Annotated in this window: 58 protein-coding genes; 48 read left to right on the forward strand and 10 right to left on the reverse strand. The window is 33.7% G+C overall.

Features of this window, described 5'->3' with window-relative positions; translation table 11 throughout:
- Positions 1-211: 211 nt before the first annotated feature.
- The 25 genes from ACFO7M_RS15735 to ACFO7M_RS15855 all read left to right on the forward strand — a co-directional run bounded on the left by ACFO7M_RS15735 (position 212) and on the right by ACFO7M_RS15855 (position 17,203).
- On the forward strand, positions 212-472 hold the full coding sequence (locus ACFO7M_RS15735) for a hypothetical protein (protein WP_379736767.1): 261 nt from the start codon (positions 212-214) through the stop codon (positions 470-472).
- Between the two features lie 177 nt (positions 473-649).
- Positions 650-871, forward strand: coding sequence for a hypothetical protein (locus tag ACFO7M_RS15740; RefSeq protein WP_379736768.1), 222 nt, complete (start codon positions 650-652; stop codon positions 869-871).
- 97 nt (positions 872-968) lie between these two features.
- Positions 969-1,673, forward strand: coding sequence for a hypothetical protein (locus ACFO7M_RS15745; RefSeq protein ID WP_379736770.1), 705 nt, complete (start codon positions 969-971; stop codon positions 1,671-1,673).
- 162 nt (positions 1,674-1,835) lie between these two features.
- Positions 1,836-2,105 (forward strand): hypothetical protein, encoded by a 270-nt coding sequence (locus ACFO7M_RS15750; protein WP_379736772.1) that lies wholly within the window; start codon positions 1,836-1,838, stop codon positions 2,103-2,105.
- Complete coding sequence (locus tag ACFO7M_RS15755) at positions 2,093-2,566, forward strand: Appr-1-p processing protein (RefSeq protein ID WP_379736774.1); 474 nt, start codon at positions 2,093-2,095, stop codon at positions 2,564-2,566. Before ACFO7M_RS15750 ends, ACFO7M_RS15755 begins: the two co-directional genes overlap by 13 nt.
- Positions 2,567-2,734: 168 nt before the next feature.
- Positions 2,735-3,238 (forward strand): hypothetical protein, encoded by a 504-nt coding sequence (locus ACFO7M_RS15760; protein WP_379736775.1) that lies wholly within the window; start codon positions 2,735-2,737, stop codon positions 3,236-3,238.
- A 194-nt stretch (positions 3,239-3,432) separates the two neighbouring features.
- Positions 3,433-4,131: a DUF4386 domain-containing protein gene (locus ACFO7M_RS15765; RefSeq protein WP_379736776.1), complete on the forward strand. Its 699-nt coding sequence runs from the start codon at positions 3,433-3,435 to the stop codon at positions 4,129-4,131.
- Positions 4,132-4,264: 133 nt separating this feature from the next.
- Entirely contained in the window at positions 4,265-5,062 is a 798-nt protein-coding gene (locus tag ACFO7M_RS15770) for a hypothetical protein (RefSeq protein ID WP_379736778.1), read from the forward strand.
- A gap of 142 nt (positions 5,063-5,204) precedes the next feature.
- On the forward strand, positions 5,205-5,861 hold the full coding sequence (locus tag ACFO7M_RS15775) for a hypothetical protein (protein WP_379736780.1): 657 nt from the start codon (positions 5,205-5,207) through the stop codon (positions 5,859-5,861).
- Positions 5,862-5,978: 117 nt separating this feature from the next.
- Complete coding sequence (locus ACFO7M_RS15780) at positions 5,979-6,383, forward strand: hypothetical protein (protein WP_379736782.1); 405 nt, start codon at positions 5,979-5,981, stop codon at positions 6,381-6,383.
- Between the two features lie 52 nt (positions 6,384-6,435).
- Positions 6,436-6,966, forward strand: coding sequence for a MepB family protein (locus ACFO7M_RS15785; protein WP_379736784.1), 531 nt, complete (start codon positions 6,436-6,438; stop codon positions 6,964-6,966).
- Positions 6,967-6,982: 16 nt separating this feature from the next.
- Positions 6,983-7,570 (forward strand): hypothetical protein, encoded by a 588-nt coding sequence (locus ACFO7M_RS15790; protein ID WP_379736786.1) that lies wholly within the window; start codon positions 6,983-6,985, stop codon positions 7,568-7,570.
- A gap of 95 nt (positions 7,571-7,665) precedes the next feature.
- Entirely contained in the window at positions 7,666-8,022 is a 357-nt protein-coding gene (locus ACFO7M_RS15795; protein WP_379736787.1) for a hypothetical protein, read from the forward strand.
- Between the two features lie 225 nt (positions 8,023-8,247).
- Complete coding sequence (locus ACFO7M_RS15800; RefSeq protein ID WP_379736788.1) at positions 8,248-8,574, forward strand: hypothetical protein; 327 nt, start codon at positions 8,248-8,250, stop codon at positions 8,572-8,574.
- 293 nt (positions 8,575-8,867) lie between these two features.
- Positions 8,868-9,560, forward strand: a complete 693-nt coding sequence (locus tag ACFO7M_RS15805; protein ID WP_379736790.1) for a DUF4272 domain-containing protein — start codon at positions 8,868-8,870, stop codon at positions 9,558-9,560.
- Positions 9,561-9,756: 196 nt separating this feature from the next.
- Complete coding sequence (locus tag ACFO7M_RS15810) at positions 9,757-10,689, forward strand: transglutaminase domain-containing protein (RefSeq protein WP_379736792.1); 933 nt, start codon at positions 9,757-9,759, stop codon at positions 10,687-10,689.
- Between the two features lie 79 nt (positions 10,690-10,768).
- Positions 10,769-11,236 carry a hypothetical protein gene (locus tag ACFO7M_RS15815; protein ID WP_379736794.1) on the forward strand — a complete coding sequence of 156 codons (468 nt, stop codon included), beginning with the start codon at positions 10,769-10,771 and terminating at the stop codon, positions 11,234-11,236.
- 74 nt (positions 11,237-11,310) lie between these two features.
- Complete coding sequence (locus ACFO7M_RS15820; protein ID WP_379736796.1) at positions 11,311-12,633, forward strand: tetratricopeptide repeat protein; 1,323 nt, start codon at positions 11,311-11,313, stop codon at positions 12,631-12,633.
- Positions 12,634-12,868: 235 nt separating this feature from the next.
- The gene (locus tag ACFO7M_RS15825; RefSeq protein WP_379713215.1) at positions 12,869-13,435 is read left to right on the forward strand and encodes a hypothetical protein; all 567 of its coding nucleotides are present in this window, start codon (positions 12,869-12,871) and stop codon (positions 13,433-13,435) included.
- A gap of 40 nt (positions 13,436-13,475) precedes the next feature.
- Positions 13,476-13,799: a hypothetical protein gene (locus tag ACFO7M_RS15830; protein WP_379736798.1), complete on the forward strand. Its 324-nt coding sequence runs from the start codon at positions 13,476-13,478 to the stop codon at positions 13,797-13,799.
- Positions 13,800-13,831: 32 nt separating this feature from the next.
- Positions 13,832-14,398 carry a hypothetical protein gene (locus ACFO7M_RS15835; RefSeq protein WP_379736800.1) on the forward strand — a complete coding sequence of 189 codons (567 nt, stop codon included), beginning with the start codon at positions 13,832-13,834 and terminating at the stop codon, positions 14,396-14,398.
- A gap of 93 nt (positions 14,399-14,491) precedes the next feature.
- Entirely contained in the window at positions 14,492-15,412 is a 921-nt protein-coding gene (locus ACFO7M_RS15840; RefSeq protein WP_379736802.1) for a hypothetical protein, read from the forward strand.
- 30 nt (positions 15,413-15,442) lie between these two features.
- Positions 15,443-15,925 carry a hypothetical protein gene (locus ACFO7M_RS15845; protein ID WP_379736804.1) on the forward strand — a complete coding sequence of 161 codons (483 nt, stop codon included), beginning with the start codon at positions 15,443-15,445 and terminating at the stop codon, positions 15,923-15,925.
- A 159-nt stretch (positions 15,926-16,084) separates the two neighbouring features.
- On the forward strand, positions 16,085-16,648 hold the full coding sequence (locus tag ACFO7M_RS15850; RefSeq protein WP_379736806.1) for a DUF4256 domain-containing protein: 564 nt from the start codon (positions 16,085-16,087) through the stop codon (positions 16,646-16,648).
- 15 nt (positions 16,649-16,663) lie between these two features.
- Positions 16,664-17,203: a GNAT family N-acetyltransferase gene (locus ACFO7M_RS15855; RefSeq protein WP_379736808.1), complete on the forward strand. Its 540-nt coding sequence runs from the start codon at positions 16,664-16,666 to the stop codon at positions 17,201-17,203.
- 6 nt (positions 17,204-17,209) lie between these two features.
- Here ACFO7M_RS15855 and ACFO7M_RS15860 read toward each other — a convergent pair whose 3' ends face one another.
- Positions 17,210-17,968, reverse strand: coding sequence for an oxygenase MpaB family protein (locus ACFO7M_RS15860; RefSeq protein ID WP_379736809.1), 759 nt, complete (start codon positions 17,966-17,968; stop codon positions 17,210-17,212).
- Between the two features lie 120 nt (positions 17,969-18,088).
- Here ACFO7M_RS15860 and ACFO7M_RS15865 point away from each other — a divergent pair, with 120 nt between their 5' ends.
- From ACFO7M_RS15865 to ACFO7M_RS15875, 3 genes are all read left to right on the forward strand, one after another.
- Complete coding sequence (locus ACFO7M_RS15865; protein WP_379736811.1) at positions 18,089-18,373, forward strand: hypothetical protein; 285 nt, start codon at positions 18,089-18,091, stop codon at positions 18,371-18,373.
- Positions 18,374-18,570: 197 nt separating this feature from the next.
- On the forward strand, positions 18,571-19,521 hold the full coding sequence (locus ACFO7M_RS15870; protein WP_379736813.1) for a hypothetical protein: 951 nt from the start codon (positions 18,571-18,573) through the stop codon (positions 19,519-19,521).
- Positions 19,522-19,859: 338 nt separating this feature from the next.
- Complete coding sequence (locus tag ACFO7M_RS15875) at positions 19,860-20,888, forward strand: hypothetical protein (protein ID WP_379736815.1); 1,029 nt, start codon at positions 19,860-19,862, stop codon at positions 20,886-20,888.
- Between the two features lie 29 nt (positions 20,889-20,917).
- On the opposite strand, the gene ACFO7M_RS15880 is transcribed toward ACFO7M_RS15875, so the two are convergent.
- Both ACFO7M_RS15880 and ACFO7M_RS15885 read right to left on the reverse strand, forming a co-directional pair.
- On the reverse strand, positions 20,918-21,238 hold the full coding sequence (locus ACFO7M_RS15880; RefSeq protein WP_379713237.1) for a cytochrome C: 321 nt from the start codon (positions 21,236-21,238) through the stop codon (positions 20,918-20,920).
- A gap of 78 nt (positions 21,239-21,316) precedes the next feature.
- Positions 21,317-22,249, reverse strand: a complete 933-nt coding sequence (locus ACFO7M_RS15885; RefSeq protein ID WP_379736817.1) for a peptidylprolyl isomerase — start codon at positions 22,247-22,249, stop codon at positions 21,317-21,319.
- A 21-nt stretch (positions 22,250-22,270) separates the two neighbouring features.
- On the opposite strand from ACFO7M_RS15885, the gene ACFO7M_RS15890 reads away from it, so the two are divergent.
- Genes ACFO7M_RS15890 through ACFO7M_RS15900 form a run of 3 tightly spaced genes read left to right on the forward strand, consistent with a single transcriptional unit; the run spans position 22,271 to position 24,004 of the window.
- A complete protein-coding gene (locus tag ACFO7M_RS15890) occupies positions 22,271-22,756 on the forward strand; it encodes a GNAT family N-acetyltransferase (protein ID WP_379713241.1) in 486 nt (161 codons plus the stop codon).
- Positions 22,756-23,553, forward strand: coding sequence for a class I SAM-dependent methyltransferase (locus tag ACFO7M_RS15895; RefSeq protein ID WP_379713243.1), 798 nt, complete (start codon positions 22,756-22,758; stop codon positions 23,551-23,553). Before ACFO7M_RS15890 ends, ACFO7M_RS15895 begins: the two co-directional genes overlap by 1 nt.
- A gap of 4 nt (positions 23,554-23,557) precedes the next feature.
- Positions 23,558-24,004, forward strand: a complete 447-nt coding sequence (locus ACFO7M_RS15900) for a DUF1569 domain-containing protein (protein WP_379713245.1) — start codon at positions 23,558-23,560, stop codon at positions 24,002-24,004.
- 1 nt (position 24,005) lies between these two features.
- Here ACFO7M_RS15900 and ACFO7M_RS15905 read toward each other — a convergent pair whose 3' ends face one another.
- Entirely contained in the window at positions 24,006-25,151 is a 1,146-nt protein-coding gene (locus ACFO7M_RS15905; RefSeq protein WP_379713247.1) for a sterol desaturase family protein, read from the reverse strand.
- 108 nt (positions 25,152-25,259) lie between these two features.
- Between ACFO7M_RS15905 and trmD the strand changes: the two genes are divergently transcribed.
- Together trmD and rplS are read left to right on the forward strand one after the other, a co-directional pair.
- Positions 25,260-25,937 (forward strand): tRNA (guanosine(37)-N1)-methyltransferase TrmD, encoded by a 678-nt coding sequence (trmD, locus tag ACFO7M_RS15910; RefSeq protein ID WP_379713249.1) that lies wholly within the window; start codon positions 25,260-25,262, stop codon positions 25,935-25,937.
- 203 nt (positions 25,938-26,140) lie between these two features.
- The gene (gene rplS / locus ACFO7M_RS15915) at positions 26,141-26,491 is read left to right on the forward strand and encodes a 50S ribosomal protein L19 (protein ID WP_379713251.1); all 351 of its coding nucleotides are present in this window, start codon (positions 26,141-26,143) and stop codon (positions 26,489-26,491) included.
- 64 nt (positions 26,492-26,555) lie between these two features.
- On the opposite strand, the gene ytxJ is transcribed toward rplS, so the two are convergent.
- Entirely contained in the window at positions 26,556-26,942 is a 387-nt protein-coding gene (ytxJ, locus tag ACFO7M_RS15920; protein WP_379736819.1) for a bacillithiol system redox-active protein YtxJ, read from the reverse strand.
- 6 nt (positions 26,943-26,948) lie between these two features.
- Positions 26,949-27,800, reverse strand: a complete 852-nt coding sequence (locus tag ACFO7M_RS15925; protein WP_379736821.1) for an archaemetzincin — start codon at positions 27,798-27,800, stop codon at positions 26,949-26,951.
- A 161-nt stretch (positions 27,801-27,961) separates the two neighbouring features.
- On the opposite strand from ACFO7M_RS15925, the gene clpB reads away from it, so the two are divergent.
- Positions 27,962-30,559 carry an ATP-dependent chaperone ClpB gene (gene clpB, locus ACFO7M_RS15930; protein WP_379736823.1) on the forward strand — a complete coding sequence of 866 codons (2,598 nt, stop codon included), beginning with the start codon at positions 27,962-27,964 and terminating at the stop codon, positions 30,557-30,559.
- Positions 30,560-30,653: 94 nt separating this feature from the next.
- Here clpB and ACFO7M_RS15935 read toward each other — a convergent pair whose 3' ends face one another.
- The gene (locus ACFO7M_RS15935; protein WP_379713258.1) at positions 30,654-31,169 is read right to left on the reverse strand and encodes a hypothetical protein; all 516 of its coding nucleotides are present in this window, start codon (positions 31,167-31,169) and stop codon (positions 30,654-30,656) included.
- Positions 31,170-31,413: 244 nt separating this feature from the next.
- On the opposite strand from ACFO7M_RS15935, the gene ACFO7M_RS15940 reads away from it, so the two are divergent.
- The 4 genes from ACFO7M_RS15940 (at position 31,414) to ACFO7M_RS15955 (ending at position 35,650) form a co-directional block, all read left to right on the forward strand.
- A complete protein-coding gene (locus tag ACFO7M_RS15940; protein WP_379736825.1) occupies positions 31,414-32,262 on the forward strand; it encodes an aldose 1-epimerase family protein in 849 nt (282 codons plus the stop codon).
- 1 nt (position 32,263) lies between these two features.
- Complete coding sequence (locus ACFO7M_RS15945) at positions 32,264-32,821, forward strand: GNAT family N-acetyltransferase (RefSeq protein WP_379736827.1); 558 nt, start codon at positions 32,264-32,266, stop codon at positions 32,819-32,821.
- A gap of 29 nt (positions 32,822-32,850) precedes the next feature.
- Entirely contained in the window at positions 32,851-33,360 is a 510-nt protein-coding gene (locus ACFO7M_RS15950; RefSeq protein WP_379736829.1) for a hypothetical protein, read from the forward strand.
- Between the two features lie 79 nt (positions 33,361-33,439).
- Positions 33,440-35,650: a TonB-dependent receptor plug domain-containing protein gene (locus ACFO7M_RS15955; protein WP_379736831.1), complete on the forward strand. Its 2,211-nt coding sequence runs from the start codon at positions 33,440-33,442 to the stop codon at positions 35,648-35,650.
- A 63-nt stretch (positions 35,651-35,713) separates the two neighbouring features.
- Here the strand turns inward: ACFO7M_RS15955 and ACFO7M_RS15960 are convergent, their stop codons facing one another.
- Positions 35,714-37,219, reverse strand: a complete 1,506-nt coding sequence (locus ACFO7M_RS15960) for a S8 family peptidase (protein WP_379736833.1) — start codon at positions 37,217-37,219, stop codon at positions 35,714-35,716.
- A 179-nt stretch (positions 37,220-37,398) separates the two neighbouring features.
- Between ACFO7M_RS15960 and smpB the strand changes: the two genes are divergently transcribed.
- Entirely contained in the window at positions 37,399-37,851 is a 453-nt protein-coding gene (gene smpB, locus ACFO7M_RS15965; protein WP_379713270.1) for an SsrA-binding protein SmpB, read from the forward strand.
- A gap of 52 nt (positions 37,852-37,903) precedes the next feature.
- Here smpB and ACFO7M_RS15970 read toward each other — a convergent pair whose 3' ends face one another.
- Positions 37,904-38,545, reverse strand: a complete 642-nt coding sequence (locus tag ACFO7M_RS15970) for a PAS domain-containing protein (protein WP_379736834.1) — start codon at positions 38,543-38,545, stop codon at positions 37,904-37,906.
- A 92-nt stretch (positions 38,546-38,637) separates the two neighbouring features.
- Complete coding sequence (locus ACFO7M_RS15975) at positions 38,638-39,279, reverse strand: protein-L-isoaspartate(D-aspartate) O-methyltransferase (RefSeq protein WP_379713274.1); 642 nt, start codon at positions 39,277-39,279, stop codon at positions 38,638-38,640.
- A gap of 141 nt (positions 39,280-39,420) precedes the next feature.
- On the opposite strand from ACFO7M_RS15975, the gene ACFO7M_RS15980 reads away from it, so the two are divergent.
- The 9 genes from ACFO7M_RS15980 (at position 39,421) to ACFO7M_RS16020 (ending at position 48,502) form a co-directional block, all read left to right on the forward strand.
- Positions 39,421-40,404 (forward strand): RDD family protein, encoded by a 984-nt coding sequence (locus ACFO7M_RS15980; protein ID WP_379736835.1) that lies wholly within the window; start codon positions 39,421-39,423, stop codon positions 40,402-40,404.
- Positions 40,405-40,431: 27 nt separating this feature from the next.
- Positions 40,432-41,397 (forward strand): Gfo/Idh/MocA family protein, encoded by a 966-nt coding sequence (locus ACFO7M_RS15985; RefSeq protein WP_379736836.1) that lies wholly within the window; start codon positions 40,432-40,434, stop codon positions 41,395-41,397.
- Between the two features lie 3 nt (positions 41,398-41,400).
- Positions 41,401-42,093, forward strand: a complete 693-nt coding sequence (locus ACFO7M_RS15990) for a hypothetical protein (RefSeq protein ID WP_379736837.1) — start codon at positions 41,401-41,403, stop codon at positions 42,091-42,093.
- A gap of 1 nt (position 42,094) precedes the next feature.
- On the forward strand, positions 42,095-42,985 hold the full coding sequence (locus ACFO7M_RS15995; protein ID WP_379713282.1) for a 3-hydroxyacyl-CoA dehydrogenase family protein: 891 nt from the start codon (positions 42,095-42,097) through the stop codon (positions 42,983-42,985).
- 73 nt (positions 42,986-43,058) lie between these two features.
- A complete protein-coding gene (locus tag ACFO7M_RS16000; protein ID WP_379736839.1) occupies positions 43,059-44,276 on the forward strand; it encodes a DUF1015 domain-containing protein in 1,218 nt (405 codons plus the stop codon).
- Between the two features lie 498 nt (positions 44,277-44,774).
- Complete coding sequence (locus ACFO7M_RS16005) at positions 44,775-45,428, forward strand: YggS family pyridoxal phosphate-dependent enzyme (RefSeq protein ID WP_379713286.1); 654 nt, start codon at positions 44,775-44,777, stop codon at positions 45,426-45,428.
- A gap of 17 nt (positions 45,429-45,445) precedes the next feature.
- Positions 45,446-46,807: an exonuclease domain-containing protein gene (locus ACFO7M_RS16010; protein WP_379736845.1), complete on the forward strand. Its 1,362-nt coding sequence runs from the start codon at positions 45,446-45,448 to the stop codon at positions 46,805-46,807.
- Between the two features lie 29 nt (positions 46,808-46,836).
- On the forward strand, positions 46,837-47,760 hold the full coding sequence (gene miaA / locus ACFO7M_RS16015; RefSeq protein ID WP_379736841.1) for a tRNA (adenosine(37)-N6)-dimethylallyltransferase MiaA: 924 nt from the start codon (positions 46,837-46,839) through the stop codon (positions 47,758-47,760).
- A gap of 10 nt (positions 47,761-47,770) precedes the next feature.
- On the forward strand, positions 47,771-48,502 hold the full coding sequence (locus ACFO7M_RS16020; RefSeq protein ID WP_379736843.1) for an acyl-[acyl-carrier-protein] thioesterase: 732 nt from the start codon (positions 47,771-47,773) through the stop codon (positions 48,500-48,502).
- Positions 48,503-48,786: the final 284 nt, after the last annotated feature.

Genomic DNA, 48,786 nt, shown 5'->3' on the forward strand with positions numbered 1-48,786 from the left:
TATCGAGAACCTTACTCCTCTCTTTTGTTCTTTCTGATTAATAGCTAAATGTAGAAAATGTAAACTTAAGGTGGTTTTGCGAGATTGCGAAAAATGTGCAAAAATCACATTTTTCTCCCGCAAGAAATTTTATCTTAGCAGAAAGTCCGCGGTTACGAAGTTCGCAACCTCGCAAAGCCACAGGACGTTATCAATAATAATTAAGTACAGAATGAAATCAACAATTCTAATTTCCTTTATGTTTTGCCTAAGTGTATTTGGACATAAGACTATAGCTCAAATTCCACTTTATGTGACGCCAATTTATAATTTTGACCCTCTGAGCATTAACACGACCGATTATCAAAATGAGTTAATGTCGTTAAATTCAGAAAATTGTGATTCATTAGGTTCGGTATTTAAAAGTAGATTGGATTCCATTTCCATCGAAAGTTTATTTGTTTACGCAATACGATTGTACGATTTAGGCTAAAAAGATGAGTCTGTTCTTTGGTTCCATACTGCGAAATTACGAGCAGGAATATTTATAAAATCACTTGACTCAGAGAAAATTGGTGGAATTGGTTCGGCTCCTTTCGAGCTGAAACAAGCATTTATCGCATTCAGCCAATTAGCGGGAGAATATATCAATGGTTATGCGGGAGGAGATGTGGATAAATGGATCGCCACTTTAAAAGATGTAAAAACAACTGTTGATAGTTTAACGGTCTTTGTTCAATACCCAGATATTGCTTTTGTAAGTCAAGAAGACTTTCAAAAAGCAAAGGAGAATCGGTTAGCTGATTATGACAAACTCATAGCTTACTTAGAAGAAAATAAAAAGGAAATTAAGAAAACTAGGAAGAAAAACGGAATTGAAGGAAAATATTGATAACAGCAAATAAGCGCCACTATCGCGAGCGCCTATTTGCAAAACGTTAGCAGCTATAATATGACGACACCAAGTGAACCAAAACGACACAATTAAAATGGGACAATATTTACATTGCTTCGACCTTTCCGACCAACTAAAGTGTTTTAACTTTTGTTCCAGACGTGTAGTTGAATCTCTATTTTCAACCCAACTTATTACTAGCGACAATAAACCCAACCCAAGAAATTTTGAAATAGAAAACTTGATTAATTGCCGACCCATTGACATTGACGGACTTTCCAGTCCAAGAATGGCTATTGTTTATCAAGCATCAATTTATAGGACACTTTCACGACCATTGACGGCAGACGAACAAATAGTTGTAAAGAAGGCTGACTTGGAAATAGAATTTGAAAGACGCAGACGTGAAATAAATTATGGTTCATCAAGTAGACTTTCTTGCGTTTACCTTGTAGACAATGACATTGATGGCAGAACTGTTCTGCAAAATATGTTCGTTGGAACATTTGGAAGACCACTTATTGTAGAAGTAGACATTTTAAATAATATGGAACTTACAAAATGTGACCATCATTGGCTTCAAAAATATTATGACGAACCGAAGGACGAATACATTGTAAACTATTGGACAGGAGTTCCGCTTAATGACAAATTTCCATCTTGGGAGTATTTACTTGAAGGGACAATTGTTTTGACTCTCCAAGAACAAGCAAATGAGATTGACCGACACGTAGAAACTGAGTTCCCAACTTACTATGAACAAATTCAATTAGAACGACAAAACAGCAACAAATATTAAACAGATTACATTAGAAGCGAGAAGAATTACAGCTGCTAACACGGGTTTTGCGTCAGGCGGGCTGACGTGTAAACTTGGAGCTTTGTTCTTCTAATAAACTTTAGTAATAAATTGAAACTTTGTGGCCCGAACGCAAAGCCCGAAAACGTTAGTGGCAACCCTATGACGAAACAGTACTATAAACGACATTTTAACGAAACTCGAATAGAACAATCCACAAATTGGGGAACTTGTGACTATTACTTTGAAACAAATCAGGACGGTGTAGTCATTAGACAAGTTGAAGTCTATTCTAATGGAATAACTTTAAAATATAGTGAGCAATTTATTGAAGATGATTATGGATTTCTTGCTGATCAACCTCTTGACTTTTTTGATTTTGAAAACTTTACAATAACTAAAAATGACTTTGAAATTCAGTGGCAAAAGTAAATTACGTGATTGGTGACGCAACAAATCCTCAGACAAAAGGAAATAAGATTATTGTTCATATTTGTAACGACATTGGTGGTTGGGGAAAAGGTTTTGTAATGGCGCTTTCTAAACGATGGAAACAACCTGAACAGCAATATAGACAATGGTTTAAATCAAATGACGAGTTCGGCCTTGGAGAAGTCCAATTTGTGCAAGTCGAAGAAGAGCTTTGGGTTGCAAATTTAATTGGACAACATAAAATTAATAAAGACGAAAATGGTAATGCCCCAATTCGTTACGAAGCTATTTTGTTAGGGCTTGAAAAAATCGGAAAATTCGCTATCAACAAAAGTGCAACAGTACATATGCCAAGAATTGGTTGTGGACTTGCTGGCGGAACTTGGGACAGAATTGAACCGTTAATAGGTAAAACACTTATAGAAAACGAAATTGAAACTTATGTTTATGACTTTAACTAAAAAAGGACAGCCACTAACCGCCGTTTGGCTCAATTGCTGATTTTTCATAAAATTTAAGCTATCAAATCACGCAGAAAGTTTTATATTAACCGAAAATAATCAACCCGCTTTGACCGCAACTAAGCCAAGTAGCCAAACGTTATGCACAATGTTTAGAAACATCCATAAATGAAAATAAGCGAATTAACATATAAAGTTATTTCATATTCAGAAATTCCAAATTTTAATACCGACGATTGCGTAGATTGGGCGACTGAAATGTTAGAATTAGGCTATGAAAGTGAAAACTTGCTGATTTTAGCGGGAATTTCAAAGCCGACAAATTATTTCGAAATAATTGATTTTTTAAAAAAGTCATTGGTAGAATTAAATATGTCAATAAAAACTGGAGAAAAGGCAATTCTATGTTACAGTAGTTATTACATAAATAGAATTTCGAAAGCAATAAATGTTAAAGAAAATTTGGGAATGGTTTATACTTTTTGTCAAAGCAAAGATTATGAAAAACAAATTTTTGATTTTTACTTATTACATTGGGCTTGGAGTGACTTTGATTATGGTGAAAAATACACACATTATTGGGATAATGCAAAGAAAGAAAATATTGAAGAAATTGTTATTGAAGTCGCAAAAAAATGGATAATTGAAAATCAAAGCGCAATTGAAATATAAAACACAGTGCATAACAACGGTTTGGCACAATTGCTCCAATTCAATAAATAACAACGTTCGATTTTCCGCTGGAAAATCTTATCTTAGCAAGAAATAATCGTTCCACGCAGTCGCTGTGGATTCAAACCGGCGATAGACTAGCAATCATGCTAAAATTGAGTATAAAAACCACAATTACATCAACCGACAATTAAATGATATCAGATAAAAATTTAGCCCGAATAGCAGGCTTTTGCTATTTAATTGTAATAGCAACAGGATTATTTTCTGAAGTTTTTGTTCGGCAATCATTGAGAGTCGCCAACGATGCTTTAGCAACAGCACATAATATTCGAACAAATGAAATGCTTTATCGTTTGGGTTTTGTGGCTGATCTTGTCAATTTTGTAGCTGGGATACCCACAATATTGATACTCTATTACTTCTTTAAAAAGTCAACTAAAATTATACTGCAAATTGCTTTAGCATTAGTCATTATTCAAACGGCTATTATTGCCATCAATTTATTGAATCAAATTACCCCTTTGTTATTGTTAAGCAATGACACTTACTTGACTACTTTTCAACCTAACCAGTTAGCCACACTTTCGCTTTTGTCTTTACATATTCAATCACAGGGTTATGGTATTGGTTTAGTATTCTTTGGATTGTATTGCATCTTAATGGGATATGTCATTATCAAAACTAAGGCAATACCTGTAATTATTGGAGTAGCTTATGCATTAGCGGGGCTCTGTTACTTGATAAATAGTTTTACAATGTTTCTTTCGAAAGGATTTGCTAATCCACTATTCATTTACCTTGCTCTTCCAATTTTCATAGGCGAATTATCTCTATGTTTGTGGTTACTCATTAAAGGTATTGACACCACAAAATTAGAGTACAAAAATTAAAACGCCCGAAATACGACCTTATGTTCGCACTATTGTGTGTTTGTATTTCTATTTACTTTTTATCTTGAAATAATTTTTTAATTTAAAAAACTGCCCCAGCCAATGGCTGTAATACCAAACAACTTTATTTAAAATGAAAAAACAACGACTTATTATTTTCTATTGTATTTTTTTCGTAATCTCAATTGGATATGGACAAGAGTTTCCTGAGAGGGATAAGAAATATGACCTTGAAATATTTGATTTTTTAATAGCATCAACTGAAAAAGGATCTATTTCATTAGACGATTTTCTATCCAACACGAAACCATTTTCTAAATGGGACATAAGGCCTTTAAAAAGAGAAACTGTTTGGGTTTTAGATACTATTCATCGTGCAAGTGAGGTTCCGAATTTCATTTGGGGGGCATTTTCAAGTAAATATGAAGTAACCCAACAGGATGCGATTGAAAAACCAAATCAACTTTTAAACAAAGCAATTAAGGAAACAAATTCCTATGGAAATTTCCTAAACCAAAACTTGAAAAAAATTGAGGAACTAACAAAGCATATTTTAGAAAGTAAAAATGAAATATTCTTATCCCAAAAAAATCTACAAAGAGTTGATAATCTTTATAAAGAAAACAATCAATATTGGGGGTATTCTATTTCTTCAAATTCTCCATTTCCTATTTCAAATAAAGTGGAGAGTTATTTAAAAGAAAGTTATTCAAAAAATCAAATTAAGATTTTAGATTTACTCAAAGAATTGAATATTTATTCAGCAAAAAAAACAAACAAAGGTATCTTTTACTTAGTTGATGGTTTTACTGATAATTCCTACGGGTTTTATTTTAATCAAGAGGGAAAAATGGAAGAAGATAACTTTCTATTCCAAATTTTGAAGTTTAAAAAAATAAATGACACTTATTTTTATTACATAGCCAACTAATATTTAACCTAACAACGTTTTAAAAAAATGGGGTTGGTGAGTTAATCAAGACAATTTTAAAATTAACTTCATTTCAATGGGAATGTTTTTTGAATCTAAAAAACAGAAAACATAAGGTTTTTTATTAATTAAATAATCACAAATGAAACACCAATTCTTCTTTACTTTATTATTCATTTCAATAAATTCTATTTTTTCTCAAAAAAGTAATCACCAAATATCTTCATCCAATTCAAATTCCAAAACTTCTGATTCAACACGAGATTATGGGAAAATAGAAAACGGAAAATTTAAATGCAATTTATTTAAATGGTCTATAGAAATTCCATCAGAGTTTACTATCTCTACACAAGAAAGAATAAAACAATTGGAAGACCAAGGTATTACTGCTATCAAAGAAAACTCTAGTTATAAAAAAATTAAATCCAACGAAATTGTCCATTTAATAGGGTTTGAAAAAGAAAAGTATACTACTTTTAATGCTACATATCAGTCACTAGAAGGAACACAAAGAATTTCATTAGAAGAACATAAAAATTTCTCTAGTAAACTTATTACTGAAACATATACTCGAAACGGATTCAAAATTGATATACAAAAAAATAACTTAAAACTGGGTATACACAATTTTTACAACTTAAAAGTCCATCTCATCAATCCCCAAACAAATCAACTAATATTAACTCAAGAAGTTTACACTGCCTATATTAACGACCATCTTTTTACAGCTGTCTTGTGTTACAAAGATGAAAACCTTGGCAAAATTTTGATTTCTAAATTCGTAACATCATTCGATTAAAGTGGCTAGTCAATAGGATTTTTTGAAATTCAACTCAGTCATTTTAGGAAGTGTTTTTTAGTATCTTTGATTTTGTCTCTGTTGAAAAGGCTTTCGTAGTATACAGCATACTATTTCATGAAAAAAATAATTCTATTTAACATTGCCCTATTTTTCACTTCCCTTGGTATCGCTCAGCATGCTGATTTTTCATTAATTGGAAAATGGCAAGAAAAAGAATACCATGGCAATAATGGCGCTACAGATTATGTGCTGAAAATAGAAAAGGGACGGATCTTTATTTTTGAATCCGATACTGTTATAAAAGATAGCTTCAACACTATTGGAACATACGAGTTAAATGAGAATCGTCTTCACATAGTATTTCCCAAAAAAGAACTGTTTTATCGTATTTTCTTTGAAAACAACAACCCCAAAAGAATCTCATTCGTTCCGGTTACGAACAACTACGACTATTATTGTGATGAAGGATGTGCGGAGATTTTTGAAAAATCAGAGTATCAAATCGAGCATCAAAAGTAAGTCTCCCCTATTGACTCCAAACGAATAGCAATATAAAAACATCGATAAAACAATGACCGTAAAAATCACTTTGACAAGCCTAAATACAATGCCATCCGATCTGCAAATTGCGAAAGAATTTGTTTTCGATCCCTGTGGCTTTCATTTTAAAAATTGGAAAGCCAACTTAGAAAGTATAGAGTATGCTGCCAGCTCCTTTGAACTTGACGGAAAAATAATTCAATTTCGTGTTTCTAAAATTACACCTACCAAAACTGGACAGTTTGTTACAATTTGGAAACGAACCAAGGAAGGAATTACAGCACCATTTGAGAGTACTGATTCACTGGATTTTATAATTATCAACTCCCGAAGCGGTGACAACTTTGGACAATTTATTTTTCCGAAATCCGTATTAATTGAACATGGAATCATCACCAACAATGGCAAAGAAGGAAAACGTGGAATAAGAGTGTATCCACCGTGGGACATTGCGACAAATAAACAAGCTGTAAAAACACAAAGTTGGCAGCTACGCTATTTTTTGACTATTACCAAAGCGACTTCAACTGATATTGCTTTGGCCAAACATCTATTGACGTAAAAGTAAAATACTAAAAATGACTCCTAAGCATCGATTGTGCTTTACTAAAGAAAAATATGTAATAACAAATTGGCTACTTACCCTAGTTGTAAACGACACCAAACCAAGTGAGATGGGAATCCTAAAAACAATATTATTCGTCCTTTTAATTGTATTTACCCTTTCGGGTTGCAACGTTGAAGACAAGGCTATTTTAAACAACAGCAACTTTGATGAAGGTGATTGGCTAATGGTTGTTCAGAATGAAGCCGAAAAAACACTATTTGTTATCGACGATGAAATCGTTTTAAAGGAAAATCCGTTTGGGTTTCTCTTAGGTCCAGGAGCAGATTGTGGTGGAACAACTTGCGATGGCTTTTTAAAATTATACAAAAACGGTGAATTGATGGCTCAGCAGGAGTTTCTTTCCCAAGAAACGCTTTTGGTTTCACAAGACATAAAAAAGGGATATAGAAAAGCCAAACAGGATTGGATCGATACCCGCAGTCCAAAAGAATTTCAATATCTTATGGATAGTCTGTCAAAACTAAAGAACCATTATCCAGTTCGCTATCATACGCAACCAGAAGACAAAGATATTGTTCACTTATTTACTTATGAATAGAAAGCATATTCCTTTGGGCACTTCTCTTCTAGTTAATTATTACAAACCGATCCATTGCTAACACCACATTTATTCCACTTTATAAATCCCTTGAAATGAAAAAAAAGCATTTGATTTTAAATGGCCTTTTATTCCTCCTTCTTTTTGCATGCCATAGCAAAGAATCCAACTATCTTACTGCATGGAAAATAGATAAAAAAGCGTGTAAAGGCATTCGAACTGTTGAAAAAACACAAATTTTATTAACAGAATTGAAACTTGAAAGTCAAACACTGGAATCCATTACGGCAACTTTGGGAACTCCTGATAGGTTGACCCAATCGGACGAATCTACGTATCTGGAGTATTACATCGAGAACAACTGTTCGTCAGAGGAAAAAGAATTTTGCTTATTGACAATAGGCTTTTTGAAAGCGCAACGTTATCCGACAGTATCCATAACGTGTTCGTAACTCGTTGCATTCATTATAGTGTTTCCAAATGCGCTCTAAAACTTTGATTAATTTAATAAAAGACATTTCGCAACTTAAATTTTCACCTTAAAAGGAAGATGAAAACCTACAAGCAAAAAACATTCTTCATTTTCATTGTTTATAAATTCACAAAGCATAATTTAGTATTTTTACCAGCAAAAACTTAACTCATTGTATCTACAATAATCTTTCCTAAATACACCAATGAAACTACTCGGAACATTTGAAATACACGAGCTAATTGAAATCAAAGTCGGAAGAGTTTTAAGCGGAAAATACATTTCAGGTAAATCCCTATCCAATAAAGAAGATATTCTGAAAAAGAACATTTTCATTAGATTTCGATATCATGAAATAGAAATCACCACCAAAATAATTGAGCTGGGAGGTCGATTTGGCAGGCCTGGCCAAGACATAATAATGGAAGAAAATGACAATATTGCATTAATCACAGTACTTGAAGATGCAACAACCTTTTTAAATTCAATTCATTTAGAATCTCCTATAATTGGACAAATTATCGAAAAATAGAAAGCCCATTAAAGTTAGTATTGGTTCCTCTATTCGCTCTCGCAACTACACCGATTAGAAATGTATATTCCCTATCAATAACAATGGTATGTTACACAATCCTAAAACATTCCAATACTGAGAAATCGCTTCGTAGGAATCATTTTACAATGATTTTATTATTTTTGTTTTTTTCCAGATTATCCGATGGTAAAATGGGATAAATTTATCCTCACATTTTGTTTAATACAAATATAAACCAAAGAAAAGTTTGCCAATTTTAGCCAAAACTTATAAAATCATACTCATTCTCAATGCGACTATTTGACATTTTTAAAAAAAACATTAAAGCGGATTCTCCAAAAACGGCTTATCAAAGAAAAAAACAAAATGAGAGCTATTTAAAGGCATTGAATATTCCAATACTTGAACATTTACCGTATATTGAAGAAGAAAGCGATGTAAGATTAAGAAGCGCACAAGAAATTGCGGAACGAATTTTAGTATTGGTTTATTTGGGTTTTGCGTCCGAAATTGAAGACGAAAGGGAAAATGTTATTGCCTTTTTAAAATCGAATTCTCTTTGGGACAAAGTATCACCAGAAGAAAAAGAATTATTTGAAAAGGAAGTACTAACTGAACAGGAAATCATAAATATTTTTTGGCGCTCGGAAGCGATATGGATGTTACTATGGACCATCTGTAAAGTTGACAAACTAAAATTACCCACAGAACAAATAGAAATAGAGGATATTGTATCTCGAATACCTGAATTATTTTCAGATCCCAAAGCATATATTGAAAATGCAATAATTCGACCTACAAGTGAACTTCTTGATGCTTCGGATTTGACCTATAGACTTCATTGGGCTACAAGAGACGCCAGTCTAAACAATCAGCCGATGCCTGCAAATTTAATTTTGAGTGTTATAATGGAAAGACACTATGCCATCAATTGGGTTACTTTTTACGGTGAAGAATGGGATGAAATAGGAACAGATACTTAATAGATTGTATTGTCAATTTACCGGTATTTTGAACACCAAAACTTTATTTAAAGTTCACAACTTTGGTACTAAATAAAAAAACAAAGTTCAAATTCATTCATTTGTCTGGCACGATTTATGTGCGCTTTTTATGGCTTCATCATTTCCGAAAAGAGAGCTTCTTTCCGGTTAGTAAGCTAAAAATGCGACCCAAATTATGAAAAAAAACACTTTATTTCTATTACTCTTTGCTATTGTAACCTCATTCTGCTGGGCTCAAGACTATAAAAAAGTGGACGCTTTGGTTTTAAACTACCCTAAGCATTTCAGCTCCACTCAAAAATTAGCACAACGAATTAATGCTGATTTTACGAACGACTATGAAAAAGTGAGAGCGGTATATACATGGATTGCAAATAATGTAGTCTATGACTTTGCCGAATCCAAAGGATATCAATTCGAATATAAGAGCAAAGCAGAAATGGAACTCCTTTTACAAAAAAGTGAAGTCGCACTTGCATCAAGAGTATTATCTAAAAAGAAAGCCGTCTGTCAAGGCTATTCTGCACTATTTAAAGTTATTTGTGACGAATTAAAAATTACGTCAAGAGTTGTATCTGGTGATGGAAAAACGAGTATTAATGATATTGGGGAAAAATTCTATCCGGATCACGCCTGGAACATAGTTACAGTTGAAAACAAGGAATACTTAATTGATGTCACTTGGGGTGCAGGAACCTATAGTAACCGCTTTGAAAAAAACCTCAACTTTATTTATTTTTTTAGCGACCCCTATTTGTTTATCAAAAAGCATTATCCAGAACGTTATGCTGATACTCTTTTACAAGAAAAAATAGGACAACAGGAATTTTCTAACGGTCCCGTTTATTATAATTTTGATTTCAAGCTCCTGGAACCAACAAATGGCATTTTGAAGAAAGCTTCAAACCAAAAAATAAAATTCCGATTTGCAACACCGAAAAAAGTAGAGAACGTAGCTTATCTAAGCGGTGGAAAATACTACGATGTATTACCGACATCCACTGACACTACTTTGGAATTTGAAATTGCTCTTTCTCAATTCAAAAAGGAAAAAGAATTGATTCTTTTTTTTGATTATGAATCGGTAGTGGGTTTCAAATTGGAGTAATTCAAAAACATTCTTTTAAATTACATTTAGTTACCTTTGCTGAGAGTTCGATACTACCGAACATTACTCAAAATCTATTATGAATTTATTTCAACGCATTTTCAAAAAACCGACAGTTGTATGTCCGAGATGTCTCGGAAAAGGCCATGTCGATTTGAATGACATCCAACGTCTAAACAAAGAATTGTATTGGCTTCCGGGCAAATGTGCGTATTGCAGTGGTAATGGTAAAGTGCATGAAGACACAGTTACTACCCTACCCGTCGATTCCAGTTATCTTACAATTAGCCTTTCAAAAATGGAGCAATGGAAGTTAATTGGCGGCAATCAACAGGCTAAAAAAAGAGGTGAAATTTATCAAGAGACTTTATCCGAAATCATTGAAGATATTGTCAGGCAGCATTATATTGAAGGACTTACACTAGATGCAATTGCCGATTTACATTTTTCCCGATTTAAACTCTCCAGAGTGACGGATCAAATGAAAAAAGATTTTTTGGAGTATGCCGAAAAAGTTATTGCCTTCCATAAAGACAAGTATCCATAAATGTATCGGAATATCAACCCAATTTCACTGTCCTGTAATTCATTACTAAATCATTCTCAGTATAAGCCTACCAAATGAAGCATTACTTATTATTACTATTGACCGTAATTTCAATTCATTGCAATGCGCAAAGTTTAGAGACCAAGCGTGACAAAATTGAAACTGCCAAAAAAGAACTGGAATCGAGCATTTCAACTTTTCAACGTTGTCTTGTCAATTCCGATTTGGATGCCTGTGTACATACTTTAACTCAAAGTGCAAAAAAAGAATATGAGAAGTATATTATAGGCACCATACTTTACGAAATTGATAAAGAGCAATCCTTTCAGATGCAAAAAGAAGCGTATACATCCAATCCCAATAATATTTATTTCATCCTGGAATATGCTTTGGCACTTCACAGAAAGGGCGATTTTGCAGAAGCCGCAAAACTTTATGAACAATACAGTAGCGCAAAACCTGATAATTACAGGGTTCATGTTTGGTTAGCTGACTGTTATATCAATTTGGAATCTATTGACCAATCACTTTCACATTGGAAAAAAGGGAATCATGCCAACAATCATGTTGGTTATGACTTTGCCATTCAAACCGTTTACGGAAGAGCCGATCAGTTAAAATTACGCAACAACTACCGAAAGGAAATTGAAAAAGGAAACCTTCAAGCCTTTTACCCGTTAATTTCACTTGATATGACTTGGGAATTGGATTGGTGGAATTCCAATGTTCAAGAGAATTTTTTAAAGGAAGATCTGCTTTTAGCAAAAAATAAGTTGGACCAAAACGGTGTTGATTACAAAACACTTCAAGCCTATGTGACAATTAAAAAGGTTTCAAAATCCAGTAGCGAGAGCGACAAATTACAATCACTTTTTACTGAAAATAAGCTTATCATTGGTAATTATCCTTTACCTGCCAATGGAAAAATCACTTCCGATTTACTCAGAATATGTTTTCTAAAAAAAATACTTTCCGAACGTGATTTTTATGAGCATCGTGGCAATGAATTACTACAATTGGCAGAAAAAACAAAAGACGTCGATATTTTAAACATTTATGCTTATTTACAAGCGACTGTAAAAGGCAAAGTTGATCCTGCGATTGACCGATTGGGATGGACAAATTACAAAGATGAACGCTTTGCCATAAGCTACTTTTTAGGCAAAGCAGACCAAAACAGGTTTGATGATCCGGAACTTGCACAAGCATTACGTGATTTCCCGAATTCTTCCCAATTACTTTGGGTAAAACTGAACTGTGCCAAAATTGAAAAAAAACCTTTACAACCGCTCCTTACAGAAGTGATCAAAAGAGAGTTTAAAACATTGGCATCGGATCAGAGTCGGTATTCCTATGCACTGAAATCCTATTTTTATTATTTGGAAAATGAAAAATAAAGCTTCTAAAAACAAAAAGTAAAATTTCAATCTCCCTTTTTAAATGGATTTATTTCCCATCGCTATCCTCTTATTGCTACTACCATTTCTCACACAATTGATTTTTGGTTCCGTAGCCTATTTTAGCACTTCAAAGTTGGATTTTATATGGCTTAGTATAATCAATACCTGTTCTCAAATTAGTATTCAAACCTCAACCTACTATTTCAGTACTAATCACTAGATTCATCAAACTATGGAATCATTCGGTCACTTTCTATTTGAATTGTTAAAAATCGGCATTTTAGGCTATATCTACGCAACTCTTTTGTTTTGGATATACCTCTATTTTTTGAAGAACAAAATCGCTTCTCGATTGGACCAATGGATGCAATCTAAAAAGCGTCTTTGGTTTTCTATTTCCTGTTTTCTATTATGCTATCTATTTACTCCTTATGGATACCACGGCTTGGGAGATAGTGCTCGAATTCCGATAAGTTTGGATAAATCAATCAACAACATCAATTGGGATGGATATGCACACTTGTCTGGAGATAGAAGTAACACCAATACCATTGAATTCACACGATTTAAAGTAGAAAACAATACCGTATTTGGGAATTTGGACAGTTTCTTCTATACCTATAAAAATGACTATTTTATTTACGATATCGGTTCGGGAAAGTTACAGGAATTTGAAACCGAAAGAGAGTACAATACTTTTGCGACTTTAGAGAATTTACCAAAATCGGACGAACTACAAACTTTCGAAGAAAATTATAGTGATTATTGGCATGGATGGCGATTCTTTTTGTTACCCTGATTCCAATTTGTATATTTGAATCAACAAAAACTAAAAAACCATGAAAAATTTATCCACTGCAGTACTTCTAATAGTCGTTGCATTTTTATCTTCCAATACAACAGAAGCGCATGCGTCTCAATGGTTACCATCACTGGAAATGAGTACTACATCAATTTTTGTGCATGCTCAGGAAAACAACGATCCTTTAATTATTATTGACGGTAAAGTAGCTTCCAAAAAAGAATTAGATGAACTTGATTCTGAAAGCATTGCATCCGTTTCGGTTCTAAAAAGCAAGCAAGCCATTGAAAAATATGGTGACAAAGGAAAATATGGAGTTATTGAAGTGGTTTTCAAAAAAAATCAGACTACAAAATTATAGTTTCTCCATTAACACCACTTACAAATTTCCGAATGGATTTATACGACCGAATACTAAGAATAGTAGATATCAACATTATTTATTGTTTGTTTCCGCTGTTACTTACCCTTGTTTTAATAGAAGTCTTTTTTAAAAATCGGTTTAAAACGAAAGAAGTCATTAATTTCATTCGGTGGTTTGTTATCGTATATACGATTGTAACCTTACTTTTTTATGTATACCGTTTAATCGTAACAACCGAGGAATCCGCTTTTCTGACTCGTGCTACCGGTCCATACTGGTTTTCCTATTGGTTGATGCTATTTTGCTCTACACTACTTCCATTGTCTTTACTTTTCGAAAGATTGGCTACCAAAAGAATCTACCTCTTGTTTGTCTTTTTATTGATTAAAGTAGGCGTTTTGCTTGAGTTTTTCACTATTGCTATGGTATCATTTCACCGGGATTATTTATCAGAACATGCAAATTACGATTGGTGGAATTCTCCTTTGGGGATTATTCTTTTATGTTTTGCGCAAGGCTTTCTACTTGCTTTGGTATTACTTGGAGTATTTGAATTGGTAGAAAAAGTAAAGCTTCGTCATTCTTCGGCAGAATAAACTTTTTTCTTTCCCTATATTTGCCCTCTTGGGTATGGTTTTTGGGATTATCAATGTACAAAACCACTCTTTATTTAAAGGCATATTAGATTTATGAAAGCAAAACTTCTGTTACTTTTCCTATTTTCAATGAGTATATTAGGCTATGGGAATCAGTCTATAAATGATTACATCAACATCAAAGGTACTCGTCTTTTAATTTCTCCACCGAAAGGATTTACTCCTTCTAAAAACTTTGTCGGATTAGATGGTGGCGATAAAGGAATAATTCAAGTAATGGACATGGTTGGTGGTAATTTTGAGTCCAACACTGCTACCTACACGCGATTGGAATTTGAAAAGAGAGGGGTGACCGTTTTAGATTTCAAAGAATTGACAATAGATGGATTCAAAGCCAAATTTGCTCATATCGTTGGGAATCAAAACATGGAAGGCATACAAATTGTTTTTGGTGATGCTACTTTTTCGGTAATGGTGAACGCTTTTTATCCTAGTCAATTTAGAGAAGAACAATTTCAAACTATCAAGAATTCCTTACTAACTATGAAATATGACAAGAAAATGGTTGTTGATCCGTTTGCAGCCAGTCATTTTTTAATACATCCGAACACATCAAAATTCAAATTTACTGAGGCATCAGCCAATATGTTTCTATTTTCTGAAAATGGTATAAAAAAAGAATCCTACGGAAACGATCCGATTGCGATGATTACAACTTATCCCTTTGACACTACAATGAAGAAAGAAAGTTTGATTGACAATATGATCAATGAGTTAGTCCAACAAGGGTTCATCAAAAAAGAAATAAAAACTACCGACGCGAAAAGCATAAATGGTTATGACAGCTTCATAGCTGAAGTCTATTTTCAACATAAATCCGAAGAGAAACTTGCTTATATGGCTGTTTTGATTAAAAATGATATCGTGGTATTTTTCAATGGAATGGCGCAATCCAAGTACGAAACCAATATCGTTGAATTTAAAAAACTTATTCAAGCGATTAAAATAAAATAAAAACATTCCGAAAATTCAACTGACTAACCAATGTCATTAAAAAATTACCCATTCATATTTTTCCTATTATTTTCAACTTTTAGTTTTTCACAAAAGATATTCGAAGAGCAACTTGGCCCCTGTGTTACCGATTATTTCACAATAGAATTGAAGGCTCCCATTGTTACCTGCGATAGTAGTACGCTATTGCGAACCTTTTGTGATCATTTAGACAAAAATCAGTTGGCCAAACTTCAGGGTAAACTGGCGCTACAAATAATCGTAGATGCCAATGGCGATTCTTGTTTGTTTAGTGTGACCAATAAAACGAACATCGAAACCAAAGATTTAAATCTAACTACAGTTGTCAATCATAATATAAAATGGACGAATTCTGAAGGAAATAAAATATGTGCGATGGTTCTATTGTCTTTCGAAGAAAAGTTCATTACAATAAAAAGACTTGGTTATTCCTTTGATGAGGGTTGGAAAGAATTTAACCCATTTGGAACTTTACGAAAAACTGAACCTTAAAACGTTGCAATCCGTTTTTTAACTCCTTTTTTGCTATTCATTCAATTTTATTATTTCGGGTTTCTCCCTAGAAACTTTTTGATTAAATTTACAACAAGGACAATTTGGAGTATTTCAATCCATTGTTTTTTACAATTGCTAATCGACTAAATCAAACCAATGAGTACCAAAAAAGAGTTATCACCAGAAGAAATAAACGTGTTGTACAGTACGTTGAAAAATCGATTTGAAATGAATATGCAACGTCATAAAGCGATTCGATGGGAAGATGTACAAATCAAACTGGAAAGTTCCTCCGATAAACTTTGGTCACTTAATGCAATGGAAACTACCGGTGGCGAACCCGATGTGGTTGGTTATGATACTCAATCCGATGAGTTTCTCTTTTTTGATTGTTCTGCAGAAACACCTTCGGGTAGGAGAAGTATTTGCTACGATCAGGAAGCCTTAGACAGCCGAAAAGAAAACAAACCTAAAGACAGTGCCGTTAATATGGCCAAATCATTGGGAATTACAATTTTGACCGAAGAAGAATACAGAACCTTACAACAGTTGGGTAATTTTGATACGAAAACATCAAGTTGGATAGATACACCTTCAGCTATTCGAAAACTAGGTGGCGCTGTATTTTGCGATTTTCGATACAATACCGTTTTTCTTTACCACAACGGAGCTGAATCTTACTATGCCGCTAGAGGATTCCGTGGTTCGCTACGCGTTTAACATACATTATACAGCATGATTCCTAGAAATTTTCAACCTTTTCCGGTTTTATCTACTGAAAGACTTACACTCAGAGCATTACATATAGACGATGCGCAAGCACTATTTCAACTGCGTTCCGATGCTGAAATCAATCGGTATTTGGATCGGCAACCTAGTAAATCTCTTCAAGATGTAACTGATTTTATTCGTAAAATTTCGGAAGGTATTCAGAACAATCAATATATCTATTGGGTAATAACACTCACTGATAGTGGAACATTTGTAGGGACAATTTGTCTTTTCAGCTTTTCTGAAAACAGTAATGAATGTGAAATTGGTTTTGAGTTGTCCCAACCCTACCAAAAGAAAGGCATAATGAAAGAAGCTGCAAATGCAATTATTAATTATGTATTTACAACTTTAAAAGGCCCAAAAATAAACGCCTTTACCCATAAAGAGAATCAAAGTTCAATTCAACTTTTGGAAGCGCTACATTTCAAAATCCAACAAGAATCGATTGAATACCATCCTAATTTACTTCAATTTGCACTGCAAAACCCAAACCATTTATAAGAAAAATTATACTACATCCAATTCCAAGATTTGAGCTTTATAAGATGGAGGCAATAAAATGGTTTTCAGTAACCAGTCCAATTTATAGTAGCGTAGCATTTTGTAACAGAGAACGAATAGCCGTAGTACTGAAAAATCCCCAAAATGCATTAGTTCTTTTACTCTTTGAGGAACCACTAACTTTTGTCCTTCAATCAATAACCAATACCTCATCTTTCCCAAATGCTTTCTATACTGCATAAAAAGATCGGTTGTATAATAACTTTCTTCCAGATTTTCAATCAAATGCGTCTCCCGAACCGGAAGCCAATCCAAGTAATTTTTCGGTAATTCCTTCAACCCCATTCCAATACCTACTCGATAAAAAACGTTGTATACCTCTTCTTTTTCAGATTCATTTAGTTTCCTCTCCAATAGTTCATATGCTGCAATAGAATAATGAATAAGCATAAAAAGGACATCTCTGTACGCCCAATCAGGAATAGAAGCTCCTCGCCTCTCCTCTACTCCCGAATGGATTGTATACATCTTTTCTATTGCCGCATTTGCTTCCTCCGTAGAAGAAAACACAATCCACCTGGCATATCTAACCGTAGAAAACAAACGTCCTAAGGGATCGGAAGGCAATTTGCCTGTAAAATACAACCAATCGACTGCTTTGTTGAGTGCAAATTCAGCAGAAGCGCCGGCAAAAATAAAAAGTATAGTATCGCTTTTCCCCCAAATAGCTCGAACTACCGAATCCTTTTCTACAAAATCCTTCATATTGTTTCAATTGATTTCTACAAAATTACAAATAATTTTAATTTAAAAGTACTTTGTATTTCAAAGTTATTTATATTTGCACTATAAATACTTAATTATCAATCTAAAGAAATCAATTTTATGAAAAACAAAAGAGTAATTGGAATTGTAGTGACCGTAGCTTTACTATTATTAATTCCCTTAATCGCAATGCAATTCACGAATGAAGTCGTATGGACACTTTCGGATTTTATCATTGCAGGCATCTTATTATTAGGTACAGGTTTACTGTGTGAACTCGTAATCAGAAAAATAGCCACACAAAAAAACCGAATCATCGTGTGTGGAATTATACTTGTACTTCTCGTATTAACTTGGATTGAAATGGCAGTTGGTTTATTTGGGAGTCCAATAGCTGGCTCTTAATGTTCAAAATCGCGATTCAATTCTCAAAGCTAAACCGAAATGTTTAGCTTTTTTTTGCTAACTATTGATAAAGCAACTCACTTAAAAAAGTATCTTTACAGTTAGTTTCATCAAAGCTATATTGAGAATAATAAACCCATTGGTTCTATACATTCACTTGATGACACTTCCGAATTTACACCTTGTATTGCTTTAAAATGAAACAAATAAAAGAAAAGTATGGCCTTCTGATTACTGGAGTTGTAATTGGAGTTGTTTATGGACTTGCTACCCGATTACTCTTTGGTGAAAAAGCTACTTTAGCTTCGATAACATATCTATTTGTAATACCTACAGTATTAGGTATCATCCCATTACTATTTACCGATAAAGAAAAACTAAAAGCTTACAGAAACATCATTTTTATCCCTTGGCTGACAATCGGTTGTTTTTTTATGACCTTGTTTTTATTCGGTATTGAAGATTTTATCTGTATGCTACTTCTTGCTGCACCTTTTTTCATTTTAGGTACAATTGGAGCATTACTTTATATATTCTATCAAATTCATTCAGAAAAGAGAAAAGATCGCTTGTACTCTATCTTACTCCTTCCGTTTATCTTGGCTCCTCTTGAGAATTTAATTACATCACCATCGGAAATTTACCAAATAAAAAGCGAAACGATAATTGCAGCCAATCCAACAACAATTTGGAATCATATTGTCGAAGTAAAACCAATTCATAAAAGTGAATATCCCTCTGGATTTTTTAATACAATTGGCATTCCCACACCTCAACGAGCAACCGTTAATCGAAAAGCCTTGGGTGGAGAAAGAATCGGTCATTTCGAAGGAGGCTTGCAATTTATAGAAACCATTAATGAATACAATGAGAATAAAAAAGTCTCGTTTGGTATTGCAATAGATGCTAAAACAGTCCGAAAAAAAGTATTTGACCAGCATGTTTTGAATGGCAATTACTTTGAATTTGTAAATGCAGCTTACGAACTGAATCCCAACGGTAAAGGGAAAACAAAACTAACTTTAACAACACACTACCGATTGACATCAAGAGTGAATTTTTATGGAAAATTCTGGAGCGATTGGATTTTAAAAGATTTCCAAGACCGCCTTTTGCAGGTAATTCAAAAACGTTGTGAAAAGGAATAAGCAACATTTTTTTAAGGTAACCCAGTATTGCAATTCCAAACAAAACGCAATAAATAAACAACATTGAAAAGTTTTTTTCATTTGATTACCTTAAAAATGGAAATCGAAAAGGTCAATAAAGTTAACTTCTTGGCTATGGCCAAAATCCACTTAGAAATTACTCAAAGTAATTTGTTTCCAACAAATCGATGGTTTTGGATACATATAACGAATGGAAGCTAATCAAAAAACAGAAAGTGCTTTAAGTGAAAAAAGAATAAATACAAATTTAAAAAACAAAAAGATTGAATTACGTTTGCAAAAAATAAACCCAAATATAGATTACCTATAATTCAATCATGCACAAAAAAACATTTTTATTTTCTTTGCTCAGCTTTTTTGTAGTTCTTTTCATTTCCTGCTCAGACAATGAAGATTCAACGCCAAAAAAACCAACCGTTTATGCAGTAGGCTACATGTATAACGGAACTAACGCTTATGTTGCTACTTTATGGAAAAACGGGAAAGCCACTTTTCTTGGAACTAGTCATTCAAGAGCATTTTCAGTTTATGTAAACGGAAAAGATGTTTATGTTGCCGGTTACGAAGATCAAGGAACAAAAAGAGTTGCCAAAATCTGGAAAAACGGAGTAGCAACCTCATTAACAGACGGAAGTAAAAATGCCATTGCAGAATCTATCTTTGTTTATGGCAACGATGTATATGTCGCCGGTTTCGAATATGATGGCACTGATTACCTTGCAAAGGTCTGGAAAAACGGAATAGCAACTCCATTAACAAGCGGTACAGAAAAAACCATAGCATATTCTGTGTGTGTTTATAACAACGATGTATATGTAGCAGGTGAAATTTACAAAGGTGCCTTCAATACTGTTGCAGTATTGTGGAAAAACGGAGTGGCCACCAATTTAGTAAACAGTATCTATCCATCAAGCGCTAGATCTGTAATGGTTTCCAATAATGATGTTTATGTAGCTGGAAGCAAAGAAAACGGTGTGGATTATATTGCCACTATATGGAAAAATGGGACCGAAACACCTTTAGCTCCAGAAAGCAACAATTCATTTGCCAATTCTGTTTTTATAACGGAGAACAACGTTTATGTAGCCGGTTCACAAATGGTTGAAAATAAACAAACTGCCAGAGCTTGGAAAAACAACGCTATCACATCATTAACCTCTGGAAATTTACCTTCACTGGCTACTGATATATTTGTCAGCGGAACCGATATTTATGTCACTGGCTATGAACATGACGGACCAGGTTTTAATCCTAATTACAAAGGTAAGATATGGAAAAACGGGAATGTTATTCTGACCGTAAACAGCATAGAGGACTCAGAAATCTATTCCATTTTTGTAAAATAAAAAAAAACATCCTTTGATGGGGTTTCCTTTTATAATCCGGCTACCAGATAATTGTATATCAATACTTTTTCTTCCTCAGTAATTTTTGCTTTTGGCGCCATTCTGTCTAAAGTGACTACCCAACCCTCTTTGTCATGTTTCGATGCTGGAAAGAGTTTATGACAATTGGCACAACTGTCTTCATATAATGATTTTCCTTTGGCCAATTCTGGAGTCAAAATCGTTTCTGTTACAGTTTCGGTTGTTGCAATTACAACTTTAGGCGGAGCAGTAGTAGTTGCCACTTTAGGTGAACAAGCATATAACACGACTCCTAAAACAGCCAAAGCTGTCCATTTTGAATTCTTCATACTCATTTAGGTTTGTGGTAAAAATAAAAAAATCCCAATTCAAATGAATCGGGATTTAAAATTTATTAAATGTTGTGATTATTTCACGTCCATTAATTCTACATCAAAAACTAAAGTGGCATTAGGTGGAATAACTCCCCCTGCTCCTCTTTCACCATAACCTAAATAGGCTGGAATTACAAAACGTGCTTTGTCACCAACTTGCAATAAAGCAATACCTTCATCCCATCCTTCAATCACATTACCGCGACCTAATGGGAATTCAATTGGTTTTTTTCTAGGGTATGAACTATCAAAAGTTTTCCCGTTTTCTAATGAACCTGTATAGTGTACCGAAACTGTTTTACCAGCTTCAGCTTGCTTACCGTTACCTTTTTGAATGATTTTATAACGTAGTCCGCTTTCTGTTTTTTCAAAACCAGCCGCTAATTTTTCCATAGCTTCTTCCGCTTGGCGTTTCGCTTCTTCAATTCTTTTCAAACGAGAACCTTCAAACGTACGGAAAGACTCAACTGCATTCCATTTTTCAGCTTCTGCTCCTACTCTGATAATTTCAACACTTTCTAAAGTATCACCTTGAGCCACCGCATCAACCACATCTTGACCTTCAACCACCTGACCGAAAACTGAATGTTTACCATCTAACCATGGTGTAGCTACATGTGTAATAAAAAATTGCGAACCGTTTGTGCCAGGACCAGCGTTAGCCATTGATAATACTCCTGGTTTGTCATGTTTCAATGTCGGGTGGAATTCATCGTCGAATTTATATCCAGCATCACCAGTTCCTGTTCCCAAAGGACATCCTCCTTGAATCATGAAATCAGGAATAACACGGTGAAATTTCAATCCGTCATAATATTTATTTCCTTGAGGCTTTACAGAATTTTCTAAATTCCCTTCCGCTAAACCAACAAAGTTCCCTACTGTACCAGGTGTTAAATCGTGAGTTAATTTTACTAAAATCGACCCTTTTGAAGTATTAAATTTTGCGTAAATACCGTCTTGCATCGTAATTATAATTAAATTTGAATGACAAAATTACGATTTTATATTCAAATGGAGATTAAAATAATTGGATACAATCCACAATATAAAAATGACTTTATAAGATTAAACAAAGCTTGGCTAGAAGAATACTTTTATGTTGAACCACATGATTTAGAAACGTTCAATAATATTGAAAATGACATTATTGAAAAAGAAGGAGAAATATTCTTTTGCCTTGTAGACCAAGAAATAGCTGGAACAGTTGCCATGATAAAAACTAATGATGAAACTTATGAGCTAGCTAAAATGGCGGTTGACAAAAAGTTTCAAGGAATGAGGTTGAGTAATTTATTAATGGAAGCTTGTATTGAATTTGCTCAAGAGAATAATGCAAAAAAAATATTTTTGGTTTCTAATAGAAAATTAAAACCTGCTTTAAACTTATATACTAAATTTAACTTTATTGAAGTCCCAATGGACGAAACAGATTACGAAAGAGCAGACATACAAATGGAACATATATTATAATGAGTGATTTAAATTATTTAGAGATTAATAAGAAAACATGGAACGAAAAGACAGACTTTCATGTTGATTCTGAATTTTACGCAAATGATGATTTTTTAAAAGGAAAATCATCCCTTAATGAAATTGAACTAAAATTAATAGGAGAAATTAAGGGTAAGTCTATTTTACATCTACAATGTCATTTTGGTCAGGACACTTTAAGTTTTGCTCGAATGGGAGCCAAAGCTACTGGAGTTGATTTATCAGACAAAGCAATCGCAAAAGCAAAAGAATTCAACGAGCAATTAAATTTAGATGCAAAATTTATTTGTTGTGATATTTATGATTTACCGAATCATTTGGACGAACAATTTGACCTTGTTTTTACCAGTTACGGCACCATTGGTTGGCTTCCAGATTTAGATAAATGGGCCAATGTTGTTTCTCGCTTTTTAAAACCTCAAGGAAAATTCATTTTAGCTGATTTTCATCCAATTGTATGGATGTTTGACAACGATTTTAAAGAAGTTTTCTATAGTTATTTCAATGTAGAACCAATAATTGAGGAAGAATCAGGAACTTACGCCAATAAAAATGCATCATTGGAAACCAAAACCATTACTTGGAATCATCCTACAAGTGAAGTTTTAAATGCCCTTATTCAATCGGGATTAGAAATTAATTCTTTTAATGAATATGATTATTCTCCTTACAATTGTTTCAATCAGACCGAAGAATTTGAACCGGGAAAATTCAGAATAAAACATTTACAGAATAAAATCCCAATGGTATTTGCAGTGGAAGCGACAAAAAAATAAAATTATGGCTAGTATTTTCAATCCGAATGACAATCAAGATTTAATCAATCGAATTGACCGTTTATCACCTGAATCGCAAGGATTATGGGGTAAAATGACCGTGGATCAAATGATGTCACACTGCATTGCACCTATCGATATCGCTTTTGGCAATACGCAATTGAAAGCCAATTTTCTATTTTCTTTATTGGGACGACTCATTAAAAAGAAAATCATTACTGCACCTAAGTTCGGAAAAAACAGTCCAACGGCTCCTGATTTTATCCGAAAAGGAAGTTATGATTTTGATAAAACCAAATTAGAACTCAAAGAAAAAGTACAAATGTTTAAAGACGGTACACAAGTGATTAAAACCAACAAACATCCTTTCTTCGGTCCGATGAGTTCTCAAGATTGGGACAATTTACAATGGAAACATCTAGATCATCACTTGAGACAGTTTGGAGTATGATTTATCTCGTAGATTTCGAATATTCTTCCATATTTAAATCTTTATCGAATGGACTTTTGGTAAAGGGATAAACTGCTTGTTTTATATAACCTTTAGGAAAATTTGTTTCTAATAAACCCGTGTCTTCCGGCCAGACATTGTTGGGTAAATAATAGGTTCCAAATAGCTTATCTATAAACGGGAAGATAGTCGCAAAATTTTTTCCATAATAGTCTGAATTTTTACAATGATGCCAATGATGGTATTGAGGTGTAGCAAACACATATTTAAAAAATCCGAAGTCAATTCGTGTATTTGAATGAATAAGAACGGCATGGATAGCCATAAAAATTACGTAAATATTAAAGGTAATCGTTGAGAAACCCAAAACATAAAGCGGCACAAATGCCATGGAGCGGGTAACAAAAATATCAACGAAATGGGTTCTTGAACCTGCCAACCAATCCATATTTTCGGTAGAATGATGAATCGAATGGAACCTCCATAAAAAAGTATGGGAGTGAAAAAAACGATGTGTCCAATATTGAAATAAATCAGAAATAAAGAACGCAAAAAATAACTGTATCAGAATGGGTAGCGTTTGAACATAACTTTGAATTCCATCCAATCCCATCCAACCAAAAAACAATTTAGCCGGCTGCTGAGTAATTACTCCAAAAAATTGTACCAACAAATGACTAACAACGAAATACATCAAATCTGTCTTCCATTCCTCATGAAAAGTTGGCTGGTTCTTACGTTTAGGAAAAACTATTTCTATCGGCACAAATATAATCGCCATCAAAAATAAATCTAAAATAAGCCAATCTAATCCTAAATGAACTTTGGTCACGTTAACACTTCTTGGACTAACATCAAACCCTCCCAATACAATTGCAAAAACACAAAATGCCATTCCATATAAAGCCCATTTTTTCTGGTTACTCCTCATAAAACTTATGACAGCAAAAAATAGAGAAGCAATGATAACAGCCGTTAGCAATACTTTCATTGATTCACCAGTATAAACATTTCTAAATTCAGGAGTGGTAAGCCATTCAGGGTATTTAAAACAAAAAACACCTAAAAAAGAAAGTATACCTAAAAAAACAGATGTATACCCACTTATAATTCCTTCACCAAACTTTACATTTTCTTTAATATCCATAACCAGTAGTGTGCTTTCAACTTTAATTTTCCAAATTTAGCCTTTTATATTCCTTAAACAATTTTACTCAATTAAACTTTTAAACTATTTTTGTCCAAATTTTAAGTCATGCGCATAGACATTATTACTGTACTACCCGACCTGCTTCGAAGTCCATTTGAAGGTTCCATCATGAGAAGAGCTATCGATAAAGGATTGGTAGAGGTTCATTTCCACAATTTAAGAGATTATGCCCACGACAAACGCAAAAGCGTAGATGATTATCAGTTTGGAGGTGGTGCCGGAATGGTAATGATGATTCAGCCGATTGACGACTGCATTACAAAACTTAAATCAGAGCGTACTTACGACGAAGTTATTTATATGACTCCTGATGGTGAAACCTTAAACCAGCCCATGGCCAACAAAATGTCAATGTATGAAAACATTATTATATTATGCGGGCATTATAAGGGAGTTGATCAAAGAGTTCGCGACATGCATATTACCAAAGAAATTTCAATTGGTGATTATGTGCTTTCCGGAGGTGAAATAGGCGCTATAGTATTCTGTGATGCCTTAATCCGACTAATTCCTGGGGTATTAAGTGACGAAACCTCTGCATTGACTGATAGTTTTCAGGACAATTTACTATCACCACCAATTTATACCCGTCCAGCCGAATACAAAGGCATGAAAGTACCTGATGTATTGTTGAGTGGTCATTTTGCCAACATTGAAAAATGGAGAGAAGAAAAGGCTTATGAACATACTAAAAACCGAAGACCGGATCTTTTGGAAGAATAAAAAATAAGAATCAAATACAAAATTCCAAATTCTAAAAAGGAAAACATTAAATATCAAACACTTACATTCGGGATATTATTACAAATAATTTACGTTTTTGTTTTTGTAGTTTGGAAATTTTAACTAATTTTGCCCCACATTTGACCAACCTCTGGCGAAATCCGTGAATGTTGCTCGATTTTTAACCATAATAATTTATTACGATGGCAAGTTTATTAGATTTCGTAAATAACGAATTAACTGCAAAGAAAGATTTCCCTGCTTTTGGTGCTGGTGATACTATCACTGTGTACTATGAAATTAAAGAGGGTGAAAAAACAAGAACACAGTTCTTCAAAGGAGTTGTAATCCAAAGAAGAGGTACTGGTGCTACTGAAACTTTTACAATCCGTAAAATGTCAGGTGCTGTAGGTGTAGAGCGTATCTTCCCTATCAACATGCCAGCTTTACAAAAAATTGAATTGAACCAAAGAGGTAAAGTTAGAAGAGCTCGTATCTACTACTTTAGAGATCTTACTGGTAAAAAAGCTAAAATCAAAGAAAGAAGAGGTTAATCTCCATTTCACGATTAATAAAAAAACCCGAAGTATTTCGGGTTTTTTTATTGCTATCAATTAATTACACATTTCTCAAATCTCCTGCCTGAATATCGCTGTGAGAAGCATCATGAACTACCAGTTCATTTTTCAAGACAATAATCTGTGGTGACTGATGCACTACATTAAATTTAGCCGCAATCTCATTGGAAATTGGCCTAAATTCCAATAAATCTAAGTAATATGGCTTTACAAAACCCGACACCACATCAAATTCATCTTCAAATTGTTTTAGCACCATTCTGCTAATATTACATCGCGTACTATGTTTAAAAATAACAATAGGTTGACTATTTGACTCCTCAACGATTGCATCCAATTGTTTTATATCTGTCAACGGATTCCATTCTATTTTAAGAGAATTACGTTGTTGCTCTTCATTCCCAAATAAATTCTTAAAAAAACTCATGTTTTACTATTCTATTAATTCTAATTGATTTTTCATTATTTCTGCATCGCTGCTCAAATAATGTCTTTGATAAAAAGCGATCAACTTTTCAAATCGCTCTTTTTTATCTAACTCTAAATTCCATACCATTTTTTTTAGGCAAACCGAACATAGCGTATTAGGCTTTCGATCATCTTCACTCAAAGAATTCACACCATTCATCACACATTTAGCATATGTGCAATGCCTCATTTTAAACATGTGTCCAATTTCATGGGCAGAAGTTTTAATTGCGCGTCGTAAACCTACGGAATAATCCTTATTATTGGGTTCATACCTGGCAATCGAAGTAATCCCGATTCCTTCCGAATAGGTGGCCAAACCAAAAACAAAATTCCAAGAAGGTTTGGGATATAAATCTTTTGATGTTATTGCCATAATTGCCAAGGCATCCTTGGGCTTCATAGCAGGAATAACTTTATGCAATAAAAAGGAAGCATCCAATTGTTCACCTTCATCATTCCACCTTCTTTTGTCTTTAGGAACCATTTCATCCTTAATTGTTTTCATTCGGATTGTTTCTATTCCATAAAACAATTCCAAATACTCCACTGTTAAATCTACAATTCTACTCTCCTGAGCAGTAAAATCACCCATAGGCAATATGTAAATTTTATTTCTGATTTTCTCAGGCCGCATAGGTTTGAGTTTTACATACTCTTCAAAGGTCTGCCCTTTTTCAGGATGATCCGCAAGCCATTCTCCAGGAATTGGCTTCCCCAATGGAACATCATTTTGTGCCAATTTTTGAAATTCATCCTTACAGGAAATAAACAAAAAGGATGTTATTATGGCAATAAAAAGAATAATTCTACCCATTAAACTATTGAATATAAGACATTTTGTCTTGGTTTCTAATTAACAAAACTTTAAAACAAGTCAATTTGTCTTGATTTTTTGAATTGGAATACAAATTGTCGATTGGAAAACAAAGTTAGACAAATAACTTTCTTAAAAATACTAAAACAACAACATACAATATGAATTTAAACAATTTAACAATCAAATCGCAGGAAGCCTTACAGCAAGCACAGCTAATTGCACAAGGCTTGAGCCATCAGCAACTGGAAAACGAACATATCGTAAAGGCAATTCTGGAGGTTGATGAGAATGTTACTCCATTTATATTGAAAAAATTAAATGTAAACATTGAGCTATTTCAGAAAGTTTTAGAAAGCATCTTGACTAGTTTCCCGAAAGTATCTGGCGCAGACATCATGCTATCTCGGGATGCCGCTTCGACAATTAACGAAGCCAATATCATAGCCAAGAAAATGAATGATGAATACGTTTCGATCGAACATTTACTATTGGCCATTTTTAAATCAAAAAGCAAGGTAGCACAAATTTTAAAGGACCAAGGAGTAACAGAAAAAGGATTAGAAGCTGCAATCACAGAAATCAGAAAAGGAGAACGTGTGACTTCGGCATCGGCGGAAGAAACCTATAATTCACTGAACAAATATGCTAAAAACCTCAATGAATTGGCCCGTACCGGAAAATTAGATCCCGTTATAGGACGTGATGAAGAGATTCGACGCGTGTTACAAATTTTAACCCGACGTACCAAGAACAACCCAATGCTTATTGGTGAACCAGGTGTAGGTAAAACCGCTATTGCAGAAGGTTTAGCCCATCGCATTGTAGATGGCGATGTTCCCGAAAATCTGAAAGATAAAATTGTCTATTCGTTGGATATGGGTGCTTTGATTGCAGGAGCCAAATACAAAGGAGAGTTTGAAGAACGATTGAAATCTGTGGTAAAAGAAGTTACCTCAGCAGAAGGTGATATTGTATTGTTCATTGATGAAATACATACTTTAGTTGGTGCTGGTGGTGGTGAAGGCGCAATGGATGCCGCAAACATTCTAAAACCTGCATTGGCAAGAGGTGAATTAAGAGCTATTGGCGCCACAACATTGGACGAATACCAAAAATATTTTGAAAAAGATAAAGCATTGGAGCGTCGTTTCCAGAAAGTGAATGTAGACGAACCCGATACGGAAAGTGCCATTTCAATTCTCCGAGGCATCAAGGAAAAATATGAAACACACCACAAAGTTCGTATTAAAGACGAAGCGATTATTGCCGCAGTTGAATTATCACAGCGTTATATAACCAATCGCTTTTTGCCGGACAAAGCAATCGACTTAATGGACGAGGCTGCCTCTAAATTAAGAATGGAAATCAATTCAAAACCAGAAGAACTGGATGTATTGGATCGTAAGATAATGCAGTTGGAAATCGAAATTGAAGCCATCAAAAGAGAGAATGATGAAACCAAATTAAAATCGCTAGGCTTGGATTTGGCCAATTTGAAAGAAGAACGCAATGAAATCTTTGCGCGCTGGAAATCAGAAAAAGATTTGGTAGATAATATCCAATCCGTGAAACAGGAAATTGAAGATTTTAAGCTAGAAGCTGAACGTGCAGAAAGAGATGGAGATTACGGTAAAGTAGCTGAAATCCGCTATGGAAAAATTAAGGAGGCACAGGAAAAATTAGATCAGTTACAAGTCCAGCTCGCAGAAAATCAAAAAGGGAATTCTTTAATCAAAGAAGAAGTAACACATGACGATATTGCTGAAGTAGTTGCTAAATGGACAGGCATTCCGGTGACTAAGATGCTACAAAGCGAAAGAGAAAAATTACTGAATCTTGAAAAAGAATTACATCAACGCGTTGTAGGTCAGGAAGAAGCCATTGTCGCCATTAGTGACGCTGTTCGTAGAAGTCGTGCCGGGCTACAAGATGCAAAAAAACCAATTGGCTCTTTCTTATTCCTTGGCACAACTGGTGTTGGTAAAACAGAATTAGCCAAAGCACTGGCCGAATATCTTTTTGATGATGAAAATGCCATGACTCGAATTGACATGAGCGAATACCAAGAAAGACACAGCGTGAGTCGCTTAGTTGGTGCGCCTCCGGGATATATTGGTTATGATGAAGGTGGCCAATTGACGGAAGCTGTTCGTCGCAAACCATACTCTGTAGTATTGTTGGATGAAATTGAAAAAGCACATCCGGACACTTTCAACATCTTGTTACAGGTTTTGGATGAAGGAAGATTGACAGACAACAAAGGAAGATTAGCCGATTTCAAGAATACCATAATCATTATGACCTCCAATATGGGAAGTCATATCATACAGGAAAAGTTTGAAAACTTAAAAGGAGGAGTTGAAGCTGCAACTGAAGCTGCTAAAATAGAAGTTTTAGGATTACTCAAGCAAACGGTTCGTCCTGAATTCATAAACCGAATTGACGAAATCGTGATGTTCACACCATTGAGCAACGACAACATACGAGAGATTGTTAGCTTACAATTAAAGAGTGTAACCAAAATGTTAGCACAACAAAACATTACTATGGATGCCACTCCCGAAGCAATAGCTTATTTATCAGAAAAAGGATATGATCCGACATTTGGTGCAAGACCAGTTAAAAGAGTGATTCAAAAAGAAGTGTTAAATGAACTTTCAAAAGAAATTCTTTCGGGAAAAATAACCACTGAAAGTATCATTTTACTAGATAGTTTCGACGGAAAATTGGTTTTTAGAAATCAATCCACAATATAAGTTTACACGTTTTCATTTATTGTTTTTAGTAATCTAAAAAGGCTGCCCAAAATTTGGACAGCCTTTTTAACTTTTTTTTAGATTTTTGATTGGATTAAATCCCAGCTAATATACTTCCGTTGGGATCAACAATGATTCTTTTAATGTCTTTTTCTTTTTTTAATTTGAGATTGTATTGCTTTTTAATTACGTCACCATTACTTTGTGTATAAAAAAACTTATCATGAACAATAGTCCATCCTGGAAATTCTTTGTACACCGAAAAAATCACTGCTCTTGGCAATTGAACTTTTTCATATTTTTCAACTACACGCATTAATTTTCCTTTTTCATTATAGGTTGCTGCAAGAGAAGCATCTTCGCCTTCAAACAAGACCAAATATTCATCATAACCATCAGGGGTTTTACCCAAGTTATAACCAATAAATTTCTTTTGCATATCACGAACCCTTAAATCTGGATTTTTATCAGGCAAATAAACTGAAAAATCCTCACCCGCTTTTTTGATTACCACTGTAGGTAATTCTTCTGATTTCAATTCGCTTTCAGAATTCTGAGAAAAAACAGAAATTGAAAACATTGCTACTACTACTAAAATTGATAATTTCATACCTAAAAAATTTAATTAGACATTATTGAAAAAAAAAGTTTCCAAAACTGAGTATTTGAAAACTAGACTGATTGATGATTAAATAATGTCTTTGGAGAGTACGAAAAGATATTGGAGTAAAATTAAACCTAATTACAAAGTACAACTGTTAATTAATAGTTTATGCTATGTTAAATAACTATGTTTAATTTAGCAGGAATTTTATCTTAAACCCTGTTAAGAGTATCACAACAAAATATTAAAAATGATCATCGAATTAAAATCATCCGAATCCATCGTAAAAATTAGTTCTCTAGGAGCAGAATTGCTCTCTTTTCATAGCAACAACACCAATTATATTTGGACTATCGATGAAAAATTCTGGAATAAAACTTCACCGCTATTATTCCCTATCGTAGGCCGTTTGAAAAATGATGAATATTTTTTTTCTGGGAAATGCTACAAATTACCTCGACATGGCTTTGCCAGAAACCTTCACTTTGAAGTATTCGAACAGACCGAAAATTCGGCAGCTTTTGTAATAAAAGAAAATCAGGAAACATTGAACAATTATCCCTTTTGCTTCGAATTAACAATTAAATACACCTTAAACGAAAATACATTAGATATCCTATATTCTGTTAAAAACAACTCAACCATAGCAATGCCTTTTTCATTAGGAGCTCACCCAGCATTTAGAATTGATTCGAATTTTGACGAATATAGCCTTCATTTTGAAAAAGACGACATACTTATTCATCACGAACTAGAGAACGAAGGTTTTAACGGAAAAACAAGCTTAATTCCATTAGAAAAAAATAAGCTAGCGCTATCCTATAGTCTTTTTGAAAAAGATGCAATTGTGCTTAAAACGTTAAATTCTGAAAAAGTAACGCTTCTCAAAAAAAATGTTCCCTATTTGACTGTCAATTTCAAAGGATTTCCGCAACTTGGCATTTGGACAAAACCTCGCGCACCTTTCATTTGCATCGAACCTTGGCATGGTTTCGCCGATACACATAACTGCTCCGGAAATATTCTGGAAAAAGAAGGAATCAACATAATACAACCTAATGAAGTATTTACCACTTCACTTTCAATACAAACTTTATAACATGGAACCAATTTCATTTTTACCATTCACCAATCTAGAAACAGAACGATTACTCTTACGTCAAATCACTCCAGATGATGTTCAGGAAGTTTTCGAATTACGAAGTAATCCAGAAATCATGAAACATATCCCGAGACCTTTGGTTACAAAAAAAGAAGAAGCCTTGGACCATATTCAAATGATTGAGGAAAAGATTGAAACTAATGAAGGAATCAATTGGGCTATTACACTAAAACCTGACAACAAACTATTAGGAATTATTGGTCATTACCGTATTAAATGGGAACATTACCGATCTGAAATTGGTTATATGCTTCTGCCAGAAGCACAGGGAAAAGGAATTGCTACCGAAGCCATACGGTTGATGATTGACTACGGCTTTAAAAATATGAAGATGCATTCTCTTGAAGCTATTATAGATCCGGAGAATTCGGCATCGGCAAAAGTTTTAGAAAAAAACGGATTTGTAAAAGAAGCCCATTTTAAGGAAAATGAATTCTTCAATGGAAAGTTTATTGATTCAGCAATCTATTCCTTAATAGAAAAGGGGAATCAATAAATTTTTAAAATTATATTTGCATCCCCAATATGTTGAGAAAAATTAAAAATATATCCATCTTTGTAATTGTCACATTTTATGTGTTACAGTTCTCCCCTTTATTTTCTGATGTATTTATCGAAAACATAAAGGAAATAAGATATAATGCTCAACTTTCAAAACTACATTTGGCAGAAACTAAAGAATTATCCATTAGTTATTGGAATTCACTTGGCAAAAAAAAAGAACTTAAAATCAATGGAGTTTACTATGATGTAGTTTCTTATAAAAAATCGGGAAATAAAATAATAGCTACATTAGTAAAAGACAGTTACGAAGACAAATTTAAAACTGCTCTTGAACAGTTATTCAGCGTGAAAGAGCCTATAAACAAGAACAAAAAGAAAATCCAAAAATCAAACTTAGTAGTCACTATAGTAACTTCCACTGCAGAAGACAACACAGTCACGGAGTCCAAAAAATACTATTGTTCTAATTTTAGGGAAGTTAAAGGAAAAACTAACAAAATTGTTGTAACAAACCTACGACCTCCCTGTTAATTATTTCTTATCTGTTTTTTTTTGAGGATTCAATTCATTTTGTTTCCCAAACGTAGTACATATAAACATTTGATTAACAATGAAAAAAATAATATCTATCATAATTTTAGGTATTTCTTTTGGAGGATTCTCGCAAACAAAAGATACCGTAACTAATCTTGAAGAAGTAAAGCTAGAATCACAACGCTATATCACTTCAAGCAAAAGAAATCCGCAACAAGTTCAACGAATCACCAAAAAAGAAATTGAATTTGGCAATTTCCAAACTACAGCCGAAATGTTATCCAATTCCGGAAAACTTTTTGTGCAGAAATCCCAACAAGGAGGAGGTAGCCCCGTAATTAGAGGTTTAGAATCCAGTCGAATCTTACTACTTGTTGATGGTGTTCGTATGAATAATTTAATTTATCGTGGTGGCCACTTACAAAATGTAATTACCGTTGATGAAAATATGTTAGAAAACACGGACATCCTTTTTGGATCAGCTTCTACACCATATGGTAGTGACGCCATGGGTGGTGCCATCAACTTAATCACAAAAAAACCTTTATTACTGTCTCAAAATAATGGGAAATCATTTTCAAGTTCCTTAAACACAAGATACGGAACTATTAATAAGGAGAAATCCGGTTATGCCGATTTTCGTTTCTCAGGTGAAAAATGGGCAACCTTAACCGCAGTTTCTTACAATGATTTTGATGATTTGAAAATGGGTAAGAAAAAAAATGGAAATAATGACTTCTTTGGATTACGCCCTTTTTATGTTCAAACCATTAACGGTGTAGATACTGTTGTTGAAAACCCGGATCCTTATGTGCAAAAATTTTCGGGTTACAAACAATACAATGCAATGCAGAAAGTTTTATTTCAGCCAAATGCAACTACATCACACAACTTGAATTTACAATACTCGACAACTGACGACCTCCCTCGTTATGATCGATTAACTGATATCCGAAATGGCAACTTACGTTTTGCAACCTGGAATTATGGACCACAAAAGCGACTATTGGCAGGTTATAAATTAAATAAAGAAAATGCATTTTGGAACAGTGATTTATCTATTGGCGCCAATTTTCAAGACATTGAGGAAAGCCGCATTAACAGAAACCGAAACAATCCAAGTGAAGAATCCAGAGTAGAAAAAGTAAAAGTTTACTCTTTCAATATTGATTTAAAAGCAAAATTAGGAAATGGCGAGTTATTATACGGTGCCGAAGCATTTTATGATGATTTGAATTCAACTGCTAATGCAAGAAACATTCAAACCGGTACAAATTCGGCCATCAGCACAAGATATCCCGACGGTAAAAACTATACTTTACGTACAGATGCTTTTGCTACATATTATGCTAAAATCAACGAAAACACATCTTATAATTTAGGTGCTAGAGCAGGTTACACCACATTATCAAGCGAATTCAAAGACAAGTCGTTCTTCCCATTCCCATTCAACACGATTGAACAAAAGAACATTACATACAGTGCTGCAGCCGGTATTGTGAATAATTCTACTAAAAATGTAAAAATTGCATTCAATGTTGCATCTGGATTTAGAACTCCTAACGTAGATGATTTAGCTAAAGTATTTGAAACTAAAACAGGAACACCAACACAAAACGGTACTATATATGTTCCTAATCCTAATCTCAAACCAGAAAAAAACATTACTGGAGATTTAGGAATCACTATTTACAGCGGCAAAACTTTCGAGTTTGAAAACACAGCATATTATACCCGTTTATTTGATATTATTGCGGTAGATCGTTTTACTTATGAAGGTGATAGCACTATCGATTATGATGGATTCCCCGCAGATGTTTATGCCTCACAAAATAAAAACCAAGGTTATATTTTTGGTTATTCAACCAGCGTAAAATGGAATATTTTAAAAGAATTCAAATTCTACGGAAGTTACAACTTTACCTTTGGTCGAGTAGTTGAAGAAGATCAATCGGAAAGACCATTGGATCACATTCCTCCACATTTTGGAAAAATTGGTTTCAATTATGAAAACAAATGGCTTAATCTAGATTTGAATATGTTGTATAATGGTAAAAAACATTTAAAAGATTATTCAAGCAGTATCGAAGACAATTTACAATATGCTCCAGCAGACGGAATGCCTGAATGGCAAACTTACAACTTCAAGGCAGCAGTAAAGCCATTCGACGCTTTGACTGTTTATGCTGGTGTAGAAAATATCTTAGACATTCAATATAGAGTTTTTGCTTCAGGAATTAATGCTCCGGGTAGAAACTTCTATTTTGGAACTAAATTGAATTTCTAAATCCAATTTTCACAAATAAAAAAATGCTCGAGATTACTCGAGCATTTTTAGTATATACAATTTTTATTGAACTGCTAATAAAGCATTAGGCATTCCATAACCAAACTCTGGATGTTTATTTGGATACAAATGAGATGTTTGACGCATTTTATTCAATACTTGATCTCTTGACCATCCTGGATTTTTAGCCCATACTAAAGCTGCTATACCAGCTGTAGTTGCTGTCGCTACAGAAGAACCACCTACATAATCACCTTGACCATTATAATAACTATTCACTGGAATGGTAGTTCCAGAAGCTCTCTGCATCATAATTGTGAAATCGATTTTTCCACCTGTATGACACACATCACATTTCTGATAAGTAGACGCTTCTTTAATCCCTGTTACGGCTACCGTTTCCGGCATCCAAGCTGGGAAAATAACACCTACGAAAGTAGTAAAACTAGTTGAAGTACCTCCTGCACAAAAAATTAATTTCCCTTTACTATAAGCGTATTTTACACCATCTTCAATTTTTCCAACAGAAATGATGTGTCCCATCGACATAGATATAATTTTAACATTCGAATTATTAGCTAAACCTGTAAAAGCATTTTTTACTCCATTTTGCTCATGATAGCCTTCCAAAACCACATTTGCAGCGGCTCTATATGCAATAAGATTCGAATTGTATGCCACTCCTACCGGTTGTCCTTTGTCATTTCTTGGAGATGTAGCTACTGATGACATACTAGTACCATGCCCACATTTGTCGTTAACTCCGTCTGTTCCTGTACTCCATGGCCAAATAGAATCCACATAAACGCCAAATCTTTGAACTGTACGTCCCGATGAATAACCATTATTGAAACTTCCGTTTAACAATGTGTTTTCTGTTGAAGCTCCTGTATCCACGACTCCAATGGTTACACCTTGACCAGTACTGTAATTCCAAGCACTTGGAATATTATGATTGTTGAATGCCCAAGGTAATTTTGCATTCGGTGCAATAGTTGTATAATCTGCAGATGCTATAGTTTCAACACTTAAACCACATCCTGAACTCGATTCTGAATCTGATCTTTGATTGTCTTTAGTAGTGGCAAAATAGCGGAAATCTGCCGGCTCCATATAACGGATAAATTTATTTTTACGAAGTGCAATGATTGTTTCCTGATTTTCGATAACTACGTCCAATTGATTTAAATAAGGATCTGTCGCTATCAAAAATTTTTCGGTCTCTTTACCTTCATATTTTCGTATAATATTCAAAATTTGATTTTGATGTTCAACCGCTCTAACCGATTTACTTCTGTCAAAATCGTTTTTGGAATCTCCAAAACCAATGGAACAAATATTGTTCCCATTTTTTAAAGCACTCCACAAAACATAATCATTGGATTCACTCCATTTAAAAGATCCTTTTTTACTGAACGCTTCATCAATGTTTGCTATAACCTGTTGAGCAGATAATGGATGCTTTTGACTTTCATTAATTACAATTTCATCAGAAGCAGTATCGTCCTGGGTACAAGAGGTAAATGCAACAATAGCAATTGCGCACAATTGTAAGAATTTGTTTTTCATTTGGTTGGTTTTTAGTTTGTTAACATTCCAATATAAAAAAAATTTGTAATACTACGACTACAAATACGACAAAATGCAAAAAACATCGATAAAATGCAAAATACTAAAAATCAACCATTTAAAAATTAACCCCTCAGATACTATAAGAATTTCAATTAAGTTCCTAAATTTGCTCTCCCATGCAAAAAACAATTAACATACTCAATAAAAGAGCTAAATTCGATTATGAAATTATTGATCGATACACCGCTGGTATTGTCTTAACCGGTACTGAAATCAAATCAATACGTTTAGGAAAAGCCTCTATTGCAGAAAGTTTTTGTGAATTCAGTGGCACCGAATTATTTGTAATCAATTCCCATATAGAAGAATACCTTTATGGAACACATTACAACCACAAAGCCAAAAGTGAGCGCAAGCTTCTGTTGAACAAAAAAGAATTGAAAGGTCTTCTGAAAGATGTTCAGAACAAAGGTTTAACTATTATTCCACTTCGATTATTTACTAATGAAAAGGGATTAGCTAAATTGGACATCGCACTGTGCCGAGGGAAGAAAAATTACGACAAACGAGAAACAATAAAAGATAGAGACAACAAAAGAGATCTCGATCGTATTAAAAAATCATATTAAAAAAACGGGTAAGTTTACTTACCCGTTTTTTTTAAACCAAAAGCAAACACTATTAACTTCCGAAAAATCGGCTGAAGAAACCTCTTCGTTCTTCTTCCTCTTCTTCAACAGTTTCAATTACAACTTGATGAACCATAGTTTGTTGATTTTTATCATTATCAATCATTAATTTGGTAACTAAATCAACATAATTCATTCCTTTTTCCTCCAAAAAACCTATCAGATACTTTTCACTGGCGTCAAGTCCACTAGCTTGTTCAATTTGAAGTAATCTTTTATACAAAGGTTCGATGTGGTTCGCAATTACTGCTTGCGGAACCGCTTTCCTACGAGCAATGTAATTTTTTATCGTCCCACTTTCGTCCCGCATATATTCAAAATCAGTGATAACCCAATAATAACGACCCGATTTCGCTAGATTTTTTACAATCCCATGAAATTTATTACCTTCTTTTATGTTATCCCACATCACCTTAAAAATAACTTTAGGCATGTCCGGATGACGTACAATATTGTGAGGTTGCGCCATCAATTCATAATCTTCATAACCACTGACATCAACAAAGGCTTCATTGGCATATTCAATGGTGCCATATAAATCAGTTTTGCTCATAATAGTTTGGGTTTTGTCCCAAGAAACCTCTTTATCAATTGGTAAAGGTTTTTTTACGGAATCATACGTTACTTCGCTCATACTTTTGTTTATTACATGATTTGTATGGCAAAAGTATTGTAAGAAAAAAGAGTAAAAAATGACAAATATCATTGAATATCGACAAAAACGGTTTAGTTTTTATCTTCCAGTAAAGGCACAAATCTGAAATCTCCGAATTCATGTTTTTCAAATTGAGTTTCTGATTTTCGGATCAACAAAGTCATTACTTGAACATCTTCACCCACCGGAATCACTAAACGGCCACCTATTTTCAATTGTGCCATTAAGGGTTGAGGAATAAAAGGAGCGCCAGCTGTTACTATGATACTATCAAACGGTGCAAAATTGGGCAACCCTTTATATCCATCACCAAAAGAAAGATGCTTTGGACGTATTCCCATTTTAGGTAATAGTACTGAGGTTTTCTTGAACAATTCGTTTTGTCGTTCAATAGAAAATACTTTGGCCCCCATTGTACATAAAACTGCTGTTTGATAACCGCTTCCTGTTCCTATTTCCAATATCTTATCTTCTTTTTTTACCTGAAGTAATTCCGTTTGAAATGCAACGGTGTAAGGTTGAGAAATGGTTTGTCCGGCACCAATTGGAAAAGGCTTGTCCTGATACGCAAAATCTTCAAAGCTGGAATTCAAAAATAAATGTCTTGGAATCTTTTTAATCGCATCCAATACGTTTTTATCAGTAATTCCTTTCTGTTGTAGAAGGCTTACCAACTGATTTCTAAGTCCTTGATGTTTGGCTGTATCTTTCAATTTCGGAGTATATTATTTTTGGTAAAATTAGAAAAGAATTTGCCAAAATGTGTCTTTAGATCACAATAATTTTATTTAATAACATTCCAGCCTGACCAAAAAGTAGTACATTCGTAACAAACCCGTAAACCCTAACCATTTATGAATAAAAAGATTTTCTTATTCTCTCTACTGACTTCAATTATTGGTATAGTGAATACTTTTTTGGTTTTCATCATAACATCAACTTATGGTCATGAAGACCAACAATTCGATTCTATCTACCATATCTTCAACACACTGAAACCCTACAGTTTCATTAGTCCCGATTTTTTTATTAATTTAAACATTACTCCAGAGAGAACGTTAGGATATTCACTGAATCTAGTAGAACTTTTTTTAGGTATTACTTTTTTAGTAGGTGCAATTCTATTCTTTACATCGAATGGTAAAGAAACCAAATTGATTCGTTTCAATTTGAGTTTAGTTATTTTATCAAAAGTTTTCTCCATTCCCTACATTATAATGAATGCTACCCAATTTGACATCAGCTTCTTTTTGGTTTTTCATTGGATTTCTTGGGGAGTTTACACCTATATTGCTTACAAAATGCTAACTTACTTGAATCAGCAAAAAGAACTCAAAATAGTAGAAAATCAAATTACAGTTTCCTCAAAAATAAAACGATTTTTTCATCTAATTTTCGACTTGACACTTACTTACATTCTAGTTTATGAAATAATTTACGATGCTAGACATAACGAAACAATAGCCCATTTTCTAAATCGTATCGAAGAAGTATTTGGTGAAAGTTTAGGTCTTTGTGTGCTTTTGGCTACAATTCGAATCATTTACTATTTGGCTTTTGAACACTTCTTTCAGTCAACACCAGCTAAATTCTTAACAGGAACTCGAATTTATAACGAGGAAGATCAAATTCCGTCATTCAAATCCACTTTCACCCGAACTTTGTCGCGACTCATACCTTTCGATTCCTTTTCCTTTTTATTTGGAAACAATTGGCACGACAGTTTATCGGACACGTATGTTGTTGATGAACAGAAGAATGGAATAAGTCAAAAATCTTATTTTTTGTTTTTAGGAATTCTAATGATAATTTTTACGACTCTTTACTTTTTACAATAATTTAGTACCTTTGAAAAAACTTTTTCTATGCTTAAAATAGGCGTTTTAGGTGCCGGTCACCTGGGGAAAATACATTTACGATTACTCCAACAATCTGAACAATACGAATTAGTAGGCTTTTATGATGAAAATGCCGAATATGCTGATAAAATAGCCGCTGAATTTGGTTATAAACGCTTCGACACTATTGCTAAATTAATTCATGCAGTGGATGTTGTTGACATTGTCACTCCTACTCTTTCTCATTACAAATGTGCCAAAGTGGCCATTAAATCAGGAAAACACGTTTTCATTGAAAAACCAATTGCAACCACTGTTGAAGAAGCAGAAGAAATTATCGCTTTAGCCAATGAGTACAATGTAAAAGGTCAGGTTGGACATGTAGAACGTTTCAATCCTGCGTTCAAAGCTGTAAAACACAAAATCGAAAATCCGATGTTCATAGAAACGCATCGTTTGGCCGAATTCAATCCACGAGGAACCGATGTCCCTGTAGTTTTGGATTTAATGATCCACGATATTGATGCAATCTTGAGCGTTGTCAATTCAAAGGTAAAACATGTACATGCCAGTGGTGTTTCTGTAATTAGCGATTCACCAGATATTGCCAATGCGCGTTTGGAATTTGAAAACGGATGTGTAGCCAATATCACATCGAGTCGTATTTCTATGAAAAACATGCGAAAATCACGTTTTTTCCAAAAAGACGCTTACATCTCTGTAGACTATTTGGATAAAGTTTGTGAAGTGGTAAAAATGAAAGATGCACCTGAAGTTCCGGGAGATTTTGACATGATTTTACAAAACGCTGAAGGTGTAAAAAAACAAATCTATTATGACAACCCTTCGGTTGAACCGAATAATGCCATATTGGATGAATTGGAATCATTCGCCGATGCAATTAACAACAATACCACACCGGTTGTAACACTAGAACAAGCAACCGAAGCGTTACGCGTGGCGTATCAGATTATCGATTCGATGAAGAAGTAGCAAATGAAAAAGAAGGATCTACCAATAGAAATACTAAAAGTTCTTGAAAAATATGTTTCAATCCATGGAGAAAAATATATAAAAATACAAGATCCAGAATCATTACTTAAATTCATTGATATTGATGAAGAGTCAAGCTTTTTTTTCTGTTTAAATTTATATCAAAATGAAAAGTTTATAATCAGTTATAAACCTTACAACAGGAGTAATGTAGATCTTTATAAAATTTCGATAAAACCAAATGAACTAGATGGGCATTTTAAACTTTGGATTAATTTACTTGATGAGTATGCTAATACTAAATCGATTTTTGATGACCCAATATTAAAGTTTTATGAAGAAGAATTCTATGCAGAATTTGAAATATTAGAGGATGAAAAAGAAAAACCTTTAGATAATAATCAGATATTATTTTTAGATGATTATCTTGAAAATCTAGATAAGGGTTTAGAAAAATATAAGATTGAAGGTAATAAAATACGAATTGAAAATATTCAAAAAGAAATAAAACAATTACAAGAAACTTTAACTGAAAAAAATAAAGAACAAGTTGTTACAAGTTTTTCTAAAATTCTTGCAAAAGTAAAAAAATTAGGCGTCAAGTATCTGAAAGAATTCATAACTGAAGGAACTAAACAAGTAATTTCAACTACAATAAAATATTTAATAGAAAACGGACATAATTTAATAAGTTAAAATGAAACACATTGCTGTAATCGGGGCCGGAACTATGGGTAACGGAATTGCCCACACATTTGCCCAATCAGGATTTACCGTAAAATTAATAGACATATCTGAAAAATCTTTGGAAAAAGGTATGGCAACCATAGCCGCAAACCTTGACCGTATGGTTACCAAAGGTTCCATAACAGAAGAGGACAAACACAAAACCATCGGTAACATCATTACTTACACAGATATTAAAGATGGTGTGGTAGGTTGTGATTTAGTCGTGGAAGCTGCTACTGAAAATGTTGGTTTAAAATTGAATATTTTCAAGCAATTGAGTGAAATCTGTGATCACAATGTAATCTTAGCGACCAATACTTCTTCAATTTCAATCACTCAGATTGCTGCTCAGGTAGTTCATCCGGAAAGAGTGATCGGTATGCACTTCATGAATCCGGTGCCTATCATGAAATTAGTGGAAATTATCCGTGGGTATAGTACTTCCGACGAAGTAACTAAAATCATTATGGATTTATCCGTAAAATTAGGAAAAGTTCCAACTGAAGTAAATGATTACCCTGGTTTCGTAGCGAATAGAATTTTGATGCCGATGATTAATGAATCCATCGAAACTTTATACAACGGAGTTGCAGGTGTTCAGGAAATCGATACGGTAATGAAATTAGGTATGGCGCATCCGATGGGACCATTACAATTAGCTGATTTTATCGGTTTAGATGTATGCTTATCTATCTTAAACGTAATGTACGACGGATTCAAAAATCCTAAATATGCTCCTTGCCCATTGTTAGTTAATATGGTAATGGCTGGGAAACTAGGCGTAAAATCAGGAGAAGGTTTCTACGATTATACTGAAAGTAAAAAAGCGGAAAAAGTAGCAAAACAATTTTCAAAATAAAAAAACAGTGATTAGTGAATAGTGATTGACAAAACGGTCGATTACTATTCGCTATTTACTAATCACTAAAAAAATGGCCAAAATAATTCCTTTTAAAGCTGTCCGACCTGCGCATGACAAAGTAGCGTTAGTGACATGCAGAATGTACGATGATTATAGTTCTTCAGAGCTTGCTGCCTGGTTGAATTACAATCCGTATTCCTTTCTGCACATCATTCATCCGGCTTATGTTAATGCACAGCGTATAACAAACGACAAACGTTTTAAAGGAGTTTCTTTGAAATATAAGGATTTCAAGAATGAAAAAGTGTTGATACAAGATGAAAAACCTATTTTTTATTTACATGAAATCCAAACCAAAAACAATATATTCACCGGAATTATTGCCGGAACATCCATTGAAGATTATCAAAATAATGTAATTAAAAAACATGAAGATACACTTCAATACAGAGTTGAACTATTCAAAGACTACTTACATCAAACCGGATTTAACACAGAGCCTGTTTTAATTACCTATCCTGATAGTAACGAAATCAACACTTTTATTGCCATTCATAAAAAAAGTCGTCCGATTTACGAATTTTCAACTACCAACAAAGAAAAACACACACTTTGGAAAATTGATACCGAGACTGAAATTAATCTGTTAGTAGATCATTTTGACAAAATACCCGATTTGTATATTGCTGATGGCCATCATCGTTCCGCTTCTGCTGAAATGCTGTATGAACAGGATAAAGACACCGGAAATAAAAATCTAAACTATTTCATGAGTTTTCTGATTGCGGAAAGTAATGTGAAAATTTACGAATTCAATCGTGTAATACGTGATTTGAATGGTCATCAAAAAGATGATTTTATTCGATTACTTGCAGAAAATTTCATCATCAAAGATAAAAAAAGAGAACTATGGCAACCGAAGCATAAATACGAATTCGGAATGTATCTTGATGGTCGTTTTTATGCTTTGGAATACAAATTCAAAGATCGGGCTAAAAACATTCTTCAAAATTTAGATGCTCAAATTTTATACGATACAGTGTTGCACCCGATATTAGGAATAGGCGATTTACGTAATGACGAGCGAATTGATTATATTCCAGGTAAACAAGCCATATTACATATGAAGGAAATGATTGATGAAGACGAATTTGAAATTGGTTTTATGCTATATCCGTCTGATATCAGTGAAATTAAATTATTGGCCGACAATAATCTGATTATGCCACCAAAAAGCACCTATATTGAACCTAAATTCAGGAGTGGTCTTTTGGTGTATGAATTGTAGATGAATAATTGAAGATTAACTCCTTTCAATTTATGGTAAAAAACAAAAACTTGTCATATTAACCATTTTCAAACTATTTCTCAAGTAAAAAGGATGCTTTTATAAATAAATTATGGACTTAGACCTACTTTTATATCTTTTATTTGGCTTCACACTTTTTATGTTTGGATATAATAAAGACAAATTAATATTCAATAATTATTTTATTAAGTGCCTTCTAATTTCGATTTTAATGTTAGGCATTGGTATTATATTTGAGTATAATAAAAATGGGGATCAGAAAAGCATTAGTTATTTTGGAGCACAAATGCCTCTTCTTTTTCTAATCATAAATAAAACAATAAGAAGTATTTATTTTAAGATTTTTAAAAGAGAACCCGAATATGGAAGAAATCCGAAACATAAAATTGATTATATATTCACTTTAATACTATTTACATCTCTTATAACACTCCCTTTTATAATTGATGAATTAATACAACAAATAATGATTTAACAATGTCAATATTCGAAAACCTTACAAATATAAAGTCCACACTTCCTGAACGCGTTACTTTAGTCGCAGTCTCCAAAACCAAACCGGTTAGCGATTTAATGGAAGCCTACAATGCTGGCCAACGTATTTTCGGAGAAAACAAAATACAAGAGATGACTGAAAAATGGCAACAAATGCCTAAAGATATTGAATGGCATATGATTGGTCATGTTCAAAGCAATAAAATCAAATTCATGATCCCCTATGTGAAACTTATTCATGGAGTGGACAGCTTGAAACTTTTAAAGGAAATTAACCGTCTTGGTACAAAATGGCGAAAAAAAGTAAATTGCCTTTTACAAGTATCGATAGCACAGGAAGAAACTAAATTTGGTTTGGATGAAAGTGAATTAAATGAGATTTTGGACTACTTACAAAACGATGAATCAGCAACCAACGTAAATGTGGTAGGCTTAATGGGAATGGCTAGTTTTACCGATGATCAATCACAAATTAGAAACGAATTTGAATATTTAAAAACAGTATTTGATTCGATTCAAGCTAAAAATCCAAACTTTCAGATACTTTCTATGGGCATGAGCGGTGATTATCCTTTAGCAATTGAATGCGGAAGTACCATGATTCGCGTAGGAAGTAGTATATTTGGAAGCAGATAATTCAAATTCATTACATTATTTACTGTATACTCGACATAGAAACCACTGGAGGTCAATACAATGAAGAAGGTATTACCGAAATAGCCATCTATAAATTTGATGGTCATGAAGTCGTAGACCAATTCATCAGCTTGGTGAACCCAGAAATCCCCATTCAACCGTTTGTTGTCAAACTGACTGGGATTAATAATGCTATGCTTCGAAGTGCTCCAAAGTTTTACGAAGTAGCCAAAAGAATTATTGAAATTACTGAAGATTGCACTATTGTAGCACACAATGCTTCTTTTGATTACCGAATTTTACGTACTGAATTCCGCCGTTTAGGATTTCATTTTCAAAGACCGACTCTTTGTACAGTCGAATTATCCAAAAAACTAATTCCAGGTCAACCTTCTTATAGTTTAGGCAAATTGGTTCGTGGATTGGGAATTCCAGTGGCCGATAGACATCGTGCTAATGGAGATGCGATGGCTACCGTGAAATTATTCAAGATCCTTTTATCAAAAGATGCTGAAAAGACTATTGTAAAGACGTTCATAAAAACAGAACTCAAGTCGGGTATTTCACCTAAACTACTCGATATTGTTGAATCTTTACCCAGTAAAACGGGTATCTATTACATCCATAATGAAAAAGGAGATTTAATCTACATTGGGAAAAGTAAAAACATTAAGAAAAGGGTAAATCAACATTTTACAGGTACTTCACGAAAAAGCAAAAAAATACAACATGAAGTGTATACAGTCACATATGAAGAAACTGGAAGTGAGCTGATTGCGCTTTTAAAAGAAAGTGACGAAATAAAGATCAACAAGCCTATTTACAATCGTTCTCAACGCAAAACGATATTTCCTTGGGCTTTGTATGTTGAAAAGGACACAAAGGGTTATTTGTCGTTACAGGTTTTGAAAGCAGATGGTCGTAAAAAAGAGATCACTTCTTTTGCCACCGTTCAAGAAGGTAAAAATGCACTTTTTAAAATCACTGAAAAATACCAATTGTGCCAAAAAATAAATGGCCTTTACGACACTAAAAAAAATTGTTTTCAGTACGATATTAAACAATGTTTTGGGGCGTGTATAGAAAAAGAAAGCCCAGATGAGTACAATAAAAGAGTCCAGGATTTCATAGAGAATCATCAGTTCAATCATCAAAGTATGGTTATCATTGACAGAGGAAGAAACATCAACGAAAGAAGTGCGGTTTTACTTGAAAATGGTATATACAAAGGCTATTGTTTCTACGACTTAAACTATCAGATCAATAACATCGAAATTTTGAAAAACATCATCATTCCGATGCAAAATAATCGGGATACCCGTAATATCATTCAGAATTATATCAATAAAAGAAGAGTGCTAAAGATTGTCAAATTTTAATCCGATAATCCAATTCTTCTCTTGAAAAAATGAATTATTTAATCACTATCATAGGTCCTACAGCGATAGGAAAAACAGCATTAAGCATCCGATTGGCTCAACATTTTGGTTGCGATATAATTTCCTGTGACAGCCGCCAGTTTTTTAAAGAAATGACTATAGGCACTGCTGTTCCTTCTCCAGAAGAACTTGATTCTGCACACCATCATTTTATACAAAACATTTCGATTTTCGATTCCTATTCAGTTGGCGATTTCGAAAACGATGCGTTGCAAAAGTTAGATAAATTATTTCAAAAGCAACCGATACAAATCATGGTCGGTGGTTCTGGACTATATGTCGATGCTGTTTTAAAAGGTTTTGATGAATTTCCAGAGATTGATACTTCTGTCAGAACTTTAATCAATGAAAAATTCGAAATTGAAGGTATTGCCTATCTTCAGTCAGAATTACAAAAATTAGACCCTGACTATTTCAATAAGATTTCAACTGAAAATCCACAAACCCTTCAGAATCCACAGCGTATGAAACGCTTTCTAGAAGTTTGTTTGGGCTCTGGAAAACCTTACTCATCTTTCGTCGGTAAACGAAAAAATTCACGAAATTTTACCCCAATTGTTATTGGTTTACAAGCGGATAGAGAAGAAATGTATGAAAGGATTAACCGTAGGGTCGATATCATGTTAAAGCAAGGTCTTTTGGAAGAAGCCAAAGCAGTTTATCCAAATAAAAAACTTAATGCCTTACAAACTGTTGGTTATCGAGAATTATTTGACTTCTTAGACGGCAATACTACTTTAGAATTTGCTATTGAAGAAATCAAAAAAAATACCCGTCGTTTTGCCAAACGTCAGATGACTTGGTTTAAACGGACTGAAAATACAGAATGGTTCGATTATCAATCAGATATTGATACTATCATCAATCATGTAAGTAGTAAAATCATTTCTTAACTTTACTCAGATGCCTATTTCAAATCATTTCACTTCAGTTTATTCACATGATTGGAAAATCAATTTCACTCAGTGTGCACCAAATGGTTATTTGAAATACGTTGACTTGTGTAATCTACTTCAATTAACTGCTGCCGAACATTCTATTATGGGAGGTCTAAGTTTTAGCGATATGCAAGTACATCATCAAGCTTGGGTTTTAAGCCGTATTCGCATTGAAATAGAATCTTTGCCAAAATGGTTGGACACTGTTACTGTAACGACTTGGATTGAGAGCTTAGATGGCAATAAATCGATACGTAATATTGAAATGTACTTAGATGGGAAAAAAATCGTTGGAGCAACTACTTATTGGGCTGTATTCAATACACATTTAAGAAAGCCAGAGTCATTAGCCTTACCACATGAGCATTTTGAGAAATATCCTGACAGGAAAGCGACTTCAAAATCGTTCTCTAGACTATCTATTCATACTGACATTTCAAAAATTGAGGATCTTAAGGTAGTTTTGTCGGATTTAGACATTGTCAATCATGTAAACAATACAAAATATTTAGAATGGTGTTTGGATTTAATTTCTCCAGAAATCATCTTAAAACATCAGATTACTACTTTTGAAATGAACTTTTTAAGAGAATTAAATTATAATGATCTTGTAGAAATACATTCCAATCAAGCTAGAGATTTCTTCACAATTACCAAACAAAACAAAACTTGTTTTATACTGCAAACTAATAGTTAAAAACTATCAAACTATTGTTTTTAAACTAAAAGGTTGTGGGAAATAATAACTATTTGACAACCTGGATGGAGTTATCTAATTAGATACCAGTAATTTTAAGGAAGTGTGTTTTGTAGGGTAATATATAATAAAAAACCCTATTCATAACTGAATAGGGTTTTATAAAGAAATGCGGCGAATCGAGCCCGAAGGGCGACACGCTGCACCTATAACAAAAAATCCCCATCATTTCTGATGAGGATTCTTTAAAGAAAGGCGGCGACATACTCTCCCACAGGATTGCA

This window comes from Flavobacterium sp. GCM10023249, from assembly GCF_042653365.1.
Taxonomy (GTDB): domain Bacteria; phylum Bacteroidota; class Bacteroidia; order Flavobacteriales; family Flavobacteriaceae; genus Flavobacterium.

Excerpts from the sequence above, each read along its gene's own strand:
- ACFO7M_RS15735 (WP_379736767.1), top strand. The coding sequence starts at position 212 with ATGAAATCAACAATTCTAATTTCCTTTATGTTTTGCCTAAGTGTATTT.
- ACFO7M_RS15745 (WP_379736770.1), top strand. The coding sequence starts at position 969 with ATGGGACAATATTTACATTGCTTCGACCTTTCCGACCAACTAAAGTGT.
- ACFO7M_RS15750 (WP_379736772.1), top strand. The coding sequence starts at position 1,836 with ATGACGAAACAGTACTATAAACGACATTTTAACGAAACTCGAATAGAA.
- ACFO7M_RS15760 (WP_379736775.1), top strand. The coding sequence starts at position 2,735 with ATGAAAATAAGCGAATTAACATATAAAGTTATTTCATATTCAGAAATT.
- ACFO7M_RS15765 (WP_379736776.1), top strand. The coding sequence starts at position 3,433 with ATGATATCAGATAAAAATTTAGCCCGAATAGCAGGCTTTTGCTATTTA.
- ACFO7M_RS15770 (WP_379736778.1), top strand. The coding sequence starts at position 4,265 with ATGAAAAAACAACGACTTATTATTTTCTATTGTATTTTTTTCGTAATC.
- ACFO7M_RS15775 (WP_379736780.1), top strand. The coding sequence starts at position 5,205 with ATGAAACACCAATTCTTCTTTACTTTATTATTCATTTCAATAAATTCT.
- ACFO7M_RS15780 (WP_379736782.1), top strand. The coding sequence starts at position 5,979 with ATGAAAAAAATAATTCTATTTAACATTGCCCTATTTTTCACTTCCCTT.
- ACFO7M_RS15785 (WP_379736784.1), top strand. The coding sequence starts at position 6,436 with ATGACCGTAAAAATCACTTTGACAAGCCTAAATACAATGCCATCCGAT.
- ACFO7M_RS15790 (WP_379736786.1), top strand. The coding sequence starts at position 6,983 with ATGACTCCTAAGCATCGATTGTGCTTTACTAAAGAAAAATATGTAATA.
- ACFO7M_RS15795 (WP_379736787.1), top strand. The coding sequence starts at position 7,666 with ATGAAAAAAAAGCATTTGATTTTAAATGGCCTTTTATTCCTCCTTCTT.
- ACFO7M_RS15800 (WP_379736788.1), top strand. The coding sequence starts at position 8,248 with ATGAAACTACTCGGAACATTTGAAATACACGAGCTAATTGAAATCAAA.
- ACFO7M_RS15805 (WP_379736790.1), top strand. The coding sequence starts at position 8,868 with ATGCGACTATTTGACATTTTTAAAAAAAACATTAAAGCGGATTCTCCA.
- ACFO7M_RS15810 (WP_379736792.1), top strand. The coding sequence starts at position 9,757 with ATGAAAAAAAACACTTTATTTCTATTACTCTTTGCTATTGTAACCTCA.
- ACFO7M_RS15815 (WP_379736794.1), top strand. The coding sequence starts at position 10,769 with ATGAATTTATTTCAACGCATTTTCAAAAAACCGACAGTTGTATGTCCG.
- ACFO7M_RS15820 (WP_379736796.1), top strand. The coding sequence starts at position 11,311 with ATGAAGCATTACTTATTATTACTATTGACCGTAATTTCAATTCATTGC.
- ACFO7M_RS15825 (WP_379713215.1), top strand. The coding sequence starts at position 12,869 with ATGGAATCATTCGGTCACTTTCTATTTGAATTGTTAAAAATCGGCATT.
- ACFO7M_RS15830 (WP_379736798.1), top strand. The coding sequence starts at position 13,476 with ATGAAAAATTTATCCACTGCAGTACTTCTAATAGTCGTTGCATTTTTA.
- ACFO7M_RS15835 (WP_379736800.1), top strand. The coding sequence starts at position 13,832 with ATGGATTTATACGACCGAATACTAAGAATAGTAGATATCAACATTATT.
- ACFO7M_RS15840 (WP_379736802.1), top strand. The coding sequence starts at position 14,492 with ATGAAAGCAAAACTTCTGTTACTTTTCCTATTTTCAATGAGTATATTA.
- ACFO7M_RS15845 (WP_379736804.1), top strand. The coding sequence starts at position 15,443 with ATGTCATTAAAAAATTACCCATTCATATTTTTCCTATTATTTTCAACT.
- ACFO7M_RS15850 (WP_379736806.1), top strand. The coding sequence starts at position 16,085 with ATGAGTACCAAAAAAGAGTTATCACCAGAAGAAATAAACGTGTTGTAC.
- ACFO7M_RS15855 (WP_379736808.1), top strand. The coding sequence starts at position 16,664 with ATGATTCCTAGAAATTTTCAACCTTTTCCGGTTTTATCTACTGAAAGA.
- ACFO7M_RS15860 (WP_379736809.1), bottom strand. The coding sequence starts at position 17,968 with ATGAAGGATTTTGTAGAAAAGGATTCGGTAGTTCGAGCTATTTGGGGG.
- ACFO7M_RS15865 (WP_379736811.1), top strand. The coding sequence starts at position 18,089 with ATGAAAAACAAAAGAGTAATTGGAATTGTAGTGACCGTAGCTTTACTA.
- ACFO7M_RS15870 (WP_379736813.1), top strand. The coding sequence starts at position 18,571 with ATGAAACAAATAAAAGAAAAGTATGGCCTTCTGATTACTGGAGTTGTA.
- ACFO7M_RS15875 (WP_379736815.1), top strand. The coding sequence starts at position 19,860 with ATGCACAAAAAAACATTTTTATTTTCTTTGCTCAGCTTTTTTGTAGTT.
- ACFO7M_RS15880 (WP_379713237.1), bottom strand. The coding sequence starts at position 21,238 with ATGAAGAATTCAAAATGGACAGCTTTGGCTGTTTTAGGAGTCGTGTTA.
- ACFO7M_RS15885 (WP_379736817.1), bottom strand. The coding sequence starts at position 22,249 with ATGCAAGACGGTATTTACGCAAAATTTAATACTTCAAAAGGGTCGATT.
- ACFO7M_RS15890 (WP_379713241.1), top strand. The coding sequence starts at position 22,271 with ATGACAAAATTACGATTTTATATTCAAATGGAGATTAAAATAATTGGA.
- ACFO7M_RS15895 (WP_379713243.1), top strand. The coding sequence starts at position 22,756 with ATGAGTGATTTAAATTATTTAGAGATTAATAAGAAAACATGGAACGAA.
- ACFO7M_RS15900 (WP_379713245.1), top strand. The coding sequence starts at position 23,558 with ATGGCTAGTATTTTCAATCCGAATGACAATCAAGATTTAATCAATCGA.
- ACFO7M_RS15905 (WP_379713247.1), bottom strand. The coding sequence starts at position 25,151 with ATGGATATTAAAGAAAATGTAAAGTTTGGTGAAGGAATTATAAGTGGG.
- trmD (WP_379713249.1), top strand. The coding sequence starts at position 25,260 with ATGCGCATAGACATTATTACTGTACTACCCGACCTGCTTCGAAGTCCA.
- rplS (WP_379713251.1), top strand. The coding sequence starts at position 26,141 with ATGGCAAGTTTATTAGATTTCGTAAATAACGAATTAACTGCAAAGAAA.
- ytxJ (WP_379736819.1), bottom strand. The coding sequence starts at position 26,942 with ATGAGTTTTTTTAAGAATTTATTTGGGAATGAAGAGCAACAACGTAAT.
- ACFO7M_RS15925 (WP_379736821.1), bottom strand. The coding sequence starts at position 27,800 with ATGGGTAGAATTATTCTTTTTATTGCCATAATAACATCCTTTTTGTTT.
- clpB (WP_379736823.1), top strand. The coding sequence starts at position 27,962 with ATGAATTTAAACAATTTAACAATCAAATCGCAGGAAGCCTTACAGCAA.
- ACFO7M_RS15935 (WP_379713258.1), bottom strand. The coding sequence starts at position 31,169 with ATGAAATTATCAATTTTAGTAGTAGTAGCAATGTTTTCAATTTCTGTT.
- ACFO7M_RS15940 (WP_379736825.1), top strand. The coding sequence starts at position 31,414 with ATGATCATCGAATTAAAATCATCCGAATCCATCGTAAAAATTAGTTCT.
- ACFO7M_RS15945 (WP_379736827.1), top strand. The coding sequence starts at position 32,264 with ATGGAACCAATTTCATTTTTACCATTCACCAATCTAGAAACAGAACGA.
- ACFO7M_RS15950 (WP_379736829.1), top strand. The coding sequence starts at position 32,851 with ATGTTGAGAAAAATTAAAAATATATCCATCTTTGTAATTGTCACATTT.
- ACFO7M_RS15955 (WP_379736831.1), top strand. The coding sequence starts at position 33,440 with ATGAAAAAAATAATATCTATCATAATTTTAGGTATTTCTTTTGGAGGA.
- ACFO7M_RS15960 (WP_379736833.1), bottom strand. The coding sequence starts at position 37,219 with ATGAAAAACAAATTCTTACAATTGTGCGCAATTGCTATTGTTGCATTT.
- smpB (WP_379713270.1), top strand. The coding sequence starts at position 37,399 with ATGCAAAAAACAATTAACATACTCAATAAAAGAGCTAAATTCGATTAT.
- ACFO7M_RS15970 (WP_379736834.1), bottom strand. The coding sequence starts at position 38,545 with ATGAGCGAAGTAACGTATGATTCCGTAAAAAAACCTTTACCAATTGAT.
- ACFO7M_RS15980 (WP_379736835.1), top strand. The coding sequence starts at position 39,421 with ATGAATAAAAAGATTTTCTTATTCTCTCTACTGACTTCAATTATTGGT.
- ACFO7M_RS15985 (WP_379736836.1), top strand. The coding sequence starts at position 40,432 with ATGCTTAAAATAGGCGTTTTAGGTGCCGGTCACCTGGGGAAAATACAT.
- ACFO7M_RS15990 (WP_379736837.1), top strand. The coding sequence starts at position 41,401 with ATGAAAAAGAAGGATCTACCAATAGAAATACTAAAAGTTCTTGAAAAA.
- ACFO7M_RS15995 (WP_379713282.1), top strand. The coding sequence starts at position 42,095 with ATGAAACACATTGCTGTAATCGGGGCCGGAACTATGGGTAACGGAATT.
- ACFO7M_RS16000 (WP_379736839.1), top strand. The coding sequence starts at position 43,059 with ATGGCCAAAATAATTCCTTTTAAAGCTGTCCGACCTGCGCATGACAAA.
- ACFO7M_RS16005 (WP_379713286.1), top strand. The coding sequence starts at position 44,775 with ATGTCAATATTCGAAAACCTTACAAATATAAAGTCCACACTTCCTGAA.
- miaA (WP_379736841.1), top strand. The coding sequence starts at position 46,837 with ATGAATTATTTAATCACTATCATAGGTCCTACAGCGATAGGAAAAACA.
- ACFO7M_RS16020 (WP_379736843.1), top strand. The coding sequence starts at position 47,771 with ATGCCTATTTCAAATCATTTCACTTCAGTTTATTCACATGATTGGAAA.